The organism is Streptomyces sp. NPDC043427, from assembly GCF_056436655.1.
The window spans coordinates 1-56,390 of record NZ_JBWKCC010000009.1 but is presented as its reverse complement, the minus strand read 5'-3'; the positions used below and the strand labels follow the sequence as shown (position 1 = coordinate 56,390).

Sequence of the window (56,390 nt, the reverse complement as noted above, 5' to 3'; positions counted from 1 at the left end):
CGATGAACGACCTGGCGTGGGTGCCGCAGTCCTGCACGCTGCCCACCGAGGAGCGGCCCCTGCGGGTCGCGGAGTGGGACGCGCTGTTCTCCGAGCGGCTGACCTCGCTGTCGAGGCCCGAGCCGCTCCGTCTGCGCCTTGACCTGGCAGGCGGAGAGGGTGTGGAAGACCGGGTGCGGGGCCTGGTGGAGCGCGAGAGCGGGTGCTGCTCGTTCTTCACCTTCGCCACCACCCCCGGCCAGGACCTGATCCGGCTGGACGTCTCGGTGGACCAGACGCACGAGGCGGTCCTGGACGCTCTGGCCGAACGGACGGCCGCTGCCGGGGAGCAGCGGTGAGTGCGGGCCTGCGCAGCGGGCAGGTCGCCGAAGCGGCCGGGGTGAACATCCAGACCCTGCGCTACTACGAACGGCGCGGCCTGCTGGCCGAACCGGAACGCAGCAATGGCGGTCACCGCCTCTACGGCGAGGACGCGGTCACTGCGCTGAGAGTGATCAAGGCCGCCCAGCGGCTCGGGTTCACGCTGGAGGAGGTCGCGGAACTCCTGGAGGCCGGCCGCGACCGCCACGGACGCCCCGTGGCGGGGCTCCAGGGCCGCGCCGCGGCCAAGCTCGCCGAGGTCGACGCGAAGATCGCGGACCTGACCACCATCCGCATCGCCCTGGCCGCGGCCCTCGGCGCGGGCTGCGACGACCTGACCGTCTGTGCGTCCAGCGCCTGCTGCCCCATCCCCTTCACCGACCTCGCCGAGGAGAACCGCCATGCCGGACCCTGCTGCTGACACCCGCACCGGGCGCGCCCCGAAGGCGCTCGCGGGCCTGGCCGCCCTGGCCTGCGTGGCGTGCTGCGCGCTGCCCGTCCTGATCACGGCGGGTGTCGTCGGTGCCGGCGCCGGGGCGGTGGTGGGCTGGCTGCCCGCCCTCGCCGTGGTCCTGGCTGTGCTCGCCGCCGGAACCTGGTGGCTCGGACAGCGTCGCCGCTCCTGCTCCTGCGCGCCGAAGGCCGCAGGAGAGAGCGGATGCGGCTGCAAGACGTCCGCCGACCCGCTGAAGATCAGCGGCACGGGCCGTCGGTAGGCTCACTGATCATGACTGTCGCTCGTTCCGTTGCCCTGTTCGTCGTCGCCGCCCTCTTCGAAATCGGTGGCGCCTGGCTGGTCTGGCAGGGCATCCGCGAGCACAAGGGCTGGATCTGGATCGGTGCCGGCGTCATCGCCCTCGGCATTTATGGCGTGGTGGCCACCTGGCAGTCGGACGACAACTTCGGGCGCATCCTCGCCGCGTACGGCGGGATCTTCGTTGCCGGGTCGATCGCCTGGGGCATGGTCGCCGACGGCTACCGGCCCGACCGTTACGACGTCATCGGCGCCCTGGTCTGCCTCGCCGGAATGGCCGTGATCATGTACGCGCCCCGCAGCCACTGACCCCACCGATGGGGCTGGCAACTAGGTCTTTCGTTTGGATCAGGCCGGATCAGGGTGCCGGGGCCCGCGAGCCCGGCATGATCCAAACGAGAGGCCCTAGCCGCTCAGTGGCAGACTGAGCGGCTACCCGACCACACCGGGGCGACACCGACTTCCCCGACGACCTGGTCCAGATGAAGCACGCCTGGAACGCCGCCTACGAAACGCTCGCCGCGCCCCGGCCCCGCGGCACCACGGTCCCGCGCCGCCGCCTGCTGCTCCTGTCCGTACGGGTGCCATGGCACCCGTACGGGAGGGGTGTCCCCTCGGTGCCAGCGGCGCGTACCGAGCTGCGGCAGCTGGCCCGCACCCGTGGAGCAGCACGGGCTGCATGAGGAACGTCCCGTGCAGTCGGCTGCCCGTAAGCACCGAACCGGTCAGGTTGCGCTGGGTGTTGCGGCAAGTGTTGCGCCGGATGTTGCGCTCAGCGTTGCGCTAGGTGTTGCGGGACCTGTAGATCCCCTCTCGCTCTGTGCAGGTCAGGTCGCAGTTTCGGCGTGGTCGGGTTGCTGACATCCCCGTTGCGACCCCCTTCGCCCATGCCCTGGCTGAAGTTGCGGATGGGGGAGGGCGGGATGGGCGGCGCGGACGCAGCCGGGGATCGGGCGCGCTCACCGGTGTTGCGCGTCGGCGGGCCGCCGCGCCCGGCCGCCGTCTGCGCGGCGGCGACGTCACCACCAGAAGGGATCCAAGCCCGCCGAACCCAATAGGCGAGCACCAACCGCCCATACGCTGCCACGATGCACCCCATGGACGTCGAGAACCTCAGCGGGCTTCAAGTGGACCGCGCGGACCCATCGGACTGGGCCGCGTTAGCCAAGATCGATTCCGTCGCGGCAGCAGGCGACCACACACGACGGGACAGCATCCGACGCTGGTGCGAACAGGGTGTGGTCCTCATGGCCCGAGACTCATCCGGACCTTTGGGTTACAGCGTGCTGGAGTACAGCTTCTTCGAGCAGGGCTTCGTCACCATGCTGATGGTCGCCCCCAGTGCCCGCCGACGAGGTGTGGGCGCACGTCTCCTCACGGCCGTCGAGACCGTATGCACCACCACGAAGCTGTTCACCTCAACCAACGTCTCCAACCACCCCATGCAGCAACTACTACAACGCGCCAGCTGGCACCCGGTCGGTCTGCTCCACGGCCTCGACGAGGGAGATCCCGAACTCTTCTACCTCTGCCCGAGCACTCGACTCCGCGACGCCGCAGGCACCGGAGGTTAAACAACAAGGTCAGATCCTGTTTCTGAACCTCAACGCCGCAGGTCGCAGCGCGTTTTGTTGATCCTTCGACGGTGGCAGCCGTTCGCCCAACCGTCTCGGTGACCGTTTGGCGAACGGCTCCTTGGGGTGCCGGCCACCGTGTCCAGCCTCGACCGGCGCTGCAGGGGTCAGTCCACGTAGAACTGCTGGATCGACTCCCCCGTGCAGGGGTACAGGTGGAGGCGCGCGCCAGGCACGTTGCCTTCGATCGCAGTCAGGCACCAGTCTCCGAAAACGCGAATCTCGTACCTCCCGCCTCCGGTGGGAACGAACCTGAACCTCTGGTTCGAGGAACCGTTGCAGTAGTACTGGATGACCCCGTACTGGGGCTGGTTGCCCGGGACGTCCCAGCACTTGCCTGCGAACGTAGGGACCTGCTGCTCATACAGGGAGCCGGAGTCGAAGCCGAAGCTCTGACTCCCTGCGCCCGTGCAGTTGTTCTGGACGAGCTGCGCACCGTCCCGGGGGCTGTCGGCCGCGATGTCCAGGCACTGGTCGGCGTAGGTGATTACCCGGTGCCCAGCCGGGGGGCTCGCGGCTGCTGTCGCGGTCGCCGTCGACAGTGTTCCGGCCAGCGTCACCGCTCCCACGGCGACCGCCGCCCATCATTCGTGACTGGCGCTATTCCTCTCCCTGTACCTGGTCGGGGCTCTGGTGTTAGTGGCTGTATGTCCGTTTCGTTGCGATCGCTGCCAGGGTGCCCGGGGTGAGGGAGACAGCCATCACGGCTGTTATGGGCGCGGGGCTTTGGGTGCCGAACAGTCCGACCACGGGAGAGGCGGCTGCACCGAGGCTGAGGGTCCGCTTCCTGACAACCGCCCCCGGGGCGGTTCCGCGCTGGCAGCTTGCTGTCCGGGGGCGTTCGGGGCAGTGGCGGCGTGGCCAGACTGATCCGGTAAGTACCGGATCGTAGTTAGGAGTGCTTCATGCGCATGTCCATCGCCAAGAGCGGGGCCGTCGCCGCCGCGGCGTGCGCCACGCTCGCGCTCGGTGCCGCTCCGTCGGGTGCCGCGACGAGTACCCTGCAGCGGGCCGCCTGCGAGGCCAACGGCACGCAGTTCTACTTCATCGCCGTGTTCAGCGGCTCCACCTGTTTCAAGGGCCACGGTGACCTTGACTCTCCGATGACGCTGCCCATGTGGAAGCCGGGCCCCTGGGGCGCCGGGCAGAACACCGGCTGGTTCAGCTACGACGACGCCAACGGCGTGGAGCAGCGGGTGTACTTCACCAAGGGGCAGACGGGCACCGCTCCGTACATGTACATCAAGCACCTGCACATCGACTGACAGGTCGGCTACGACGCGACGAACCTGGACGGCGGTGGCCTCGGCGACATCGTCGTGCGGCCGAGCCGGACCGCGTCCAGCAGCTGGCAGCACGAGGTGCGGCCGGTCTCCAGGACCGCGACGAACGAGTACGGCCAGCCGGGAATGAACTGGTCGCTGGAGCGTCCGTTCCGGCCGTAGACGTGGCAGAACAGCCGCTCGGGACTGCACGGGGCGCCCGACCGCAGCCAGTTGGTCACGTCGACCGCCAGGACGAGCCGGTTGACCGCCGCCTTGGGCTGCGGCAGCATCGCCAGCGCGTGCCGCAGCCCGGGCACCTCGATGTGCCCGCAGTTCAGCGCATGCTTCGATACTCGACGTGAAAGTCGCAGTTTGAGCCAAATATTAGTAAGCATCAGCTTGGAATTCAGGGCGTGGCGGGCCCGATGCCGAGTTGGTCCTCGTGGGCGGCCCTGTGTTCAGTCTCGGTGTCGGACGGGCCGCGAGACAGGCGTTCCAGTCGCGAGTAGCTCGGCGGGTCCACTTGAGTGCCGCGGTGATGCTGAGACCAAGAGTCTCGCTGAGCACTGAGGCGGGCAGGTCAGCTGCGAGGGCGAGCAGCGCAGTGTTCCGGCCGGTACGCGCTGGCAGGTTATGGAGGCGCAGTTTGCGCGCGAGATCGGCTGCTGAGCGGTGTGTCCCGGCGGCGTACCCCCCGGGCACGCCTGTCACCCACTCAGGTGATGGTGCAACACCTGTGGCGCCAACTACCCTTCCGGTAGTGCGGTTGAGCTGCACTTTTGCGATCCTCGGCCGGCGCGCCACTCTCCGCCCCCTAGAGAAGGTCTGCCCGTCGGGAAGGACCACAATGATGGGCGGCTGATCCGGCTCGGGTGGCTTGTCCGCCACGGCTACGCCGCCTCCTGACGCTCGCCGTCCTCACGTTCGAGGGCGTGCTTGAACTGGGAGCGGGCATCGCGCCGTTCGGGCCCGGGGACCTCGCTCCAGGAGGCGTGCGTGAGGATCACCCCAGTGAGGTCGCGTTCCCTCTCCCGCAGCACGGCGACCTCCTGCTGCTCCTGCTCCGACCAGCCCGGCGAGTCCGGGTGCGCGCGCGAGGTGGCGAGCCAGTAGCCCTCGGGACGCTGCCAAGCCTCCATCGATTCGACGGAGTACGGCAGCCGCTTGTACAGGGCAGTGAGGTCGGCCCGCACCTGGTTGAGTTCCTGCTGCGCTGCGATGAGGTCGCCGGGGAAGTGGCACGTTGTCGCCACGGCTCCAACAGTAGTTCGACCCGGTGGCCGCGCTGCCCGTACGACGCGGCGGCACTACGCGTCCGGCAGCTTCTGCTGATGACAGTTCAGGGCTGGTCGGGCGGGGCGTCCTGCAAGTACCAGCCCTGGGCAGCCATACACTGTCGCCGGTGTCGCATACCGGGCACAGCTCCAGGTGGATTTGCCGCCCGTGTTCGGCGTCCTGCGGCGCCACCCAATCATGCTGGACCCCCGAATCCCAATGGCAACCGCAGGTCAGGGCACAGGCGCGGGAGCGCGCGGCGACCTCCAGCGGCACGATGGGGGAGGTGACGGCCTACTTCGGATTCACCTGCACGGGCAGCTCGGACGACGGCCGCGAGCGCACGATCACCACGCCGATCTCGCCCACCTACGCCGCGCAGATCCTCCAGCTCCAGGAGGCCGGTGCGACGGAGGAAGACCTGCATCCGGTCGTCGCGGAGGCCATCACCGAGTCGTATTTCACGGAGTTGGGCACCCGTGCCGACGGCCTCCGTGCGGATTTCACGAACGTGCAGTCGATAGATTTCCAGTTCTGAACACGCGGAATTCAGAGCCTGCTGTACGACGTAGCTGAGCCGAAGCACGATAGGTGTCACCAAGGCAGCGTGTTGTCACAAGGGCTGTCGGCCCCTGTTAGCGGTCAGGCGGTGAGTGCCGTGCGCAGGGTGGTGGCCATCAGATCGATGGCTTCCTTCCCGGCCGGTACCGGGCCGGTGTGGGTGAAGTAGTGGTCGACACCCTCGAAGCAACGGTGGGTGACCGGAACGCCGGCAGCTTCCAGGGCCTTGGCGTACGCATCGCCCTCGTCGCGCAGGCGGTCGTTCTCCGCGGTGATGACCAGGGCGGGCGGCAGCCCGGTGAGGTCGTCGGCCAGTCCGGGCGACACCAGCGGATGGGCGAGGTCGGCGGGATCAGGGACATAGGCGGCGGTGAAGACCCGCATGAGCTGAGGGGTAAGCAGGGGCTTGACGATGGGTGACTGCTTGGTGGCCGGGTCAGCGAGCTGGTCGAGCGGTGCCGAGTCGATGATCTGGAGGCGGGGCGTGAAGGTGCCGCGATCCCGAGCGGTGCGGCAGACCGCGGCGGTCAGGTTGGCCCCGGCGCTGTGTCCGCCCACGGCGAGTCGCGAACCGTCCCAGTTGTTGGGGGTGCCGTTCTCGGCCACCCAGGCGGTGACGTCGTACGCCTGGGTGACGGGTGCGGGGTACGGCCGCTGCGGGGCGACGGCGTAGTCCACGTTGATCACCACGCAGCCGGCCGTGGCGGCTATGTAGCGGCAGATGTGGTCGTCCTGCTGGGGGCGGGTGATCACGAACCCGCCGCCGTGGAAGTTGACGTACACGGGGGCAGGGGCTGCGGCGGCGGCCGACGGGCGGTAGACGGTGCACGTCACCGGTCCGGCGCCGGTCTCCACCCGGATGGATTCGGTGCGCTTCGGGATGTCGGTGAAGCGCAGATCCTTGTGCACACGGCTCATCATTCGGCCGAGCAACAGCTGAACCCCTCTGGCCTGGATTCTGGGCCTGAGTGACATGACTGGACTCCATAGCTGCAAACTTAAAGTATCAGGATTCCTGATAATGGACGCTCGTCGCTGATCACGCAAGGGGCGGCCACGAGCCGACTGCCGAAGGGGGGACGGGCGCTCCAGCCGTAGCGCCCCGCCTGATCCACCAGGCCCGTGTGGCTCCAAGCCCACCTGGCTGCGTCCGTCGGCGGCAGCCGAGGCCGCAGCAGCGGCCTGAGCCCCGGACGGGTCCGCTCTGCTGGGTGCGCAGCAGAACGGTGCCGGCCATGGCGGCCAGCGCGCAGCGCGGCTGTCACGTCGGCGGCGGTGGCGATTCCGCCCGCGGCGATGACGGGCAGGGCGACGGCGTGGCGGACAGCGGCAACCAAGTCGGGCAGCTGGACGGACTCTCGATCTTTGGTACTGGTGACAGAAAGGTTGGCGAATGAGCATCTGTGACAAGCCGAATGCCTGGTTGGTGCCAACGAGGCTGCCTCGCCCCGTCCTGACGGCCAGCTCATCCAGCTTCACCGGTGACAAGTACTGGGCTTCGGCTCAGTATCGGCGGGCCGCCGACAGCGCTCTGGCGGCGGCCCGCACCTTATTCCGCACCCCGAGTGCGAAGCCCTGACGAGCAGCCCCTGGCCGCCCCGGCACACTGCCCGCCGTTTTGTGCCCCGCACGGCCGCGCCCCGCGAGCCGGTCGCCCGCGCCCGCATCGGCCGGCGCGCGGTCCGGCGCCGGGCGAAGGGTATGACCGCGGCCGCCGTTGCGGCGGCCCTTGAGGACGCCCGCTTCGATGCTCGGCAGGACTCCCGCCACGAGCGCCTCGCCGAAGACGACCGCGGCCGGGCGGAGCTCGCGGAGTGGGAGCGCATCGACCAACTGTTCGCCGGCGCGGTCCCGAACGCCGTCTACGACCCGGGCGCCGACGACGTCGTCCAGGCGGAGTTCGCCGCCGACGCTGCGGCCGCCGCCGCGCGGGAAGCCGAGCTGCGTGAAACTGCCCGGGGCGCGGCCCGTGCCGATGAGCTCCAGGCGCTGCGCGAGGTCGGCACGCTGGAGCAGACCGAGCCCCGCGAGGGCGACGAAGCCGCCCGGGACGAACTCACCCGGCGGGCCGGCTCGTACGTGCAGAAGGACGTCGACGCCTGCTCGCCCGCCCTGACCACGCACCTCGGGCACTACCACGACCCGGCCGCCCGGGAGGCCGCCGTCGGCCTCTTCCGCCGCCGCTGCTCACCGAACTCGCCCACCTGGTCCCGGGCGCCCGTGCCCGCTCGTAGCGCAGCATTCGCCAACCCACTCAGACGCGAGGTGACCTCACCCCTCCTGTCCCGTGACGGTGAAGTCGGACCGCTTGCCATCGAAGTAGGACGGGCTGTGCGGCAGACCTGCGCTTCCCGTAGGGGACAGCGAAAGGACTGATTGTCGGTCCGCCCTGCTACAACGCGACTGTGAAACGTCCAAAGATCGGTCATGCCGCCGCCGTCCTCGAGCTGCGGGCCTCCGGGCTTGAGCCCGTAGATCGGTATCCCGGAGTGACTTCCAAGCCCTTCGCCGTGCGCTGCACCCAGCCACGGTGCCAAGGTCATACTGAGCCCTTCCCTGCTTACCTGAGCGCCGTCCGGAGGCTCGCCGAGAAGGGCCGGGTCGGATGTATCCACTGCAATAAGAAGAACCGGGCAATTCGACGTCGGTCGGACATGGTTCGGCTCGGACATGTATTGCCCGTCGTGGAGATTCCCGACGTCAAAACGCCGGTGCGGTCATGGTGCTTGCGGTGCTGGAAGATCTGTGACCCTGGCCCCCGGCTGGACAACATCAGAAACGGTAAGCAAGGAGGCTGCGACCACTGTGGAGGGAAGCGGCGCCTGCCGGACAGCGTGGCCCGGGAACGCGCTCGGGCCTGGGGTTACGTTCCGGATCCGAACATCCCCTACACAAGCGACGCCACCAAGTGGCCGGGCCGATGCCTCGCCAAGGGCCATTACTGCGACCCTGTACTGAACTCCTACAAGAGTTCGGGCCCTTGCGGGGCCTGTGCCGAGAACGGATTCAAACCGCACCGCCCAGCTCTCTTGTACCTGGTCACGAAAGCTGGTCTCGTTGCGGCCAAGATCGGCATCTGCGAAGACAGCCCCAGAAACAGGCGGCTGTATGAGCACAAGCGCAACGGCTGGATCACCATCGAAACGATGCGCTTCGCCGTTGGTTCTGACGCCCGCAAGGTCGAGGACATCATCGTCCGATCCTGGCGCACTCGGCTCCTTCCACCCGTGCTGGACGACGGCTACGGGTACAGCGGATACAGCGAGACGGTGTCGCTCCACGAAGTGCGAGTCAGCGAAATCTGGTCTGAGGTGTGTGCTGTCACCGACCAAGTCATGACTGGCCGAGCTGGCCCAGTCCAACTTCGATGACAAGCAGGTGGGGGAGAGGCGGGCCGCGCGCTCCCGAACGGTGTCACGTTGACGGAGCGTGAGCGTGACACCGGCTGTCACGCTCTCCCGGAGAAGTGGCACGCCGCCTCGAATATTGTCCTCTGACGCTGAACCTGGGCCGCGCTTCAGGTCCGTGCGAAGCACGGCTGCCTCCTGGAGGGCAGGAGGCAGCCGTGCTTCGGCGTGCGCCTACTCGACCCGCAACCCTTCGGCGGAGACAGCTCGCACGCCCTTGATCTTCTTGGCGATGGCTACGGCCGTGTCCTTTTGCGGAGCAGAGATCGTCACCGTGCTGGAGAGGGAGACCACGCCCTTGTTCGTCTCCACCTTGATATCCGAGCCGGGAAGGCCCTTCTCGGTGATCAGATCAGCCCTGACCTTCGTCGTGATCCACGTGTCACTCACGCCTTCCGTCGCCTCTGTCACTTCGCCCGCCATTGCCTGGCTCCCTCTTCGCTACATGCTTACCGTCACTACTCAGTTACAGATAGTAGCGATGCAGCCATCGGCTCGCGCCTTGGCAAGTTGACGGAGCGTTGGCATCCCGGGCGATCCGCTGGGGCAGAGACGTCACGCCGAAAACGACTGCTGGGTCCCCCTGGGGCCTGGGTCCCGCACCCTCGTACGAGCCGGTTCGTCCGGAGTGGTCCCCCTGGGCCGGAGCGGCCGATACCGTTGGATCAGACGCCAGTTCCGCGCCCAAGGAGGCCTCGATGAGTGAACAGCCGGCCCCCGCCGACCACGCCCGGCAGCAGCTGGAGCCCGCGGCCGCCGACGCGGTGCGCGCGTACGCGGCCAAGACCCGCGCCAACGCCGACCAGTTCGCCGCCGTCCTGGAAGACATCGCGGAGAACGGGCTGCCCTCGGTGGAGGACTGCACGCCGTGGGAGGAGCTGCGCGAGGCCCACCTCGCCCGGCTCGCTGGCCAGCGCCCGGCCGTCGCCTGATGGCCCCGCAGCAGGGCCCGCGCCGCGCCAGGATCGCCTTCTCCGACTCCGCCGCCAAGCAGCTGGAGAACATCACCAGCGAGGCGGAGATCCACGCCCTGGACCGCGCCCTGGTCGTCATCTCCGTCGACCCGGACGTCGGCGAGCCGATCCCCGGCGACACCGCCGGCCCCCAGCTTCGCCAGTACACCGACGAGGTCGAAGCCGTCCGGGTCCTGTACTTCGTCACCACCCTGCGCACCGTCGTGGTCGTCGCCTACATCGAGGTCTAGGGCCTCTCGCCGAACGAGCCCGCGTGCCATCCCTCGTTCAGCAGCTGTCCGCCAACCGTCAGCTCAACGCGCTGCGCACCGTCCTGCGGTGCAAGACGAAGGCGACGGCACTGCGGGAGGGCCCCGTGGGCGACGGGCCTGGCGCGGCCTGGGTCCCGTTCCTGTGCCCCGTGCACTCCGAGGGCTTGCCCGAGTGGCCGGCCACAAAGACTCACGCCGACCAGGACTCGATGCCCTGCGGAACCGTCCTGGACTTCCGGCCGACCGAGCAGCTCCTCCAGTCGCACGCGGACCTGTGGCTGACACCCCTGACCGGAGTGTGCCCGGAGACGTACGACGGTGTCTGGTCCGACGTCCTGGACCAGGCCGACCGCGTGCTGCGCGAGCGCCTGGAGCAAGACGCCGATGCCGATGAGGACGGGCCGCTGCAGAGCATGATGACGATGATGTGGTTAGCCCGCCGGTCCGCGGCCAAGGGCGACCTCCTACAGGCGGCTTCAGCTCTGGGCCACTGCGAGACGCTCGCCCAGGGCCTGGAGCCGCGGCACGAGGACGGCCTTGCACCCCAATAGTGGTTAGTCCAGGTAGTACTTAGACGTCATCTCAATTGGTGGCTGATGGCGTAGATAGTCGCTGGCAGGCGTGCTGTGGGGACGGTTGAATGCCGTGATGAGCGACTACTGGACACCCGCGCATCAAGCGGTCGAGCAGGAGGATGCAGAGGCCCTGGCCCGGCTGCTGGCCGCTGGTTCCGATCCCGATGAGGTCTTCAGCAATATGACGCTGCTGACGCACGCGATCGACGTTGAGGGTGATGGGTCCCTGCAGAGCGGACAGCCGTTGACTGTGCACACCACGGCCGTGTTGCTGGCCTTCGGGGCTAATCCAGAGCTCGCAGACCCAGACGGCCACACCCCCATGGACATGGCCAGTCACTACGGTCACGACCTGGCGATGAAACTGCTGCAGACCCACATCAGCAGACGAGCCGCCGATAACAGATGAGGGTGCAGGCGATGCTGGTGAAAGCGAGGAAGTGCTCGGCTTTGCGCTCGTAGCGGCGGTGCAGGCGGCGGCATCCGGCGAGCCAGGACATTGTGCGCTCTATGGTCCAACGATGGCGGCCCAGGCGGGCCGAGGACTCAATGCCCTTGCGGGCGATGCGGTGCCTGATGCGGCGTCCGCGTAACCATCGCCGCAGGTGGTCGTAGTCGTAGCCCTTGTCGGCGTGGAGTTTTCCCGGTTTGCGTCGCCGGCGTCCACGCCGGGAGCGGATGGGCGGTATGCCCTTCACCAGCGGGATCAGGGGCCTGGCTGTCGTGCAGGTTCGCCCCGGAGATTCCGGCGGACAGGGGCAGACCGGTCCGTTCGGTAATCAGGTGGATCTTCGAGCCGTACTTGCCCCGGTCGACAGGATTCGGACCTGTCAGGTCCCCCTTTTCAGGGCCCGCATGTTCACCGAATCGATCGCGCAGCGGGACCAGTCCAGCTCGCCGCGGGCGCCGAGTTCGTCAAGGACCAGGCGGTGGAGCTTGGCCCACACCCGGGCCTTCGTCCACTCGGCAAAGCGCCGGTGCGCGGTCGCCCCCGACGGGCCGAACGACGCGGACGGCAGCTGTTGCCACGTGCAACCCGACGTGGCCACGAACACGATTGCAGCCAGCACCTCCCGGTCACCGTGCCGGCGCCTGCCGCCGCCCTGAGGCCGCGACGGAGCCTCCGGGACCACACGCTGGAACAATTCCCACAACTCATCCGGCACCAGCCGCTCAACGATCGAGACCACGACCGGCAGCCTACCGACCCAAATGAGATGGCGTCTTAGGTGCGGGTTGTAGATCCCTCCCCCCTGAGAACACAGCTCGCAGGCGCGGGCACCGATCTTCTGCTCTCACCTGTGACCCCGGCCCGTCGGTGTCCGGCGCACATGATCCTTCCCGGCCCTCTGCTGCTGGCTCTGACCATGAGAACGGACAGCAGATGTTCATCGATTTCGGAGGCGGAGGACGCCGAGGACGAATCGAACTGCGCAGGAGTTCAGGCGGCACCGAACTGGCTGCAGGTGGCCGGGTCATCAGCTCCGTCCGATGTGCTGTACACATGTCCGATGACCGCTTCTCAGTTCCAGCTTCGCTGTGTTGCCGAGCAGGAGTTTGTTCCCTGGGCGCGCATGATTGCCGACACCTATGGCATGGATCGGTCGGAGGAGGAGCTGGCCGATCAGCGAGCTGCGACGGATCTCGCTCGCACTCTGGCCGTGTTCGCCGAGGGCGAGCCGGTTGCCGGGGCCTCCGTCTACAGCCGGATGCTGACCGTGCCCGGTGGCGTCCTGCCCGTGGCGGGGATCGCCTCGGTGGGCGTGGCCCCGACGCATCGCCGCCGCGGCATCCTCACCTCGATGATGCGCGCCCAGTTGACCGACCTGCACGAGCAGCGACGAGAGGCGATCGCCGCGCTTCGCCCCTCTGAGGCCGGCATCTACGGACGGTACGGCTACGGCCCCGCGACAGTCGGCAACCGGATGCGCTGCGACCGACGCGCCATGCGCTTTCGCCCGGACACCGACTTCGGTGACGGGACCGTCCGGCTGCAGCACGCCGTCCAGGCCCGCCCCCTCCTGGAGAGGATCTACGACCAGGTCCGCACCACTACGGTCGGCTGGCCCGACCGGCAGACGGCCCACTGGGCGGTGCGCCTCGCCGACCATCCGCACCGGCGCGGCACGGCGACCTCGCTCCGGTTCGCCGTGCACCAGGAGCGCGACGGACGGGCCACCGGCTACGTGCTCTACAGGCACAGCTCCGCGCCGGACGGGCTCGGCGGCAGTGCCGGGGTGGTGGAGGTGGTGGAGCTGGCGGCGTGCTCGCGCCAGTCGTATGCGGCGCTGTGGTGCTTCCTCGCCGGGATCGACCTCGTGACCTGGATCGACTACGAGGGCGCCGTGGACGAGTCCTTGCCGCACTTGCTGGTCGAGCCGCGGGCGGTTCGGGCGGCACCGGTGGACCGTCTGTGGCTGCGGCTGGCCGATGTCGACAGAGCCTTGGCGGGCCGAGGTTACAGCCTTCCACTGGACCTGGTCCTGGACGTGCGGGACGACTTCTGCCCGTGGAACAGCGGGCGCCACCGGCTACAGGCGGAAGCAGGGAACGCCCTCTGCGAGCCCACGACCGCTCCAGCCGACCTACGGCTGACGGCGGCGGAACTCGGCGCCGCCTTCCTCGGCGGCACCTCGCTGACCGCCCTCGCGGCCGCCGGCCTCGTCGAGGAACTACGGGGTGGTGCGCTCTCTCGCGCCTCGGCGGCCTTCCGCGGCGAACGCGAACCCTGGTACCCCGGCGGCTGGGCCTTCCCGCTCTACTGAACAGTCCTTCGGACGCCCGTGCTGCAGACGGCCACTGCGGCGCTGTCGTTTCTCAGGTTCTGGCTCAGATTCCGTGACCTGGTTACTTAGCGTTCGGGTGCCCATGAAGTTGAGCTCGGAGCGAGTGGGCTATTTGGTCTGCCTGGTCAGCCGTTACTCGCTCCTGCTCTGGGCGCCGAAGCAGCTCGAAAATTCCCGGCCCACGATGCTCTGGTTGCAGATCTGCCGTGCGCGGAACGATGTGGAAGTGCACGTGCGCGAAGCCTTCGGCTTCGGCAAATTGGACGACGTAGGTCTTGGCACAACCCGTCACGCTCCGGAGAGCCCGGGAGAGCTTGACCTGCCACACCCCTAGGGCAGAAGCCTCAGCGTTGGTGAGGTCATGAACTGCGGCAACGTGGCGCCGAGGCAGCAGCACCAGCCAGCCGGGCACTGCGGTGTTGAAGGCGTGGGCCACCCGCCAGTGCTGGTCGGATACCACGCACTCGCGTGGTGGAAGGTCGTCGAATTCTGCTTCCTTGCTGCATGTGTAGCAGTCGGGAGTCATCATGAACTGAGATCGTAGAGCTGTCTCGCTGCGAGACGCCTGTCGGCCTCAGTCACTAAAGGTTGTCCGCAATGTTGGGCAACGGTCAGGCACATGCCGAGTGGAGTTACCCCTTCGGGAATCGAGCGCCCCAGGTTTCCTCCTCCAGGAGGAGCCCGTTGGCCAGATAGCTGATGGTTCGGTACCAGCCGATCAGTACGAGGAGTTCGAGTAGCTGAGCGTCCTCGTAGTGAACGCGCAGGGCATCCCAGGCGGACTGCGAGAGCTGGGCCGTGTCGTGCAGTTCGTCGACTGCGTCGATCAGTGCGGCATGGCGTGGCGGCCATGTGGCACTGGCTGCCGTATCGGTCCAAGCGGATCGCACACATCAGCTACTACCGGCTCAGCGAGAAGAGCACCGGCGAGGACGTAGTCGTCCCTCTGCGCCGCGCAACCTGAACGGCTCGAAGAATCAGTACTCATGTACGTGGGGTCAATGAGCACCACAGACGAAAGCACTACGTCCCTGTCTCAGGCCGTCGGGTCCCAGAGTCCGCCGGCCTCGCCGCGGGCAAGGTGTTCGGCGTAGACGCCGACCTTCCAGGCGATCACTGATCGACACTCCTCCAGCGCCTGGATCTGTGCCTCGACGCGCTGCTGATGAGCGTCGAGAAGCCGCAGCCGTTCCGCCTCGTTGCCTGGGCCATGCCGTACCAGTTCGGTGAACCGTTTGAGGTCGGCCAGCGGCATGCCGGATTCACGCAGTTTGACGCAGATCAGCAGCCAGTCGACATCGGCGGTGGCGTACCGCCGCCGTCCGCCCGCGGTGCGCTGGACCGGTCCGACCAGCAGGCCCTCGCGCTCGTAGAATCGCAGTGCATGCACGCTGAGCCCGGTCCGCTCGGCCACCTCGCCGATGCTCAGTGGCTCAGCGTGGGGTTCAACAGTAGCCATGCCGCCCAGCCTAAGGGCTGTCCCGCAAAGATCTTGGCTCCGAGTGCGGAGCAGCCTGCAGAGCTGGCGAGGTGTTCAGCCGGTGGTTCGTGAGGTGTCCAGGGACCGGGCGAAGTCGGCGAGCGTGTGGAAGTCGTTCTCCCGGAGGCCGATCCGTGGGTTGACGTGGTGGAGGAGCCCGGGCCCTGGGTGGTGGGCGGTCACGTAAGTCTGATCCAGCTCGCTCTGCTCATCGTCCACCCAGGCGAAAGGACGGCCGCCTGCGTGGTCCACTAGCGGTCCGGTCTTCCAGTGGACTCCATCAGGGCGTTCTTGGAGCAGGACGTCGCCGAAGTTCACGAAGGGAAGTTCAGGAAGGCCGAGGACCGGTGCGATCCACCGGTTGGCGTCGTCCATCCATGTGGTGGCCCAGCACAGCTCGAAGCCGAGCCGGAGCAGGATTCGTCCGTGCTCCGGGTTGAGCCAGACTCGTAGGGGGCGTCGTCGGGACGACAGGCCCCTGTCGTCCCGATGGGCGTCGTTCCGGGGGACCCGGAGTGTGGTGTAGCCGTCGGGACGCCTCTCCGGCTTGGCTGCATAGGGGTTGAGTGGCCCGTCCACGTCGAGGAACAGCAGAGGTCGGTTCACGGTTTCCCCCGGTTTTACTCACTGTGGACTGCCTCGATCAGCGTAGCTGTGGGCATGCCTCGGCATGAGGCTGGCCTGAGTGGTGATCATGGTGTGGCGAGTGTGATCACGGCGTCGGAGCCGTCCTGGATAACCCCGTTCGCGGGGCTGAGCCCGCGCTGCTTCGGCAAGCTGCTGAGCGCGCTCCGACGCGATGGAGCAGATGTGATCCACCGAGGCCGGCCGTGGAGTCTGCCGCTGGAGGACCGGGGGTTGCTGGTCACGGCCTACTGGCGAACGAACCTGACGTTGCGGCAGCTCGCACCGCTGTTCGGCGTCTCGAAGTCCACGGCCGGCCGAGTCATCAACCACCTCGGCCCCCTGCTCGCACTCCAGCCCCGCGAGCGGTTCGCCAAAGACACCGTGCTCATCGTGGACGGCACCCTGGTCCCCACCCGTGACCACACCATCGCCGAGCGGTCGAAGAACTACCGGTACTCCACCAACCACCAGGTCGTCATCGACGCCGACACCCGCCTGGTTGTCGTGGTCGGCCGGCCGCTCGCCGGGAACCGCAACGACTGCAAGGCGTGGGAGGAATCCGGCGCCAAGGCCGCCGTCGGCAAGACCCTCACGATCGCCGACGGCGGCTACCCAGGCACCGGACTCGTCATCCCGCACCGCCGACAGCGAGGCCAGAGCCAACTCCCGGACTGGAAGGAGGAGCACAATAAGTCCCACAAGCAGGTCCGGGCCCGGGTCGAGCACGTCTTCGCCCGCATGAAGACATGGAAGATCCTCCGTGACTGCCGCCTCAAGGGCGACGGTGTCCACCACGCCATGCTCGGCATCGCCCGGATGCACAACCTCGCCCTCGCCGGATAGGTCGTAGGCAGCAGGGTGGCTGGCCCGCTTGCACGAGGCGACTCCAAGATCTTTACGGGACGTCCCTTAGGACTTGATCTAGACCTCGCTCTAGTTCCTAGCGTCGTCGGCATGACCATCACTGATCAGCAGCCGCTCGGCTCGCCCTTCTCTGCCACCAGCACCGCCGAGGACGTCATCGCCGACCTCGACCTCTCCGGCGCAACCGCCGTCGTGACCGGGGGCTACTCCGGACTCGGTCTGGAAACCACCCGGGCCCTGGCGGCCGCCGGAGCCCGGGTCATCGTTCCAGCACGCCGACCCGGCCTCGCCCGCGCCGCTCTCGCAGACGTGCATGGTTGCGACGTCATCTGCATGGACCTGGCGGACCTCGACAGCGTGCGCGCCGCCACCGCACAGATCCATGACTCTCTCAGCAGGCTCGACCTCCTCATGGCCGTCGCCGGCGTCATGGCCACCCCTGAGCGACGCGTCGGGCCCGGCTGGGAAGGCCAGCTCGTCGTCAACCACTTCGGACACTTCACCCTCGCCTGCGAGCTCTACCCGCTCCTGGCCGCCGCCGGCGGCGGTGCGCGTGTCGTCGTCAACAGCTCCGCCGGGCACACCTTGACCGACATCCGGTGGCACGACCCGCACTTTTGCACCGGCTACGACAAGTGGCTGGCCTACGGCCAGGCAAAGACCGCCAACGCCCTGTTCGCCGTACAGCTCGACGTCCTCGGGCGCAACGACGGAGTCCGGACGTTCGCGCTCCACCCGGGCAAAATCATCACCGGCCTTCAGCGAGAGATGACTCTCCAGGAACAGATCGACCGTGGCTGGGTGAACGAGCACGGCACCGCGATCGGCGCCGACTTCAAGACACCCTCCCAAGGCGCCGCCACCGGCCTGTGGGCCGCCACCTCCCCGCTCCTCGACGACCGCGGCGGGCTCTACCTCGAGGACTGCGAGGTCGCGCGCGTCTCCGCCCCCGCCGCGCCCATGGACGACGGCGGCGTCCGCGCCTACGCCATCGACCCCGACGCAGCCGCACGGCTGTGGGAACTGTCCGTCGCGGCGACCGGCGCCACCCCGCTCACACGATGAACCTGTGCTCTGCGTGCGCCGGGCTAGGGCCTCTCGTTTGGATCATGCCGGGCTCGCGGGCCCCGGCACCGCGCCTCGCCGCGTTGTCGTCGGTCGGCAGGGCTGCGCCCTGCCGCTCTCCTCCGCCTTGCGACGCACGGCACCGGACCCCGCTCCCTGATCCGGCCTGATCCAAACGAAAGACCCTAGCGCCGTGCGAGCCAGCGCAGGTACGGCTCAGCTCCTGGAGCAGGCCGGAGCGGAGACAGGTCACCGCCAAGGGGCCATGAGGGCCACGCTCACTCGGCACCCCGCGCGGTGTCGCGTCGGTCCGGTAGGGCAGCATCTGCGCAGCATTCGCTTGGCCGTGAGGGGTCATCATGCGTTCCACCAGCCGCGCGCTTCCATCGCGGTGCTCGCCTGCCTGCTGCTGGCAGGCTGTAGATCCGTCTCTCTCGGCACGTCGCCGTCGTCCGAAAGCCGGAGCCCGGCGGCAGGAGCGCCGGGCACGACGGTGCCGACCAGGTCGGGACCGATCGCGGTTGGGGCGGGCCGCAGAATCAGTACACGGTGCAGCAGCAGCCGGCCGCCGGCTCGTGCCACTGCCGCTACGAGCACGGTGAGCCCCTCGAGGACCCGGCGTGCACGCCGGGCGGGATTTTCCCGGCGGTGACGCAGGCGAACCTGAAGTCGACGATCTGCCGCAAAGGCGGCTACACCTCCGGAGTACGCCCCTCCGCGTACGTGACGGGCAAGGAGAAGAAGCTCAACGCGGCCTCCTACGGCTACACCGGCCGCATGGCGGATGCAGAGTACGACCCCCTGATCAGCCTCCAGCTCGGCGGCGACCCCGACGACCCGCGCAAGCTATGGGTAGAGCCGCCTGACCCGGGCCACAAGAAGGGCGCCGGGGTGAACAACAAGAAGGACCCGGTGGAGACGAAACTGCACACCGCGGTCTGCAAGGGCCAGGTGTCGCTCGCCGCCGCGCAGCAGGCCATCGTCACCGACTGGACCGCCGCCCTGACCGTCCTTCACCTCCGCTGAAGAGGCGGTTGGGGAGCCCCGATGCCGGGACGCTGCCGACGGATTCGTGCCGAACGGCGGCGGGCAAAAAGCCCCGGCTGGACGGGGGAGGCCAGCCGGGGTCGTGAGCGGTGACGTGCGGAGGGTGGTCGCCTCTCGGCGGGATGGTCCATGGGGCCGCACAGCCCCGACTGCCTGTGTGAGCTGGGGGGCGAACACTCCTTGGTGGAGGCCTAGGGTCTTTCGTTTGGATCAGGCCGGATCAGGGAGCGGGGTCCGGTGCCGTGCATCGCAAGGCGGAGGAGGGCGGCAGGGCGGAGCCCTGCCGACCGACGACAACGCGGCGAGGCGCGGTGCCGGACCCCGCGAGCCCGGCATGATCCAAACGAGAGGCCCTAGTTGAGGTAGTCGGCAACCAGTGTGGCGAATTCGTCCGGGGTGGCCAGGCGGATACCGAGATCTTCGGCCTTGGCTCGCTTGGACCCCGCGCCGTCTCCGGCGACGACGAGGGTGGTCTTCTTGGAGACGCTGGAGGACGAGCGGCCGCCGGCCTGTTCGATGAGCTCGTTCATCTGGTTGCGGCTGAGCTTCTCCAGGGGGCCGGTCATCGCGCCAGTGACGACCACGGTCATCCCGGCCAGCGGTCCGCCCGCAGGCTTCGTGTTCTCGTCGTAGTCGCCGGCGTCGCCGTCGGACGAGGTGGGTGGGGTGGCGCCGGGTTCCGTCATGTTCACCCCGGCGGCGGCGAGTTTGTCGATCAACGGGGCGAGTTCGGCGAGCTCGGCGACGATCGAGGGGGCCTTCTCGCTGCCGATGCCCTCGACCCGCTGCATCGCTTCCGCGTCCGCGGCGCGGACGTTGTCCATGGTGGCGAAGTACCGGGCGATACGGCGGGACATGGAGCGGCCTGTGCCGCGGACCCCGAGCGCGCACAGCACCCGCGACAGCGGCTGGCCCTTGGCCGCGGCGAGCGCGGCGAGGAGGTTGTCGGTGCTTGTCTCACCCATCCGCTCCAGGCCGAGGAGTTGCTCGCGGGTGAGGGCGAACAGGTCGGCCAGGTCGGCGACCAGGCCCGCCTCCACCAGCTGGACCACGCGCGTGTGCCCGAGGCCTTCGATGTCGAGCTGGTCGCGCCCGGCGGCGTAGGAGAGGGAGGCGACGAGATGGCAGTTGCGGCCGTTCTCGCAGCGCCAGCGCTGCTCGCTGCTGTCGATGCCCGAGCCGCACCGCGGACACACCTTGGGGAAGGCGATGGGCTGTTCCTCGCCGGTGCGCAGATGGGCGACGGGGGCCTCGACACGCGGTATGACGTCGCCGGCCCGGTGCACCATGACGTGGTCGCCCAGACGAAGGTCGCGGCGGGTGATGTCGGCCGGGTTGTGGAGGGTGGCGTAGGTGATGGTGGCGCCGTCGATCTCGACCGGTTCGAGGACGGCACGCGGGGCGATGATGCCGGTGCGGCCCACGTTCCACTCCACCTCAAGCAGCCGGGTGATCTTCTCGACGGCCGGCAGCTTGTAGGCGATCGCCCAACGCGGAGCGCGCGAACCCGATCCTGCTGTCTGCTGGTCGGCGGCCAGGTCGGCCTTGATGACGATCCCGTCGATCCCGAACGGCAGCTCGGCCCGCAGGGCGGCGATCTCCTGTACGCGGGCCAGCACCTGCTCGACGGTGTCGGCGGAGATGCCGGGTACCGCGGTGGTGGCGGTGGTGTTGATCCCGTACGCCGCGGCCTGGGCCATGAGGTCGCTGTGCGCGAGTTCGCCCAGCCGCGCGGCGAGCGCCGTCTCGGTGTTGGGCAGGGGCAGCAGGCCGTAGCCGAAGAACGTCATCGGCACCGTGTAGGCGCGCTCCTTGGCGCGCAGGGTGCCCGCCGCGGCGCCGCGCGGGTTGGCGAACGGCTGCCCGCCGTGCGCGGTGCGCACCTCGTTGGCGCGCTCGAACTGAGCGGTCGTCATGAGGACTTCGCCGCGGACTTCCACGGTGACGGGGTCGGTGAGTTGGTCCGGCAGGCCCTCTATGGTGCCGATCGCGTGCGAGACGTCCTCCCCGGCCGTCCCGTCCCCGCGTGTGATCAGCTGTCTCAGGCGGCCGTCGGCGTAACGGGCGGCGACCGCGAGCCCGTCCAGCTTCGGCTCGACGCTGAACCGCTCGACGTCGTGGCCGATGCGCCGGGCCAGGGACGCGGTCCAGGCGGTGAACTCCTCCGGCGAGAACACGTTGTCCAGACTCAGCATCGCCACCGTGTGCGGGACATCGCCCTCCACAGCGCCGCCGGCGACCTTCCCCGTCGGAGAGTCGGGCAGCACCTGATCAGGATGTTCGGCCTCCCACGCGGCGATGCCTCGCACCAGCCGGTCGTAGGCGTCATCGTCCAAGGCCGACGTCCCGCCCGCGTAGTAGGCGGCCGACGCCTTCACCGCGTCCCCGACCGCCTGCGCGTAAGCGGCGGCATCCATGATCACAGCTGCAGGTGTTGTCATGCCCGTCATCCTGCCTGCCACCACTGACATTGCCCGATGCAGCGGGACGGAAGAACGACCGCGAAGAAAACGGGGGCGGAGGCCGCCCAGCGCCCAGCCGCACCCCTCAGCGCGAGCAAGCACGCGTATCACCCTGGACGTGATCTTTCGGCTATGTCCGTGAGCGGGCGCAGCGGCGCATGCTCCGTAAGCGAGTAGGTAGCGCGGCGCGTATACCCTGCGGGAGACTGCGGGCAACCGCAACCACCTCGGGGCCCTGGCGTGCCGCTACGCCACCCGCGCCGAGCACTCCCTGCCGTACCGATCGACAGCGACGACACGTAGCCGCCGGGCCCGCGCCGCAACAGGGTCCTGGACGCCCTCAAGCGGGCGGAGCGCAAGGTGTTCCCCCGGCCCGCGCCGAAATCCGCGAAGGCCCAGGTGGAATTCCTCTGCACGCGCGCCAAGAAGTCGACGAAGGCCCTGGCCGAACAGCTGGGCGTCTCGCCTCGCACCGTGCAGCGCTACCGCGCCGGACAGCAGACGAAGCCTCAGAAGCGCCTGCAGGCCACGCTGGTGGAGGAGACTGAATCTCAGTGGCAACCGCAGGACAGGGCACAGGCGCGGGAGCGCGGGAGCGACCTCCAGCGGCATGATGGTGGAGGTGACGGCCTACTTCGGATTCACCTGCACGGGCAGCTCGGACGACGGCCGCGAGCGCACCATCGCCGATCTCGCCCACCTACGCCGCACAGATCCTCCAGCTCCAGGAGGCCGGTGCGACGGAGGAAGACCCGCATCCGATCGTCGCGGAGGCCATCACCGAGTCGTATTTCACAGGTTCAGAAACGGGTACCAGTGAACGGGGCCCGCCCGGCTGAACGCTGCACCGGGGCCGTAGGGCACCGGGCGCCTGCGTCCGGCCGGGGGCGGCCGAGACGTGGGTGAGAGGAGGAGGGGTGGATGGTCCCGTGGTGGCCTACGCGCCAGAGGGGCGCGGGGCATGCTCTACCGGTGACAGCTGTTCGGGGGAGTCGGATCGGCTGCTGAGGGCGGTCAGATCCAGGTAGGTGATGGCCCCTGGGTTGGCCATGCCCGGCAGCAGTCGCCGCCACAGGTCCGCGACGCGTTCGGGAAGGTCCTTGCGGCCGTTCGCCGCCTGGGAGAAGAGCTGAACTCCCGTGTACGCGGCGACGATGAACTCGCCGCAGGACTCGGGATCGACATGCGGCAGCAGCTCCCCGGCCTGTTGGGCCTCCGCCAGGAGGGAGATCACCACAGTTGTCCAGTCCGCGAACGGGGTGACCGGCGCCTCGTCGAAGAGCGTGTCGACGGTGATGCGCGTCCCCGCCATGAGCAACGGGTCGCTCTGCAGCCCGCGTGCTACCTCCAGGCTCATGATGATGAGCCGCTTCAGGGGGGAAGGGGGCTCCGACGGCGAGTAGGGGAGGGTCTGCTCATCGATGATGGCGTCGGCGAGAGCGCGCTTGGAATCGAAGTGGAAGTAGAGAGCGCCCCTGGTGACATCGCCGGTCTGCATGATCTCGGCGATTGTGGCAGCCGAGTAGCCGCGCTTGCTGATGACGGTCGCGGCGGCCTCCAGGAGCCTTCGGCGGGTGCGCAGAGCGCGTTCTTGGCGGGTCAACTTTTCCTCCCTCCGGGCAGTGGCTGAGACACCCTACCCAGCCCTCCTGAGGATGCCAACCGTCTGGTTTTGTTTTGCCCAAGGAATGTGATCTTGGTCGGAACTGCGTTGACAAAACCGCATGGGCGGTTTTTATTAGCTGGCGGTCTTCCCGCAGAGGGCGGGGGCTTCACGGAAGGCTGGTGATTTGTCGTGTCCTTGGAAGCCGTGCGGAGCGGAGCGCTGTCGCCGGACCTGGTGCACCGGCGCCATGGTGAGCAGGTGCTCGTCACGGGTGTGGAGCGACTGGCAGCGGATCGTTTCGCCGTCAGCGTGCGCTGGCCGCAGGACCACACCTTCTGCGGACCGTGCGCGCATGGCGCGATCGACCCGCAGTTGCTGCCCGAGACGATGCGTCAGGCGGGGATCCTCGTGGGCCACGTCGGATACGACGTGCCGCAGGGTCATAGCTTTGTCATGAACGCGCTGAGTCACGCGGTCGACTGGGAGGCGCTGCGCCGGGTCGACGTGGAGACCGGGCTGGTCTTGGAGGTGCACTGCGCCGAGGTGCAGCGGCGCGGCCGGATGATGCTCGGCGCCCGTGGCGCGATGGCGCTCACTCGCAACGGCCGGCAGGTCGGTACGGGCGCCTTCGATTACCGGTGCATCTCGCCTGGCGTCTACCGGCGGCTGCGGGCCGGGGCCCGCTCCTCCGAGGACCCGGCGCTGCCGGTGCTGCCGTCCCCGATGGACCCGGTCGCCGTCGGACGGGTCCGCCGCCAGGATGTCGTCATCGCCCCGAGCGGCCTGCCCAACACGTTTCTGCTGCGCGCAGAGCGCGACCATCCGGTCCTGTACGACCACCCGCTGGACCATGTCCCGGGTATGGCGATCATGGAGGGGATGCGCCAGGCGGCCCAGGTCGTCACCGCGCTGCCGGAGGTGGTGACACCTTGCACGGAGGCGGCCTTCGCGCGCTACGTCGAGCACGACGCGCCCTGTTACATCACCACCGGCACGCCGCGCCGGGCGGGCGCCGGGACCGTCGATGTTCCCGTGCAGGTGTGGCAGCGCGGCCTGGAGGTGGCCCATGGGCTGATCTCCCTGAGCGCCCGCGAGGGCGAGCCGGTGGCAGCGGTGCTCCCGTACCCGGCCGGCCGGCGGGTTGCCGCGTCCCGCGCCCCGCTGTCCCAGGCTGCGGGGAGGGCAGGGTGAGTTTGCTCACCGCCCGGAACCTGATCCGTCGGGCCGCGGTGTGCGGCTGCTGGTCCGGGACGCCTCCCGGGCGCCGACGGCGGAACCCGGTACCGACGTACCGGTCGCCGCGGGGCACTTCGACGATCCTGGCTTGCTGCGGCAGGCCGTGACCGGTGTGCGTGCGGTCTTGGCCGTGACCGGCGAACCTGGGCGTCCCGAGCAGGAGGCCCATCTCGTACTCCCGCGAAGGACGCGGGAGTACGCCGTCAGGCGGAGCTGTCCGTGCTGGCCGTGACCGACCGACGAGCACAGGACCTGGTGACCTGCTGGCAACGGGACAGCGAGGACCGCATCCGGCGTCCGGCCTGGACTGGACGCTGCTGCGGCCCCGCGCGTTCATGACCAGCACGCTGTCCTTGGGCGGCCGATCCAAGGCCACGGGCTCGGTGCGGCACTGGCCGGGCGACGCTCTGCCGGCGTGCGTCGACCCGGCGGACGTCGCCGCCGTCGCGGCCTTCATGGTCACGGGGACGGCCATGCTGGACGCGCCTACGCGCTGACCGGGCCCCAACCGCGGCAGGCGCGGCACCAGACCCGGATCCTCTCCCGGGTCGTGGGCCGCCCGTCGGCCTTCGTCGAGCGCGCGGGAGGAGACGGGCCGGTTGCTGCGCCGACGGCACCCGGCCCAGGTGGCGCAGGCCCTGCTGGAGAGCGCCGAGCGCCGCCTGACCGGCGCGAAGTGCGCCGTGGTGGACACCGTGGAACGGCTGCTGGGCAGCTCCGCGAGCAGCTACGCCGCATGAGCCCAGCAGGCGGTGCCCGCCTTCAGGTGGGTCCGGTCCGTCCGGTGCCTTTGACCAGGCGGGTACTGACGGAGTTCTCCTCCGCCGGTACCGCCTTCGGCGTTCTCAACTCCCGTGCGAGTGCTTGGCGGTGACGGCCGCCCAGCGTTCCAGCACGCTCGCGGCCGCTCCCGAGTCGATGGACGCGGCGGCCCGTCGCACGCCCTGTTCCAGGCGTTCGGCCACTGGGCGGCCGGAGGGTTCGAGGGCCGCGAGGCCCGCCGCCGCCGACAGCAGCACCGCGTCACGGACGGGGCCGTGTTCCCCGGCGAGGAGGTCGCGGGCCACCTGGGCGTTGTGGGCGGGGTCGCCGCCGCGCAGGGCGTCGGGTGAGGCGAGGGTGAAGCCCAGGTCGCGAGGGTCGAAGGTCTCGGTGCGCACCTCGGAGCCGGTCACCGACCAGATCGTGGAAGTCGTGGTGACCGAGAGTTCGTCCATCCCGTCGTCGCCCCTGAAGACGAGCGCCGACACGCCCCGGCGGGCGAGCACCCCCGCGACCAGAGGCGCCGCGGCGGGATGGGCCACGCCCACCGCCTGGGCCGCCGGCCGGGCCGGATTGCACAGGGGGCCGAGCAGGTTGAACACCGTACGGACCCCCAGCGAACGCCGAGTCTGCGCGGCGTGCCGCATGGCAGGATGGAACAGGGGCGCGAAACAGAAGGTGATGCCGACGTCCTCGGCGACCTCCCGGATGCCGGACGGGGTCAGGTCGAGCACCACGCCGAGCTCCTCGAGGACGTCCGCGGAACCGCAGGCGGAGGACGCGGAGCGGTTGCCGTGCTTGACCACCCGGGCCCCGGCGCCTGCCGCCACGATCGCCGACATGGTGGAGACGTTGACGCTGTCGGAGCCGTCGCCTCCGGTCCCGACGATGTCGAGCGCGGGACCGGAGATGTCGAGGGGCAGCGCGTGCCCGTGGGCGGCGCGCACCAGCCCCTCGACCTCCTCCACGGTCTCACCCTTGGCGCGCAGAGCCACCAGCAGACCTGCCAGGACGGCGGGTTCGGCGGCGCCGGACATCACCTGATCCATGGCCCAGGCAGTGTCCTCCGCGCGGAGGTCAGTGCCGTTCATCAGGGAGTCCAGCAGTTTCGGCCAGGTACGGCCTTGCGACTGAGCGGGCACGCCGGGTTCTCCTCACACGGTGACTGGGGGACATACGGGATGACCAGGGGCTGTCCTGCGGATCTGGTCGCAGGGGACGGTGCCTCGGGGCCTCTCGTTTGGATAGGTCCGGGCTCGCGGGGTCTGGTACCGCTTCTCCACGCTCGGCTTCGCTCGCGTGGGAGGGGCTCCACCGCCGAGTTGTGGTCGGTCGCCAGGGCTGCGCCCCGACTCCCTCCTCCGCCGTGCGATGCTCCCCCTCTGCCCGAACGGCGTGGGAGGTGCCCACGCCCGCCTGCGGCGATGGCACGCAAGAGGGACATCCGGCGTCGTATCTCCCGCAAGGGCATCGAGTCTTCCACGTGGCCCGGCCGGCACGCCGGGCCGTCGAGCGCACGCTGTCCTGGCTGAGCGGGCTGCCGCCGCCTGCACCGCCGTGACGAACACAAGGCCGGGCATTCCCTGGCCTTCGCCGCCATCGCCTGGAGCCTGATCTGCCCCCGCCGAACCACCGGGTTGGACGGCTGCCGGCGCGGCTGAGCGGGGCATGGTGCGGTTACAGGACGGAGGAGGGCGTCGATGTGATGGGGCCCCGCCCGAGCGAGCCGAGCGTGGGGGAGTCGCAACCGACGACAGCCCCGCAGATGTGCGTCCCATGCCCCGCTTCTGCGACAGGATCCGCCGGACAGGCTCTGGAGCTGAGCGACGAGCGGGATGCGCTCTTGGTGCCGGGCCAGGGTGAGACGGCGGAGGCCTCAGCCCCTGGGACGGTCCGCCAGCTTCACCAGGAAGATCACGGCCGCCGTCAGGAGGACGTACACGACGTTGAGGATCTCCATGGCGTGGCCGGCCGAGGCCAGCGCCGGGCCGGCGAGCGCGAAGAACGCGGTGCCGACCACGGTCACGCCGAGCGAATTGGCGAACTGCTGGGCGGTGTTGAGCGTTCCGGAGGCCGCTCCCGCTTCCTCGGGCTGCACCCGGGTGAGCGCACCGCCGATGAGCGGTGGCAGCAGGAGGCCGTTGCCGAGACCGATGACGGCCAGCGGCGGCACCAGCCACCAGGCGGTGAGCCCCTTCCCGCCCGCCGCCAGTTCGGCGGTGACCAGGAGGAGGCCGACGATCACCAAGAGCCCGCCGGTCACCGGCACGCCCGTCTTGAACCGGGCCACCAGCCGCCCGCCGAGCATGGACGCGATGGTGAACAGAACGCCCTGGAGGAGGAAGACGAGGGCGGCCTGATCGGGATCTGTCCCGAGCCAGCTCTGCACGACCAGGGTGAGGGCGAACAGGAAGCTGCCGAAGTACAGCTGGTACGTCGAGGCGGCCGACAGCATCAGCGTGTAGGGGCGGTTGCGGAACAACCCGGTGTTGATGATCGGTGCGCCGCCGCGCTTCAGCAAGGCCCGCTGCCATGCGATTGCCGCGATCATGACGGGCACGGAGGCGATCAGGCACAGCCAGGTCCACAGCGGCCAGCCGGCCTCCCGGCCGAGCGAGAGCGGGACCAGGATCAGGGCCAGCGCGAGGGAGACGGCCAGTGCGCCGATCGGGTCGAACTTCGCCTTCTGCGCGGCCGGGGTGTGCGGAAGCACGGCCAGGCCCAGCAGGATCGCGATCACGCCGACGGGCACGTTGACGACGAAGATGCCACGCCAACCGAGGCCGAAGAGATCCGCCTTGAGGATCAGACCGCCGAGGATCTGCCCGCACAGGGCGCCGAGACCGCTGACCGCCCCGTACCAGCCGGTGGCCCGGCTGCGGTGGGCGGCCGGGAAGGTGACGGTGATCAAGGCGAGCACTTGCGGAACCATCGCGGCTGCGGTCAGACCCTGCAGCAGCCGGGCGGCGACCAGTTGGCCGGGGGAGACGGCGAGCGCGCACAGCAGCGAGGCGACCGAGAAGGCCGCCATGCCGCCGATGAACATGGTCCGGTAGCCGAAGCGGTCTCCGAGCCGACCGCCGGTCACCAGTCCGGCCGCGTACGTGAACGCGTAACCGGAGACGACCAGTTCGAGCGAGGCGTCGCCGACGTGCAGGTCGGTGCGCAGGGTCGGTGCGGCGATGTTGACGACGTACAGGTCGAAGACCGCCATGAACGCGGCGATGAGTGCGACGGACAGCACGCGCCACTCGCGTGATCCGGGTGGCGGCTGCACCGCCGCGGAGCCTGCTGCCGAGTCCGAGCGAGTGAGGGCCATGCCATCTCCCGTGAATCGTTCTGACTGGGTATCGGATAGCTATCATGGATACGCAATATCCACCAGCGCATCAAGAGGTGCCCCGCTGTGGTGCTGTGCCGGCCGGATCGAGCTCGCACGCCCGGTCCGGCGGGCAGATGCGTGGCAGCAGCAGGCGCCAGAACGAGGTGAGTGTCTGCCGGGACAGCCAGCGGTCGTTGCTCCGGCTGAGCGCCTCGAACCCCACGGTGGCGCCCACCACCGTCGCCTGGATGTCGCGTTCGGGGATGTCGGCGGCCAGGTACCCCTCCGTCGCCGCTCGCCCCAGCAGCAGGCGGACGTGGTCCTCCCACTCCTGATGCAGCGACAACTCCGATTTCCGGGTCGGCTCCTGGCCGAGCAGGAAGCCCGCGCGCGCGACGACGTTCTCGCTCAGCAGCGCGGCGATGGCGTGCGAGGAGTCGACGAGCGCTTGAAGGCTGCCCTGCGCGGCGGGCCGCGCGGTTCGGCAGGTCGCCCGCAGCAGCCGGGCTGCCTCGTCCTCCACTGTCGCGGCTATGGCCGCCTTGTTCTTGAAGTGGAAGTGCAGGGCGCCGGGGCTCACCCCGGCGGTCAGGCTGATGTCGACGATCGTCGCCTGGTGGTAATTGCGAGACGCGAACGTCTCCGCCGCGGACCGGATCAGATCGTGGCGCGTGCGCGTCGCTCGGGGCTGCACCATGCGGCTCCTCAGGGAAAAGTCAAGGAAGGGTAAAATTGACGGGCGCTTAACAGGCCGTCCGTGCCGTTATTTTGCTACTCCGTCGGGTCGCTCTGTGGATCGGGTGGTCTGTTTTCAGAACCTCATGACCTGCAGTGCTGGGCGATTTGCCAGTTTTATAAGCAATTGCCCGTCCGAATGAGCGGCAAGTGAGGAACTTCCTCAGTTGCGCACTCGCCTTCGGGCTGCATTGAAAACAAGACGTTCGGTTTGTAATCTCCCTACGTCGATGTAACAGGCAGCCATCGGGGAAGGTGTCAGCGACATGGCATTTGGCGACCACGGACAGCAGGCCGCGCACGAGGCGGACCAGCCCAGAGTCAGCGCTGCCGAGCCGCCGCTTTCAGAGGTGCACCACGTTCCGATCGCTTCGCTTCTGCCCGGGGACTCGCCTCGCCACAAGACGGAGGACGAGGAGCATGTGCGTCTGCTGGCGGAGTCCGACGCGGATCTGCCGCCCCTCGTCGTGCACCGTGCCACCATGCAGATCGTCGACGGGCTGCACCGCCTGAAGGCCGCGGTCGCGCGCGGCGAGACAGAGGTCGCGGTCCGGTTCTTCGACGGCTCCATGGAGGACGCCTTCGTCTTCGCCGTCGAGGCGAACGTCCGGCACGGTTTGCCGCTCTCCCTCGCCGAACGCAGGGCCGCGGCCATCCGCATCCTCGGCTCGCACCCCGGATGGTCCGACCGGTCCATCGCCCTGGTCACCGGGCTGACGTCCAAGACCGTGGGCGCCCAGCGGAAGAAGCTCGGCGGCGTCGGCGAGGCCGCCACCCGGATCGGCCGGGACGGCCGGGCACGCCCGCTGAACAGCGCGGAGGGCCGCCGTATCGCCGGACAGCTCATACTCGAATCCCCACACGCCTCGCTGCGTGCGATCGCGAAGCAGGCCGGCGTCTCACCGGGCACCGTCCGCGACGTCCGCGCCCGCCTCGACCGGGGCGAGGACATCGTGCCCACCCGCCGACGCGGCGAGAAGCCCCCAGCGCCGCTGGCTGCGCAGGCTCAATCGCGGCTGGAGCCGCGGCGGGCCGTCCTACCGGACTTGGCGGCGGACGACCGACCGGAGTGCCCCGCGGGCGACTTAGACTGCGTCGACATCTTCCGCAGCATGTGCCGTGACCCCTCGCTGCGGTTGAGCGAGAACGGCAGGCAACTGCTGCGCATGATGGAGATGCACGTCCTGCACCCGCAGCGCTGGGACAATATCGCCCGCTCGGTCCCGCGCCATCGCGTGCAGGTCGTCTCGGCGCTGGCCATGGAGTGCGCCCTGCAGTGGCAGCGCTTCGCCGCCCGCATCGAGGCCGGCGACGTGGCCGTGGCCCCAGCAGCCTGAGGCCCCGCCCGCACCGTCGTGCGCCGACAGGCCGGTGTGCCGACCGCGGTCTTCCTTGGACGGCCCGCCCGTCGGGCATCTTCGGCGTTCGGCTGATCAGGACGCTGCGTGCCGGGACCACCGCCTGCCGCCTCACGACCCGTGTACCGCGCGTGACCCACGAACCGCACGTGGACCTGGCGTGCCCGAACCCGGGCCGACCGGTCAGCCGACCGATCCGGCGCCCCCCCGTTCACCCGCTGACGCGCGGTGGCGGGCTGCCTCCTCGTGAAACGGATACTCCTCGATGACCAGCAGTGCCCTCGCCCTGTGCATCGTCGGCGGCGGACCGCGTGGACTGTCCGTGCCGGAATGGCTCTGCGTCAGCGAACGGCTGACACCGGCTCACTCCGCGGTCCGGGAAAGTGGTGGATGCGCACACGCCGCGGGCAGGCGCCGTGTGGCGACGCGAGAAGTCCCGTGTGCTGCCGGTGAACACCGTTGCCTCCCAGATCACTGTTCACCGACGACAGGGTGTACATCGACGGGCCGATCGAGCCGGTCCGAGCCTGTACGAGTGGGGGCGGAGGCTCGCTGCGGGCGGTGCCGAAGAGTGCGACGACCGGACCCTGGCCGAGGTTCGTGCCCTGACCCGCGACTCCTGTCCCACGCGTGCCTTTTACGGCCGCTGTCTGCGCGACATGTTCTGGTGCGTGGTGCGTGGCGCGCCTGGCCATGCGACCGTACGGACGTCCCGGCAGCGCGCGGTGGCGGTGACCGACCTGTACGGCGAGCACGGTGGTTGCCGGGCCGTACGGCTGGAGGACGGTTCGTGGATCGAGTCGCTGGACGCGGTGGTGATGGCTCAGGGACACGTCGGGACCCGGCCGACGCCCCGCGAGGAACGCAAGGCCCGCCTGGCGCGCGTCCACGACCCGACCTGCCTCGCCCCCACCTACCCGGCCGTCGCGGACCTCGACAGGATCGCGCCGCGCGAGCACGTCCTGCTGCGCGGGCTGGGCCTGAACTTCTTCGACCGCATGGCGTTGCTCACCACTGGACGAGGCGGCATCTTCACCCGCGACGGGAACGTATGGTCCACCCGCCCTCGGGTAAAGGGCCGGTACGCGTCGCGACCTCGCGGCGCGGCATCCCGTACCACGAGGGGGGCGAGAACGAAAAGGGCGCGCACGGCTGTTACGCCCACCCCGGGCCCATGCGGGAGAACCTCTCCCGCACCGGCAGCCAGCTGGCCACCGAACGCATGGCGGCCCACCCGGCCCCGGCCCCCGGCAGATCCCGGGCCCGCCGACCGGTCGGCGAAGCCTCCACGGCAGCCCGGACCGAATCCCGTCCGGTCCGCCAGGTCCTGGCGGAACCCCGAGGTCCGGACGGTGCTGGACGCCGGCCGGCCGGCCGAACTCGCGCGGCCGAGCGCCTGCACGGGCGCGGTTGGGGTGCTGGTCGATCGGGTGGTCCGGTGACGGTGAGCCGGTGGTGACGGCTCGTAGGCCGGAAAGGCCCGGCGGGTTGTGCGCCGAACTCCTCGCTCTGCGACCGCTCTTCGCGGACCAGGGCCTCGCCCTCGGGCTGGCCGGTGTCGAGGAACCGGATCTTCGGCCCGGCGGGCCGGATGAGCGGAGGCTGGCCGGGGGGATGGGGGCGGCGCGCCGGCAGGAGTTCCTGGCCGGGCGGTGGGCGCTGCGGCGGGCGCTGCGGGCCGTTGGGTGCTGTGCGGCCGATATCCGGTACGAGGGGCGGCGGCCGAAGGTGCCTGACGGTGTCGTCGCTTCGCTGAGCCACTCCGGTGGGATGGCGGTCGCCCTCGCCGGGGAGCGGGCCGCCTTCCGTGCGGTGGGAGTCGATCTGGAGCTGCGCCAACTACCTCTCGAAACCGCCCATCTGGTGCTGTCGCCCGAGGAACTGGCGTGGCTCGACGTCGCCGGTGACCTGGACGTGGCCCGGCGTCGGCTGCACGCCGCCTTCTCTGCCAAGGAGGCCGCCTTCAAGGCATTCTGCGCCCTGCCCGGAGCGAGGCCGGCGACCGCGCCGCGGACCCTGCGCGGCATCGCCGTGCGGCCGCTGCCGCACGGATTCGAGGCCCGGCCCTGTTCGCCGCCCGGTCCCGTGCTGGACGTCACGGTGCGGTGGGTGGCCGGCGCGGTGTTGTGCTGGTGCGTGTGTCGGGCCTCATGACTTCCCTGTGCAACTGGGAAATTGGCCCCGCAAACACTCTGGTTCGCAATAATCGCTGAAAGGGCTAGGCTGCGGGAAGTTTTCACCCGGACTTCCGATCGGGCCAGTCAGTGCCCTCGCGTTTTCCAGCCGATCGTTTCCACTTGAGCGCGGATTGGAATCTTCATTCCCATGTCAGAAATGCAAGCCGCCGAAAAGAGCGCACTCGCGACGGGCCCGCTCATGGCGGTGCTGAACCTGGAGGAAATCGGTCCGGACCGCTTTCGCGGAAGCAGCCCCGTGGCGTCGCCGCCCCGCGTCTTCGGCGGCCAACTGCTCGCGCAGGCCCTGACAGCGGCCGCCCGTACCGTGCCCGAGGGGCGCGCCGTGCACGCCGCGCAGATCACCTTCCTGCGCGGCGGGGAACCGGGCCGCCCCCTGCTCTTCGACGTGCAGCGGCTGCACGACGGCCGGTCGTTCGGTGTGCGGCAGGTGACGGTGCGCCAGGACGACAAGGCGGTCTGCACGGTCACCGTCTCCCTCCAGGACTGCGAGTCCGGCCCGGAGCACGCCGTCGCCGCCCCGGCCGTTCCACCTCCCGACCGGTGGCCGGCGTACGCGCACGCGCTCGGCCCCATGGCGGACCGGCTCGGCGCGATCCCGGACGTGGTGCGCCCGTTCGACTTGCGCTACGCAACCGAGCCCCCGTGGGTCAGTGCCGCTCGCGGACCCGGGCGCCCCGCCCATCGCGCCTGGCTGCGGGCCGTGGAACCGCTGCCCGACGAGCCCGGGGTGCACCGGGCCGCGCTCGGCTACGCCTCCGACCTGTCGCTCGTGGACTCGATCCTCGTGGGGCACGGCGTCTACTGGGGCCTCGACCCCGTGACCATGGTCAGCCTCAACCACTCCGTCTGGTTCCACCGGCCGTTCCGGGCCGACGCCTGGCTCCTGTACGACTGCGACTCGCCGACGGCCGGCCAGGGCCGCGGGATGGCCTGCGGCCGCTTCTTCGACCAAGCGGGGCACCTGGTGGCCAGCGTGGTGCAGGAAGCGCTGTTCCGCGTGAGCCCGCCGCCCACGCGGGCCGCGAGTGCGGACGCAACGACGACAGTCGGCTAGGGCCTCTCGTTTGGATCATGCCGGGCTCGCGGGCCCCGGCACCGCGCCTCGCCGCGTTGTCGTCGGTCGGCAGGGCTCCGCCCTGCCGCCCTCCTCCGCCTTGCGATGCACGGCACCGGACCCCGCTCCCTGATCCGGCCTGATCCAAACGAAAGACCCTAGGGGCTCTTGTTCAGGTCAGGCCGGCCCGCGGGTCCTGGCACCGCTCCTGCACGCTCGGCTTCGCCCGCGCGGGAGGGACCCCCACCGCCTCTTTGTCGGCGGTGGCCAGGACTGGCGCCCTGACTCCCTCCTCCGCCTTGCGATACCCCCACCGGCCGAAAGGCGTGGGAGGCGTCCCCACCACCAGACCCCGCCCCCCTGATGCGGCCTGATCCAAACGAAGGACCCCAGAGCCGGACGACCCCCACGGGCCACGTCCCCGAGAGGAACCCCCGCACCATGACCGTGCTCGATGACATCATCGACGGAGTCCGCGCCGACCTCGCCGAACGGCAGCGCCGCGTACCCCTGGAGGCGCTGCGCGAGCGGGTCCGTCAGGCCCCGTCCCCGCTGGACGCGGTGGCCGCGCTGACCGCCCCGGGTGGGGTGCGGGTCATCGCCGAGGTGAAGCGGGCCAGCCCTTCCAACGGCAGGATGGCCGCGATCCACGACCCGGCGGAGCTCGCTGCGGCCTATGAAAGAGGCGGTGCCGCGGCCGTCAGCGTGCTCACCGAGCAGCGGCGTTTTTGCGGATCGCTCGCCGACCTCGACGCCGTTCGTGTGCGGGTCGGCATCCCGGTGCTGCGCAAGGATTTCGTCGTCACTCCCTATCAGTTGTGGGAGGCCCGGGCCCACGGCGCCGACCTCGTCCTGCTGATGGTCGCCGCGTTGCCGCAGCCGGAGTTGCTCTCCCTGATCGAGCTGGCCACCGAGCTGGGCCTGACGCCCCTGGTGGAGGCGCACGACGAGGCGGAGGTCGGCCGGGCACTCGCCGCCGGGGCCCAGGTCGTCGGCATCAACGCCCGTGACCTGCGCACCCTCCAGGTCGACCGGGACACCTTCGCCCGTCTCGCCCCGCTCATCCCCGACGACGTGGTGCGGATCGCCGAGTCCGGGATCCGCGGCCCGGAGGACGTCGCGGCCTGCCGCGGCCACGGCGCCCACGCCGTGCTGGTGGGGGAGGCCCTGGTCACCCGGCCGGACCCCGCAGACGCCGTCGCCGCCCTGGTCACGGGTGGACGCCCCGCCCCGCCGGACGCAGCCTCCCGCGTGGCCGTGCCGACCGCACCCGCGCCGGACGCCGCCTCTCCCGTCGCCCGGAGAACGAGCCACCGCCGGGGCGCAGGCAGCCCCCGCTTACTCCGTACCGCCGATCGAAGCGAAGGCCGTGATGCGTGAACTCGACATGTTCTCAGACCCCGCACCTCGCGCGGACATCAGCGCCTGGCGCACCCTGCCGGCCGCCCAGCAGCCGGAGTGGCCCGACCCCGGCCTCCTCGGCAGCGTCTGCGCCGACCTCTCCCGCGCACCCGAACTCGTCTCCCCCGAGGAGTCGGACCGCCTGACCTCCCGCCTGGCAGACGTCACTCTGGGTAAAGCCTTCGTCCTGACGGGCGGCGACTGCGCCGAGACGTTCTCGGGCACCACCACCGAGTCCGTGCAGCGCAAACTGCGGACCCTGATGCAGATGGCCGTGATCCTCACGTACGCCGCCCAGGTGCCGGTCGTCAAGGTGGGGCGGATGGCCGGTCAGTATGCCAAGCCGCGTTCGCGGCCGACCGAGACCCGCGACGGCATCACCCTGCCGGTCTACCGCGGGGACGCGGTCAACGGGCTGGAGTTCAGCCCCGACGCCCGCACGCCCGACGCCCGCCGGCTGCGCCGGATGTACGACGCCTCCGCGGCCACCCTCAACCTGGTCCGGGCCTTCGCCACGGGTGGCTCAGCCGACCTCCACCAGGCCCACGACTGGAACCGGGGGTTCGTCCGCGACTCGCCCGTCGGCCGTCGCTACGAGGAGCTCGCCGACGAGATCGACCGGTCGCTGTGCTTCATGCGAGCCTGCGGCGCGGCCCCGGACGCCCTGCGCGGCGTGGAGTTCTTCACCGGGCACGAGGGGCTGCTCCTTGACTACGAGGACGCCCTGACCCGCATCGACCGGCGCACCGGACTGCCGTACGCCGGCAGCGGCCATTTCCTGTGGATCGGGGAGCGCACCCGCGACCTGGACGGAGCGCACGTCGAGTACTTCTCCCGCATCCGCAACCCCGTCGGGATCAAGCTCGGGCCGACCGTCACCGCCGACGAGGCCCTCGCGTACGCCGACCGGCTCAACCCCGGCAATCTGCCGGGCCGTCTGACGTTCGTGGTCCGCATGGGCGCGGAACGCATCCGCGACCTGCTGCCCGCCCTGGTGGAGAAGGTGACGGCCAACTGCGTCGCCGTGACCTGGGTGTGTGATCCGATGCACGGCAACACCTTCGAGGCCGCCAGCGGCCACAAGACCCGCCGCTTCGACGACATTCTGGACGAGGTCCGCGGCTTCTTCCAGGTGCACCAGGCGCTGGGCACGCACGCCGGCGGCGTCCACGTGGAGTTCACCGGCGACGACGTCACAGAGTGCCTGGGGGGCGGCGACGGGCTGCTCGTCGGGGACCTGCACCGACGGTACGAGACGGCGTGCGACCCGCGCCTGAACCACCGTCAGTCGCTGGAACTGGCCTTCCTCCTGGCGGAGATGCTCATGGGCTGAGCCGTGCCGCCGTGCAACCGAGGAAAATCCCCGGTTGCCCGGCTGTGTCTCTTTCATTTTCGGTGACCTGCTCGCACAACCGACTTGTTCATCTGCGGTCGGCCGTTCGATTTCACGCGGCCGGCCGCAGTTGACGCCCCGTTCCCCGGCTGTTTCCCTTGGCCCCTCCGTGACTGAAAGGCTTCTGAAATGACTGAGACCGCGGTTTCGCCGCCTTCCGGGGCGGGAGTCGCCGAATTGCCCTTCAATCCCGCCGATCCGGCTTTCCAGGCCGACCCTTTTCCTGCGTACGGCAGGCTCCGGGACCGTTTCCCGGTGCTGCGCGGCCCGCTCGGTGCGTTTCTGGTCAGCCGCTACGAGGACTGCGAACTCCTGCTGCGGGACCGCCGTATGGGAAAGGACTTCGCCAACTCCAAGTTCTTCCAGCAGATCATGGGCGAGGCCGGGGACGAGCCGCCGCCCTTCCTGGGCCTCGGCCTGGACGACTGGGACGCCAAGCTGTTCATGCTGACCGACCCGCCGGAGCACACCCGGTTGCGTGGTCTGGTGTCCCAGGCCTTCACCCCGGCCATGATCAAGGACCTGCGCTCCTCGGTCGCCGCCATCGTGGAGGAGCTGCTCGGTGAACTGCCCGAGCACTTCGACCTCATGGAGCGGCTGGCCACCCCGATGCCGATCCGTGTGCTCGGCACCATGCTGGGTATCCCGGCCGAGGACCAGGCGCAGTTCACCCAGTGGTCGGTCGAGATCGCCGGGCTGCTGGACCTGGACGTCGCGCTGCCCCCCGAGATCGCCGAGGCCCGCCGTGCCGCCGTCGCCGCGTGCACCTCGTACTTCCTGAAGCTGGCCGAGAAGCGCGCCGGCGGCGACGGCCAGGACCTCGTCTCCCAGCTGGTCCGGGCCCGCGACCAGGGCAGCGTGCTGACCACCCAGGAGATCGCCGCCACCTGTGTGCTGTTGGTGGTCGCCGCGCAGGAGACCTTCTCCAACCTGCTGGGCAACGCCGCCGTCGTCTTCGCCCGGCAGCCGAAGGCGTTCACCCGGCTCGCCGAGCAGCCCGAGACGACGGACGCCACACTCGACGAGGTCATGCGGCTGGAACCGCCGGCCCACCAGGTCGGCCGTATCGCCCTGGAACGCATGGAGTTGCACGGCCATGTCATCGAGCCCGGAGACGCGGTGATCCTGCTGGTCGCCTCGGCCAACCGGGACGAGCGGGCCTTCCCCGAGCCGGACACCCTGGACATCGAGCGGAAGGGCCCGAACCACCTGTCGTTCGGTCGGGGCATCCACTACTGCCTGGGCGCCCCGCTCGCCACGATGATGGCCCGGGAGGCCCTGCGCGGCCTGACGGCGCGCGTCACCGCGCTCGCCCTGGCCGAGGAGACCGTCGCGTACAAGCCCGGCATGGGGCTGCGTGGTCCGGCGCGCCTGCCGGTGGTGGTGCGGAAGCGGGTGAGTTGACGTGGGTGCACCACTGACCGCCCGGGCCCACCGCGTGGGCCGGCCGACTGCGGGCCGGGCGCTGCTGCTCCTGTCGCGCAGCTGCAGCGTCCGCTTCACCGCCTATTACTGGGTGGGCTTCGCCGCCGGCCTCGCCGCGTGCGGTCACCTCGGTCCGGGCCTGGCTCTCCTCGGCGTGCCGATGTGGCTGGCCTACTGCGTGGGCACCGAGTCGGTGAACCGCATCGCGGACCGGGCGGCCGACGAGGTCAACAGGCCCGAACGCACCCGGCTGTGCGAGGAGTTCGGATGGTCCCGGCTCACCGCGGTGGCCGTGCTGTCCTGGGGGGTGTTCGTGCTCATCGGCGCGGCCCTGACCTGGCGGCACCCCGGCCCCGGTCTGCCCGCCCTGCTGCTCGTCGACATCGGTGTGGCGATCGGCTACTCGATCGGCCCAGCCTTCAAACGCCACCGCGTGCTGTCCCTGCTCGCGCTGACCGCACCCCTGATCACGCCGCTGCTCACGGGCTGGGCGGTGTACGGCGGGCGGGACGTCCTGCTGTCGCCGGTACTGCCGGCCGTCTCCGTGCTGGCCGCCTTCAGCCTGGGCCTGTCCGGCATCAAGGACATCACCGACGTCGAGGGCGACCGACGGCTGGGTTACTCCAGCCTGTGGCTCGCGCTGGCCAGGATCGGCCGGGGCACCGCCGTGTACGTCTTCATCGGGGCACCGTTCCTCCTGCTGGCGCTCTACGTCGCCCTGGGCCACCTGCCGTCGTCCGCCCTGGCGCCCCTTCCGCTCGTGGTGGTGTCGACGCTCGTGGTCGCCGCCGCGTCCCGGGCCCACGCCGCGCCCGACCGCGAGGCGGCCCGCGAGGTGATGCACCAGTACACCTTCTACTTCCTGGCGCTGTGCCTGCTGGCCTGCGCCCCGACTCGGGCCACGGCCGGCGCGGTCACCGCGAGCGTCGCCTACTGGCTCGTTGCGAGCAAGGCGCTGCACTGGTCCGGCGGCCTGACCCTGGCCCATCTGCGCCGCTGGCTCCGGCTGTTCATCCCGACTTCCACTGTCAAGGAGCACTCATGAACGAGGCCGACATCCGCGCCGTGGTCACTGACGTCGTCGCGAGCGTCCTGACCCTGCCCGCCGAGCAGGTGTCCCCGCACGCGAGCTTCTACGACGACCTCGGCGGCGACTCGCTGCAGAAGCTGGAGATCGTCGCCCACCTCGAGGCTCGGTTCACCTGCTCGCTCACGCACGAGCAGGTCGCTGTCAGCGACACCGTCGAGGACCTCACCGGCCAGGTCGCCCGGCATGTTTCGTGATGCCCAAGGCCGCCACCGTGTCGTCGTGACGGGCATGGGGCTCGCCACACCGCTCGGGACCGACGTCGAGGAGTTCTGGCACAACGTCACCGTCGGCACGGTCGCCACCGCACCCGTCACCCGTTTCCCCACCGACGGCTACCCCACCCACCACGCCGCCGAGGTCAGTGACCCGTCCCTGACGGCCCCACTGGCCCCGGACGGCCGCTGCACCCCACGCTCCCTGCGCTACGTCCACCACTCGGTCGAGGCCGCCCTGCGCGACGCCAAGCTGCTGGACCACCATGGCCTGGAGCGGACCGGGATCGTCGTGGGAACGGTCATGGGCACCCGCCCGCACCTGGAGGAACTGCGCCGCCAGGGCCGTTCTCTCGACGCCGACCCTGCCTGGGACTCACCGCAGGTACTGGCCCAGGAACCCGGACGCGCCTTCGGGCTGCGCGGCCCGCTGCACGTCGTCGCGGCCGGCTGCGCAGCGGGCAACACCGCCTTGGCGATGGCCGCCGACTGCATTCGCTCCGGACAGGCCGACGCCATGGTGGCCGGCGGCGTGGACGAACTCTCGGAGGCCGTGTTCCGGCTGTTCACCACCCTGCGTGCGCTCGCCGCCGACGTCATACGGCCCTTCGACCGCGACCGGCGCGGCATGATGCCCTCCGAAGGCGCGGGCATCCTCGTGCTGGAGTCCCTGGACCACGCCCTGCGGCGTGGCGCCAGCGTCCTTGCCGAACTGCCGGGCTACGCGCTCGCGGCCGACGCCCACCACATGACGGCCCCGCACCCGCAGGGGCTCGGCATGCTGCGCTGCATGGAGGAGAGCCTCGCGCAGGCCGGGATCGACCCGCGCGACGTCGACTACGTCAGTGCGCACGGGACCGGCACCCCGGCCAACGACTCCCTGGAAGCGGCCTGTCTGTCCGAGTACTTCGGGCCCCGAGGCGCCCGGCCTGCCGTGTCGTCCATCAAGGGCCTGCTCGGTCACTCCCAGGGCGGGGCCAGTGCCGTGGAGGCCATCGCCTGCGTCCTCGCCATCCAGCGCGGCCGCGTCCCCGGCAACCCCACGCTGCGGGAGGCCGACGACAGCTGCGCGGGCGTGGACATCGTCCAGGGACCCGCGCGGGACATGCCCGTACGGGTCGCCCTCAGCAACGCCTTCGGGTTCGGCGGGAACACCTCGGCGATCGTGCTCGGCCGGTACTCCGGCTGAGGCTCCGACGCCCTCGCCAACTCGTCATACCTGTCTAAGGGATTGATGTGCGTACACCGAATCCGTCACTGCCCCCGACCGGCGTCGCGGTCGCCGCTGCCGGAGCGGTGACCGCTTCCGGCACCTCGGTCGCCGAGCTCTTCGAGGATCTGCTGGCCGGCCGGCGCCCCTTCACCACCCGGAGCATCCCGCTTGTCGCCAACCTCCTTCCGGCCGCCCGCACGGAAGCGGGGGAGACGGCCGACACCGAGGTGTTCGCGGCCCACGTCCACACCCCGCTCGACCTCACCGACCTGGTCGGCGCCCGCGCGGCCCGGGCCATGAGTCGCGACGGCCGCCTCCTGCTGTACGCCGCGCACGCCGCCGGAGCCGGCACGGGCGCGGACCCCGACCGTACGGGCGTGGTCCTGGGAACCCTGCGCGCCGGCCGTAACGAGTACCTCGCCATCCACAACGCCTCCCAGGGCGCCGGCGGACCGGTCAACCCCGTGTGGGGCCCGCAGTCCGGTTACAACGCCCCGGCCGCCCAGCTGTCCATCCACTTGCCCGCCCGGGGGCCGAACCTGACCCTGTCCTCCGGGGCGACGGCCGGTCTGGACGCGGTGGCCGTGGGCGTCCAGCAGGTGACCTCGGGCGTCTGCGACACCGTCGTCGCCGGGGGCCTGGACACCCTGTCGCCCGCCGTGCCGGGCACGGACGGCGCCGGGCCGGACAACGTGCCGGAAGGAGAGGCGGCGGCCGTCGTCGACCTGCGGAACGAACACACCGCCGACCGCGTCCTCGCCCGGGTGCTGGGCACCGGCCGTGCCACTGTCGCGGGCACCGACGGCGACACCGCCGCGGACGTGACGCGGGCGCTGGCCGGGGCGGCCGACGAGGCAATCCGCGACGCGCTGGGCGCGGCCGGTCGGCTCCCGGCCGACGTGGGTTTCGCCGTCACCGTCTGGGGCGGCGACCGGGCCGTCGAGGGGGCGGGACACGTCGCGTTGCGGGCCGAGTTCGGCCCCAAGCTGCCCGTGTGCGACGTCACGGCGACCACCGGACGCACCGGCGGCGCCGACGGGGCGCTGGCCGTGGTCGTGGCCGTGGAGGCGCTCGCCCGCGGTGTCGTGCCGTCGGACCAGGACCGCGGTGCGCCCGTGTCCCCGGTGGCAGAGCTCGCTCTGTGCCTGGGCGTGGACCCGGGCGGAAGTGCCACCGCGGTGCTGCTCGCCCCGCCGGCCCCGCGTCCCGAGGAGGCTGCCACGTGAACACGCAGGACATGGCTGTGAACGCCGCCTGGTGGTACCTGGACCGCCATCTGAGCGGCGACACCGGCGACCGGGTCTGCCTGGTGACCGAGGAAGGCGAGCTGACCTATCGTCAGCTGCACGCGCGGGTCTGCAGCACGGCCGGCGCCCTGGTCGAGGCCGGTGCGGGTCCCGGCGAACGCGTGGTGATCGTACTGCGGGACGGCCTCGACGCGGTGGCGTGCGTGCTCGCCGCGATGCGGCTGGGCGCCGTCCCCGTCCCGGTCAGCCCGATGCTGCCGGTCGACGACCAGCGGTACGTCGTGGACGATTGCCGCCCCCGCGTGGTGGTCGTGGAGGACGCCGAGGGCGAACTGGCACCTGAGCTGACCGCCCGGTCCCCGGGGGTGACCGCGTGGAGCGCCGGGCCGGGCGCCGGGCCGGTCACCAGCCTGGTCGCGGCCGTCGCCGGGGCCACGCCCGTGGAGACGGTGTGTGCACGCGACGGCGCGGACCCCGCACTGATCCAGTACACCTCCGGCAGCACCGGCCGCCCCAAGGGCGTGGTGCACCTGCACCGGGGCCTGCTGGCGTTCCCGCAGGGCTTCGGCCGGCACCTGGGGATCACCCCCGAGGACCGCGTGCTGTCCACGGCAAAGCTGCCGTTCGGCTACGGCTTCGGCAACTCCCTGCTGCTGCCCTTCTCGGTCGGCGCGAGCGCCGTCCTGTTCGCCGGGCGGTCCGAACCGCACGCCGTGGCCGGCCTGCTGGCCCGCACCCGGCCGACGCTGCTGTTCGCCGTGCCCACGCTGTACGCGGCGTTGCTGTCCATGCCCCAGGCCGCGCGGCGCCTCGACTTCTCCTGCGTACGCCTCGCCGTGTCGGCGGGGGAGCACCTGGGCCCGCAGCTGAGCACCCGGCTCACGGAGACCTTCGGACTCACCGTCGTCAACGGCCTCGGCTCCACCGAGTGCCTGCACATCTTCCTGGCGACCGTGCCCGGGGTCTCCCCGGCCGGCAGCACCGGAGTGCCCGTTCCAGGCTTCGCGGCCGAGGTCTGCGACGACGACGGCCGTCCGTTGGAGGCGGGGGGTATCGGCCATCTGCGGGTGCGCGGCCCGAGCGTCGCCGACCGCTACTGGAACCGCCCGGACCTCAGCGCCGAGACCTTCCGGGACGGCTGGGTGCACACCGGCGACACCATGACGTACGACCCCGACAACGGGTGGGTCTACCTCGGCCGTTCCGACAACATCCTCAACGTCGGCGGCATGAAGATCCTCCCCACCGAGGTGGAGGACGCGATCCTCGCCGTTCCCGGCGTCGACTCCTGCGCGGTGGTCGGTGTGCCCGACGAGGACGACGTCGTCCGCATCGTGGCCCACGTGGTGCCCGAGGAAGGCACGGATGAGGCGCTGAGAGGGCGGGTGCTGGCAACGCTGCGACGCAGCCTGCCGCCCTTCAAACGCCCGCACACCGTCCGTCTGGCCGACGCCCTGCCCACGACGTCCACCGGGAAGACGGCCCGATTCCTCATACGGCAGCGGGAGATGGAAGGACAGCGATGACAGGTACAGAGACGAGAGGGCCAGGCATGAGAGAGGAGCAGACATGAGAGGCGGTCCCGAACGCGTCGTACTGAAGGAGGGGCGTGGCTTCCATCTGATCTGCCTGCCCTTCGCGGGCGGCTCGGCACGCTCGTTCCTCCGGCTGGCCCGGTACACCCCGCCCGACTGGCGGGTCACCGCCGTCCAGCCGCCGGCGGGGTCCACCCACGGGGCCGCCGGCCTCGACGCCCTGGCCTCCTTCTACCTCGGCCTGCTGGCGGAGGACCTGCGGGCGCCGGGCCTGGTGCTCGGGCACAGTCTGGGTGCCGCGGTGGCCCACCGCATGGCCCAACTGCGCGCGCTGCCGTCCGAGAGTCTGCACCTGGTGCTGTCCGCCCCGCCGCGCCCTCACCGCTCCCCGGCCGCGCTGCTGGCTCTGGACGACCGCGCGCTGTTCCGGGAGGCCACCCGTCAGGGCATGCTGCCCGACCTGAACACGGCCGAGGACTTCGCGCTGCGGTTCCTGCTTCCCAACCTCCGCCACGATTTGGGCTACCTGGGCGAGCGGGGCTGGACGCCCGAGCCGCTCGACACCCCGCTGCACCTGCTCGGCGGAACCGAGGACGTGGCCTGCTCGCCCGCCGACCTGGGGCGGCTGGGCGACGCGCTCGGGCCCCGGTCGGTCCGGTTGGTGGAGGGCGGGCACATGTACGTCCTCGAACGGCCCGCCGAGACCGCGCGGGCACTGGTCGAGATCAGCCGCGAGGTCGCGGTGCGACCCGCCGTGGCGGCCGCCGCGGGATGACCAACGTGCCGCCGCGGTGTGCAAGTTGCGGTCCTGTCCGACCGGCGGACCGGCTTTGTACGCTGCCACCCGCGCCGCCCGCCCAGCCCGAGTCGCCACAGCGTCGCCCCGTACGGCTGTGCCCGACGTACCGCGTCGAAGCCGAGCGGCCGCGGCAGACGGTCCGTGGACCGTCCCCTCAGCGCCCGAGCCGACGGCCGCGGGTGGAAGAACCATGGTTGATGTCCTTGCGAGGAGAGCCGAGTGAGTAACGACAAGGGAAATGCGGCACCGCTCGTGGTGTCGCTCGACGACCCCCGGGCTCTGGACCGCGCCGAGGTCGGCGCGAAGGCCGCCGTACTGGCCCAGATGCGGCGGGCGGGCTTCCCTGTTCCCGACGGATACGTCTTCACGGCACGGGCGATGGTCCGCCACGTGGGGGAGCTCGGGGAGGTGACCGCCGACGCGGTCCGCGAACGCCCGCTCGACGTTGGCACCCGCGCCGCGGTCGAGGAGGTGGCCCAGAACCTCAGCGGCTCCCTCGCGGTCCGGTCCTCCGGCATCGACGAGGACGGCACCCACGCCTCCCACGCCGGGCAGTACACGACGATCCTCGACGTCGAGGGGGCGGAGGCCCTCGACGCGGCCGTCCGTGAATGCTGGGCCTCCGGCTTCTCCACGGTGGTGCGCGGCTACCGCGAGGCCACCGGAGCGCAGGGCGACGCGCCGCTCGCCGTCCTGGTGCAGAAGCTGGTGCCCGCCGAGACCGCGGGGGTGGCCTTCACCGTCAACCCCGTGACCGGCTCCCGCGACGAGGTCCTGGTCAGTGCCGTCCGCGGCATCGGTGAGCAGCTGGTCTCCGGCGAGGTCTCCCCCGACGACTGGGCCGTTCCCGCGGGCGGAGGCGGCTCTCCGGTGAACACCGCCGGGCGGCACGGTGCGCTGACGGCCGCACAGGCACAGGAGATCGCCACGCTGGCGGAGCGCGTCGCCGAGGTCATGGGCGGCCCGACGGACATCGAGTGGGCCCGCGCCGCCGGCCGTCTCCACCTCCTGCAGGCCCGGCCGGTCACGGCGATCGCCGACGCCGAGCCCGAGCCGGTGCCCATCCGCATCGAGGCGCCCCAGGGCTTCTGGACCAAGGACACCACCCACGCGCCGCTTCCGCTGCTGCCGATGACCCGGGAGCTGCTGGACTACAACAACACCGTCCTCGAGCAGGTGTGCGCCCAGTTCGGTCTGCTGTTCAAGGGGCTGGCCTTCGCCACCATCGGCGGCTGGCGCTACCTGGGCACCCTGCCGCTGAACCCGGCCGACGCGCCCGCCCGGATCGGCACCTGCGTGGACGCCGTACGTCAGGACCTGGCCGGCCAGGTGATCGACGAGTGGCTGCGGGAGATCCGGCCGCGCTTCGCCGACCGCATCGACCGGCTGCGTCGGCCCGACCTGTCCACGCTGTCCGACCAGGAGCTCGCAGAGCACATCGCCGAGGTCCTTGCGCTGCACCGGTACGGTACCGAGGTCCACTTCCGGCTGCTGGGCGCGGTGTCCATCGCGCTGGGCCGGTACGGCCTGTTCACGACGGGCGTGCTGGGCTGGGAGCATGGCCGGGTCTTCGAGCTGCTGACCGGCCTGTCCACGGAGAGCACCGGACCCGCGCTGGCGATGGCCGAGCTGGCCCGTGCCGCCGAGCGGCGCCTCGACGGGCCGGCCGACCTTGCCGGCCTGCGCACCCTGCTGGAGACGGACACGGAGTTCGCCGCCGCGTTCGAGACCTACCGCGCGGAGTACGGCTGCCGTGCGCTCCAGTACGAGCTGGCCCACCCCGCCCTGGCGGAGCGGCCCGAGCTGATCCTCTCCCTGCTGCGCGATCAGCTCGCCCAGGACGCCGATCTCGGCCGGGCCGGCGCGTCGGCCGAGCAGGCCCGCCAGGAGGCGGTGGCCAAGGCCCACGCGGAACTCGCGGGCCGGCCGGAGGCCGAGCGCTTCGCCGCCCTGCTCTCCGGCGCCGAACGCGCCTACCCGGTCCGCGAGGACAACGAGTACTGGACCGTCAGCGCGCCCAACGCCCTGCTGCGCTGGGCGGTTCTGGAGGCGGCCGGACGGCTCGTGGAGCGTGGTCTGCTGGAGCGGGACGAACACGTGTTCTTCCTGGAGGTCCAGGAGGTCTCGCAGGCCCTGCTCGAGGCTCGGGAGGTCCGGGACGTCGTTGCCGGGCGCCGTGGCGAACACCGGTGGGCGCTGCAGAACCCCGGCCCGGCCAGCTACGGCGAGCGGCCCGGACCGCCGCCGTCCATGGACGCGCTGCCGGCGGAGGTCCGCGAGACCATGGGCGGCTTCGCGTGGACGATGCAGCACATGGGCGGCGCCTCTCCCGCGCCCCAGCAGGTCGAGAGCGGCCGGCTGCACGGTGTACCGGGATCGGCCGGACGCTACACCGGGGTGGTCCGCGTCGTGCTGAGCGAGGGCGAGTTCGACAAGATCCGGGCCGGTGACGTCCTGGTCTGCCCGATCACCTCGCCGGTCTGGTCGGTGGTCTTCCCGAGCATCGGCGCGCTGGTGACCGACACGGGCGGTGCGCTGTCGCACGCCGCGATCATCGCACGCGAATACGGCATCCCGGCCGCGCTGGCCACCGGCAACGCCACCGAGGTCCTCGAGGACGGCATGCTCGTCACCGTGGACGGTGTGAGCGGCGTCGTGGAGATCCACGAGCAGTAACCGCCGCCCCCCGACCAGTGCCCTGCCCCTACATCCCCCGGGGGGCAGGGCACTTCCGTTCACGCGCCTCTTTGCCCGGGCGGTCACCGCAGGCGCGAGCGCACCCGGTCCAGCGTGGCGTCGTCGTTGCCGAGCCCGTCGCGGACGAACGCGTACAAGGAGCCGTAGAAACTCCTGCGCCTCGTCGAACGACGCCTGCGGACAGGAGGCGTCGGGGTCGGGCAGAGGGCCGACGAGGTCCGGGTTCCGCATGCCGCCGTAGGTGCGTTTCTTCCGGCCGCCTGCTTCCAGGACGCCAGTTCGGTGGTGGAGCGCAGATGGTCGGCGAACGCGTCGTCGCGGGACACCCGAGAAGGGTCCGCACGATCGCGGTCATCCAGCCGGTTCGGTCTCGGCCGGGCCGCCGGTGCAGTGGATCAGTACGGCGCTATGGCCCCGGGCGTCGGCGCTGTCGCGCAGCGCCTTGCCGAACCCGGCCCGCTTCTCCGGCACCGTCACGAACTCGCGGGCGGCCTTCAGCAGCGTCTGCTGGGCGCCGCCGTCGCCCAGCACGGCCTGCTGCCCGTCCGCCGTCATCGACCGCAACTGATCGAAGGCTGAGCTCGTCGGTGGTCGACACCACGTATCGGACGAGAGTGGCCTTCTGAAGGGAGCACGAGCGGTACGGGGCACCGCGGCGCATCAGCGTGTCTTCGCGGTCGGCCGACCGCCCACGTCATGGCAGTGCAGCAACCCCTCGACGGTGACTGTCGCGTCCCGCGCGTGGGCCACCGCGCGTGTGAGGCGGGCAGCGGCACCGCGCCGATCGGGCCCGCCGGCACAGTGGCGCAGGCCAGGGTGGCGCAGGGCACGATGCGGGGGAGTCCGGGCGAACGACCGAGGGCTTTCATGGCAGACGACTTGTGGATCGGAAGAAAGTGTTCCGGCGGACGGGCGACTCATGTTCCGCCCGGAGCCCGGCGCAGCGGATCCGGCGCCAGGGCCTCGAAAGAGTACGAGGAAGATCGCCTCTGTCTTCCGGGGCATTGGGCAAGTGCGGATTCCCGGCAGTTGCACGTGTGGCGGGACGGAAGAGACCGCCGAATCTGAACGCCGTGGGAACGGCGGGCCGTTCGGCCTATATTTCACCGGCGAAGTCCCGGCACCCCGCGCATCCCGGCCGACGTCGATGCCCCCTTTCCGGCCAGGGACGAGACAGGTTCCGGCGGGGGCCGGGGCTTGAGCCTGCCCGAGGTACCGGCCGCGAGCGACGCGGCCGGTACCTCGGCGTCATTCCGGTCGGCCCCAGTGCGGCTCGTGAGCAACCCGCCCCGCAGCCTCGTGGAAGGAAGACTCCTGTGGGACCCCAGCAAACGCAGACAGCGCCCGACCAAGACACCAGCACCCGGCGGATCGTGCTGGCCGAGCCGAGAGGCTTCTGCGCCGGTGTACGGCGGGCCGTCGGAATCGTGGAACGAGCCCTGGACCTGTACGGACCGCCCGTCTACGTACGCAAGGAGATCGTGCACAACCACCACGTCGTCGCCGAACTCACCGATCGCGGCGTCCGTTTCGTCGACAGCGAGAGCGAGGTGCCCGAGGGTGCGGTGTGCGTGTTCTCGGCGCACGGCGTCTCCCCGGCCGTACGCCAGGCTGCGGCCGAGCGCCGGCTCGACGTCATCGACGCGACCTGCCCGTTGGTGGCCAAGGTCCACCAGGAGGCCGTCCGGTACGCCCGCGACGGCCGCACCATCCTGCTCGTCGGCCACGCCGACCACGAGGAGGTCGAGGGCACCCGGGGCGAGGCACCCGAGCGCACCCTGGTCGTCGAGACCGAAGAGGACGTCGCCCGGCTCGACCTCCCCGACGACGCCCCGGTGGCGTACCTGACACAGACCACGCTGTCGCTGGACGAGACCGCGCGCGTCGTCGACGCGCTGCGGCGCAGGTTCACCAACCTCGTCGGCCCGCACGGTGACGACATCTGCTACGCCAGCCAGAACCGCCAGAACGCGGTGAAGGCCCTGGCCCGCCGCAACGACCTGGTTCTTGTCGTCGGCTCCGTCAACTCCAGCAACTCGGTGCGGATGGTGGAGGTCGCACGCGCACACGGCGCGCGCGCCCACCTGGTGCCCGACGTGACCCACCTGGACGAGAGCTGGCTGGAGTCGGTCACGTCTGTCGCCGTCAGCTCCGGCGCCAGCGCCCCCGAGGTCCTGGTCCGGCAGGTCGTCGAGCGGCTGGCCGGACTCGGCTTCACGCACGTCGAGACGGACAGCGCCACCACCGAGGACGTCGTCTTCGCCCTGCCCGCCCGGCTGGCGTCCGCGGTCGGCGACCGGACCCCCAGCACCCCCCTTGCCGAGGAGAAGCCTTGACGACGACCACCCACCCCACGTCCGCCACCCGCACCACCCTCCACGAGGCGCGCGCCACGATCCTGGACGGCGTCGAGCGGGCCGTCGCCGGCCTCCTCGACGAGGAACGTGCCCGCTGGGCGCGGGACGCCCGGCAGGCCCTGGTGCTCGTCGACGCGATCGGCGACCTCGTCGCCGCCGGCGGCAAGCGGCTGCGGCCGGCGTTCTGCGCCTCGGGCTTCCTGCTGGCGGGCGGCAGCCCCGACGACCCCGCCGCGGTCCGCCTCGGCGCGGCCCTGGAACTGCTGCACGTCTCCGCGCTCATCCACGACGACGTGCTCGACGAGGCCGACCGGCGCCGCGGCAAGCCCACCGTCCACGTGGCCCGCGCCGCCGCGCACCGCCGCGCCGGCTGGCGCGGCAGCCCCCAGCGGTACGGCGAGAACGCGGCGATCCTCGCCGGTGACCTGGCCCTCGTCCACGCCGACCAGCTGCTCGCCGGACTCGGCCGGCCGGTCCTCGACGAATGGGCCCGACTGAAGTCGGAGATGATGGTCGGCCAGTTCCTGGACATCTCGGTCGCGGCGGCCTACGACCCCGACCCGGAGCAGTCCCGCAAGGTCGCCATCTGCAAGTCCGGGCACTACTCCATCCACCGCCCGCTGACGATCGGCGCCCTCCTCGCGGGCCGCCCCGACCTCGCCGCGCCCTTCGAGGCGTACGGCAGGGCCCTGGGCGAGGCATTCCAGCTGCGCGACGACCTCATCGACGCCTTCGGCGACGAGGAGATCACCGGCAAGCCGGCCGGACTGGACTTCGCTCAACACAAGATGACCCTGCTGCTCGCCCTCGCCATACAGCGCGACGCACGGGTACGGGCGCTGGTCCTGCCAGCCGAAGGAGGGATCGTCGCGGCGGACGCCGACGAGCTGCGGCGCCTGCTGACCGACAGCGGGGTGCGGGCCGAGGTGGAGGAACGGATCGACCGACTCGTCGCCCGCGCCGAGGACGCCCTGCGGCAGGCGCCCATCGACGAGGACTGGCGATGCGAACTCACCGACATGGCGCACCAGGTCGCCTACCGGGACCACTGACACACGCACGCGCCGTGGACCCGAGCGGTACGCGACGACACGACGAAGGAGGCGTCTTGCCACAGCTCGACCAGATCACAGGCCCGGCGGACCTGCGCGCACTGTCCACCGCCGAGATGACCGAACTAGCCGGAGAAATAAGACGGTTCCTTGTGGAGAAGGTGACCCGCACGGGCGGTCATCTCGGCCCCAATCTGGGGGTGGTCGAACTGACCCTCGCGCTGCACCGGGTCTTCGACTCGCCGCGCGACCGCATCCTGTGGGACACCGGGCACCAGACCTACGTGCACAAGATCCTCACCGGCCGGGCGGCCGGCTTCGACGCGCTCCGCCGGCGCGGCGGCCTGTCCGGCTACCCCTGCCGCGCCGAATCCGTCCACGACGTCATCGAGAACAGCCACGCCTCCACCGCCCTGTCCTACGCGGACGGCCTGGCCAAGGCCCACGCCATCCGGGGCCTCGGCGATCGCAGCGTCGTCGCCGTCGTCGGGGACGGAGCCCTCACCGGCGGCATGGCCTGGGAGGCGCTGAACAACATCGGTGCCGGCAAGGACCGCCCGCTGGTCATCGTCGTCAACGACAACGGACGCTCGTACGCCCCCACGGTCGGCGGCCTCGCCGACCACCTGGCCGACCTGCGCACCACCGACCGGGCCAGGACGGACCACCTCGGCACGCAAGGGTTCTTCGAGGAGCTGGGCCTGACCTACCTCGGCCCGGTCGACGGCCATGACGTCGAGGCGCTGGAGACCGTGCTGACGCGTGCCAAGCGGCTCGGCCGGCCGGTGGTGGTGCACTGCCTCACCGAGAAGGGCCGCGGTCACGAGCCCGCCGAACAGGACGAAGCCGACCGCTTCCACGCGGTGCGCGCCCAGTCGGCCCAGCCCGCCCCGAAAGGCCCCCAACGCCCCTCGTGGACCGACGTGTTCGGTGCTGAACTGGCCGAACTGGGCGCCGAACGACCGGACCTGGTGGCGATCACCGCCGCGATGCTCGCCCCGACCGGACTGAACCGGTTCGCCGAGCGCTTCCCGGACCGCACCTTCGACGTGGGTATCGCCGAACAGCACGCTGTGACCTCGGCGGCGGGGCTGGCCCTCGGCGGCCTGCATCCCGTCGTCGCCCTGTACGCGACCTTTCTCAACCGGGCCTTCGACCAGGTCCTGATGGATGTCGCCCTGCACCGCGCCCCGGTGACGTTCGTCCTGGACCGGGCCGGCGCCACCGGCGACGACGGCCCCTCGCACAACGGCATGTGGGACCTGTCGCTGCTGCAGCTGGTGCCCGGCCTCAGGGTGGCCGCACCCCGCGACGAGGCGACCCTGCGCGCGGCGCTGCGCGAGGCTGTGGCCGTCGATGACGCCCCCACCGTCGTCCGCTTCCCCAAGGGTGCCGTGAGCGAGGACATCCCCGCACTCGACTCCCGGGGCGGCGTCGACGTCCTGCGCCGGGCCGAGCGCCGGGACGTCCTGCTGGTCGCCGTCGGCACCATGGCCACCACCTGCCTGGAGACCGCCGATCTGCTAGCCGGCCACGGCTTCGGCGTCACCGTCGTCGACCCGCGCTGGGTCAAGCCGGTCCCGCAGCGACTGTTGGAGTTGGGCCGGGAGCACCGGGTGGTCGCCGCCGTCGAGGACAACGGCCGGGCCGGCGGCGTCGGTGCCGCCGTCGCCCAGGCCCTGTCCGACCACGGCGTCGCCACCCCCGTGCGCGTCTTCGGCCTCGCCCAGGACTTCCCCGACCACGGCACGCGCGGCGACGTCCTCGCCGACAGCGGACTCACCGGCCGCTACATCGCCCGCACGCTGGCGGAGGAACTCGCCGCCCTCGACGCCGAACCGCGGCCGAGCCGGACCGTGCCGGCCGCCGGGCGACCGGCCCGCTGACCCCCACCGCCCCTTCCGACGACCAGGACGACCAGGAGAAGGAACCCATGTCGGTCTCTCTCGGGATACCCCAGCCCCCTCTCGAACCCCTGGCCCCGCGGCGCCCTACCCGCCAGCTGAAGGTGGGCACGGTCGGCGTGGGCAGTCAGTCGCCGGTCTCGGTGCAGTCCATGACGACGACACCGACGGCCGACGTGAACGCCACCCTCCAGCAGATTGCTCAACTGACCGCCGCCGGCTGCGACATCGTGCGGGTCGCCTGCCCGTCCCAGGACGACGCCGACGCCCTGCCGGCGATCGCCCGCAAGTCGCAGATCCCCGTCGTCGCGGACATCCACTTCCAGCCGCGGTACGTCTTCGCCGCGCTGGAGGCCGGATGCGCGGGCGTCCGGGTCAACCCCGGCAACATCAAGCAGTTCGACGACCGGGTCAAGGACATCGCCCGCGCCGCCAAGGACCACGGCACACCCATCCGTATCGGCGTCAACGCCGGCTCCCTCGACAAGCGACTGCTCCAGAAGTACGGCAGGGCGACCCCCGAGGCCCTGGTCGAGTCGGCGCTGTGGGAGGCGAGCCTGTTCGCCGAGCACGACTTCCACGACATCAAGATCTCGGTCAAGCACAACGATCCCCTCGTCATGGTCCGCGCCTACGAGCTGCTCGCCGAGTCCTGCGACTACCCCCTTCACCTCGGCGTCACCGAGGCGGGCCCCGCGTTCCAGGGCACGGTGAAGTCCGCGGTGGCCTTCGGAGCGCTGCTGCGGCAGGGCATCGGCGACACCATCCGGGTGTCCCTGTCTGCGCCGCCCGCCGAGGAGGTCAAGGTCGGTACGCAGATCCTGCAGGCGCTCGGGCTGCGCCCCCGCAAGCTCGACATCGTCTCCTGCCCGTCCTGCGGCCGCGCCCAGGTCGACGTGTACAAGCTGGCCGCCGAGGTCACCGCAGGTCTGGAGGGCCTGGAGGCGCCGCTGCGCGTGGCCGTCATGGGCTGCGTGGTCAACGGGCCGGGGGAGGCCCGAGAGGCGGACCTGGGCGTGGCCTCCGGCAACGGCAAGGGGCAGATCTTCGTGCGGGGCGAGGTCGTCAAGACGGTCCCCGAGTCGAAGATCGTGCAGACCCTCATCGAGGAGGCGCTGCGCCTGGCGGACACCGGCACGGAGACCGGGAAGCCCGAGGTGGTCACCGTCGGTGGCTGAGCCGCCCGCCCCAGCGGGGACACATGAAGTCGGTCTCCGGCACCAGTCCTTGGTCCGGAGGCCGACTTCGTTGTGTGGGCCGTTCTGTCCCATCGGTACGGCACTCGGCCCCGCCGGGCGGATGCCGGCAGGGCCGAGTGGGGGTGCCCGCAGCAGTGCCGGGCGGGGAGGGGGTCAGGGACGGCCGGCGCCCGCCTTGCCTCGTGCCGCTGCGGTCAGCGACGAGAGCGCGTTGTCGACGATCCGCCGCCCGGTCCTGCTCTGGGCGCTCAGGATCGACTCCGGGTGGAACTGCACGGCGGCCCACGGCCGGTCACGGTGCTCCACGGCCATCGTCACTCCGTCCTCGGTGGCCGCGGTGACCCGCAGTTGCCGGGGCACCGCGTCGGCCGGGGCGTACAGCGAGTGGTAGCGGCCCACTTCGAACCGCGCTGGCAGCCCGGCCAGCAGGCGCGTCTCGGGGTCGGTGACCCGTACGGTCGACGGCTTGCCGTGCACCGGGCGCGCCAGCACGTCCAGCGTGCCGCCGCAGTACTCGACCATGCCCTGGAGCCCCAGGCACACGCCGAACACCGAGACACCCAGCCGCTCGGCCTCGGCCAGCGTCTTTTCCATCCCGAAGTCCTCGGGGCGCCCGGGGCCCGGTGACAGCACCAGCAGATCCGGCCGCTGCTCCCGCAGCACGGGCAGATGGCTGCCGCTGCGGAAGGTGGTGACCTCCGCGCCCGTCTGCCGCAGATAGTCGGCGAGGCAGTGCGCGAAGGAGTCGCGGTGATCCACCATCAGCACGCGCACACCGGTGCCGGCACCGCGATCGCGGACCTCTGCCGGGGCGGCGGGTCGTACGGGCTTCTCGTCCAGAACCTCCAACAGCGCCCGCGCCTTCAGCTCGGTCTCGGCCTCCTCGGCCTCAGGCGAGGAGTCGTGCAGCAGCGTCGCGCCCGCCCGCACCGAGGCGACCCCGTCGCGGATCTGCACCGTGCGCAGGGTCAGCACGGTGTCGAGGGTGCCGTCGAAGCCCAGCCGTCCCACCGCACCCCCGTACCAGCGCCGCGGCGACCGCTCCTGACGCTCGATGAAATCCACGGCCGCCAGCTTCGGCGCGCCGGTGACGGTGACCGCCCACAGGTGCGCGAGGAAGCCGTCCAGGGCGTCCCGGTCGGGCCGCAGCGTGCCCCGGACCCGGTCCACGGTGTGGATGAGCGCCGAGTACATCTCGATGCGCCGGCGGTCCACCACCTCCACGGACCCCGGAACGCAGACCCGTGCCTTGTCGTTGCGGTCCACGTCGGTGCACATGGTCAGCTCCGACTCCTCCTTCACGGAGCCGAGCAGCTCGCGGACGCGCCGGGCGTCCTCCAGCGCGTCCCGCCCGCGTGCGACGGTGCCGCTGATCGGCGACGTCTCCACCATCAACTGATCCCCCTCCGCGCTGGGTTCGTGCCGCACGCGGACGAACGTCTCCGGGGACGCGCCCACCAGGTACTCCCGCTCCCCGAGGTTCATGAGCAGGCTGTGCGGGGCCGGGTTGCGCAGGCGCAGCCGACGGAAGACGTCGGACGGCGGGGTCGGGCAGGCCCGGCGGAAGACCTGGCTCGGCACCACCTCGAACAGGTCCCCCGAGCGGAACAGCGGCATGGCCTTGGCCACCACCTGCGCGTACTCGCCGGGAGCGTGGTCACGCGCCGCCGCGGGCACGCCGGCGACGAACGGTTCCACGGGGGTGCTACGGGGCAGCCCAGCGGTGTCCGCACCCCCGAACCCGAAGTCGTACCGGCGGCGCACGGCCAGGTCCTGCCGCAGATCCAACTCCCATATCTCGTCCGGGAGATGAAGCACGAGGTCCCGGTCCGCCGACGAGCGCTCCTGGTGCCGCTCGACCGGGTCCACCTGGAAGATCAGGTCGTACCCGAAGGCGCCGTACAGGCCCAGCAGCGGGTCCTCGGGCGCCGACAGGCCGCGCAGGACGGCACGGACGGCGGCGAACACGCCCGCGTTGCGGGTGCGGTCCTCCTCGGCGAAGACACCCTTCGCGGTGCGCGCCCGGCCGCGGAGCACGGTGTCCTGCGTGCCCTCCTCCAACCGGAGGCCCTGCGCGAGCATCCCGCGCAGGGCGGGGATCAGGACCCGGCCCCGGTCGTTGAGGGCCCGGACCATCAACTCAGGTCCACGGACGAACAGTTCGAGGGGAGGGTCGACATAGCCGAGCACCCGGTCGTGGCCGCGGAAGAGCAGCATGCCCCGCCGCTCGTCGAGCGCGGTCTCCAGCCGGGCACGCGCGGCCTGCGCGCTCCCGGCCTGGTCGGCCTGCAGCCTCACCTCCACTCCAGCGCCGGTGGACCACTGAAGATCGGCGGGTGCTCCCGTGGGCACATCCAACGTGTCCAGAGCAGACATGCGAACTCACCTTCGCTGCGACGGTTTCCCTGATCGGTCGGATCGGCCGGACCCGCGGCTCGGCGAGGGTGCGAAACGAAGCGGAACGAAACGGCCCGCCCGCGAAACGGAGAATCGGAAAGGCGCACCTGCGGGCTCCGCGCGAGCATCGGACAACGGTCCGGGATCCTGAAGGAGCTCATGATCGGGCGACGCCCTGCCCTTTTCAAGTGCCCCCGAATTGCACGAGGCGAGGCTGTCGGCTCCACAGTCGCACACGCGGTTGACGGAAGGCAGCGGGGAAACAATAAGTTCCCTTTCCATGCCTGCCCGCTGCTCCGAGAGGTGTGGAAGTGAGTTCTCAACCCGCTCCGACGAAAGACATCCGGCGCCTTGATCGGGTGATCATCCGGTTTGCGGGGGACTCGGGTGACGGCATGCAGCTCACCGGTGACCGCTTCACCTCGGTGACCGCGTCCTTCGGCAACGACCTCTCCACCCTCCCGAACTTCCCCGCCGAGATCCGCGCTCCCGCCGGCACCCTGCCCGGCGTCTCCAGCTTCCAGCTGCACTTCGCCGACCACGACATCCTCACGCCGGGCGACGCCCCGAACGTCCTGGTCGCGATGAATCCGGCGGCGCTGAAGGCGAACATCGGTGATCTGCCGCGCGGTGCCGAGGTCATCGTCGACACGGACGGGTTCACCAAACGGGCGATGACGAAGGTCGGCTACGCCAGCAGTCCGCTGGAAGACGGTTCGCTCGACGGCTACCAGCTCCACCCGGTCCCCCTGACCACGCTGACGGTGGAGGCGCTGAAGGAGTTCGAGCTCTCCCGCAAGGAGGCCGAGCG

The 56,390-nt window shown here is 70.6% G+C and carries 57 protein-coding genes and 3 pseudogenes; 41 read left to right on the top strand and 19 right to left on the bottom strand.

All coding sequences use genetic code 11. The features are described 5' to 3' along the window. Window positions 1–2: 2 nt before the first annotated feature. The 6 genes from AC067M_RS17260 (at window position 3) to AC067M_RS17235 (ending at window position 2,688) form a co-directional block, all read left to right on the top strand. Window positions 3–338, top strand: a complete 336-nt coding sequence (locus AC067M_RS17260) for a hypothetical protein (RefSeq protein WP_478697829.1) — start codon at window positions 3–5, stop codon at window positions 336–338. Beyond that, window positions 335–781: a MerR family transcriptional regulator gene (locus AC067M_RS17255; RefSeq protein ID WP_478697828.1), complete on the top strand. Its 447-nt coding sequence runs from the start codon at window positions 335–337 to the stop codon at window positions 779–781. Before AC067M_RS17260 ends, AC067M_RS17255 begins: the two co-directional genes overlap by 4 nt. Beyond that, on the top strand, window positions 762–1,076 hold the full coding sequence (locus AC067M_RS17250; protein WP_478697827.1) for a hypothetical protein: 315 nt from the start codon (window positions 762–764) through the stop codon (window positions 1,074–1,076). Before AC067M_RS17255 ends, AC067M_RS17250 begins: the two co-directional genes overlap by 20 nt. An 11-nt stretch (window positions 1,077–1,087) precedes the next feature. Beyond that, entirely contained in the window at window positions 1,088–1,423 is a 336-nt protein-coding gene (locus AC067M_RS17245; RefSeq protein ID WP_478697826.1) for a YnfA family protein, read from the top strand. Window positions 1,424–1,596: 173 nt separating this feature from the next. Next, window positions 1,597–1,797: a hypothetical protein gene (locus AC067M_RS17240; protein ID WP_478697825.1), complete on the top strand. Its 201-nt coding sequence runs from the start codon at window positions 1,597–1,599 to the stop codon at window positions 1,795–1,797. 414 nt (window positions 1,798–2,211) lie between these two features. Next, window positions 2,212–2,688 carry an N-acetyltransferase family protein gene (locus tag AC067M_RS17235; protein WP_478697824.1) on the top strand — a complete coding sequence of 159 codons (477 nt, stop codon included), beginning with the start codon at window positions 2,212–2,214 and terminating at the stop codon, window positions 2,686–2,688. A gap of 167 nt (window positions 2,689–2,855) precedes the next feature. Here the strand turns inward: AC067M_RS17235 and AC067M_RS17230 are convergent, their stop codons facing one another. Beyond that, window positions 2,856–3,308, bottom strand: a complete 453-nt coding sequence (locus AC067M_RS17230; protein ID WP_478697823.1) for an RICIN domain-containing protein — start codon at window positions 3,306–3,308, stop codon at window positions 2,856–2,858. Window positions 3,309–3,653: 345 nt separating this feature from the next. On the opposite strand from AC067M_RS17230, the gene AC067M_RS17225 reads away from it, so the two are divergent. Further along, window positions 3,654–4,013, top strand: a complete 360-nt coding sequence (locus tag AC067M_RS17225; protein ID WP_478698019.1) for a hypothetical protein — start codon at window positions 3,654–3,656, stop codon at window positions 4,011–4,013. Here the strand turns inward: AC067M_RS17225 and AC067M_RS17220 are convergent. Beyond that, window positions 4,014–4,354, bottom strand: a pseudogene (locus tag AC067M_RS17220) (transposase); the annotation flags it as partial. 549 nt (window positions 4,355–4,903) lie between these two features. Next, window positions 4,904–5,266, bottom strand: a complete 363-nt coding sequence (locus AC067M_RS17215; RefSeq protein WP_478697822.1) for a nucleic acid-binding protein — start codon at window positions 5,264–5,266, stop codon at window positions 4,904–4,906. A gap of 23 nt (window positions 5,267–5,289) precedes the next feature. Here AC067M_RS17215 and tpg point away from each other — a divergent pair, with 23 nt between their 5' ends. Then, a complete protein-coding gene (gene tpg / locus AC067M_RS17210; protein WP_478697821.1) occupies window positions 5,290–5,826 on the top strand; it encodes a telomere-protecting terminal protein Tpg in 537 nt (178 codons plus the stop codon). 104 nt (window positions 5,827–5,930) lie between these two features. Here the strand turns inward: tpg and AC067M_RS17205 are convergent, their stop codons facing one another. Further along, window positions 5,931–6,767 (bottom strand): alpha/beta hydrolase, encoded by an 837-nt coding sequence (locus tag AC067M_RS17205; protein ID WP_478698004.1) that lies wholly within the window; start codon window positions 6,765–6,767, stop codon window positions 5,931–5,933. An 80-nt stretch (window positions 6,768–6,847) separates the two neighbouring features. Next, entirely contained in the window at window positions 6,848–7,147 is a 300-nt protein-coding gene (locus AC067M_RS17200) for a hypothetical protein (protein WP_478698003.1), read from the bottom strand. Here AC067M_RS17200 and AC067M_RS17195 point away from each other — a divergent pair. The 3 genes from AC067M_RS17195 (at window position 7,061) to AC067M_RS17185 (ending at window position 9,220) form a co-directional block, all read left to right on the top strand. Continuing rightward, window positions 7,061–7,246, top strand: a complete 186-nt coding sequence (locus AC067M_RS17195) for a hypothetical protein (RefSeq protein ID WP_478698018.1) — start codon at window positions 7,061–7,063, stop codon at window positions 7,244–7,246. The genes AC067M_RS17200 and AC067M_RS17195 overlap by 87 nt on opposite strands. Window positions 7,247–7,469: 223 nt before the next feature. Continuing rightward, window positions 7,470–8,225 carry a hypothetical protein gene (locus AC067M_RS17190; protein WP_478697820.1) on the top strand — a complete coding sequence of 252 codons (756 nt, stop codon included), beginning with the start codon at window positions 7,470–7,472 and terminating at the stop codon, window positions 8,223–8,225. 653 nt (window positions 8,226–8,878) lie between these two features. Further along, the gene (locus AC067M_RS17185; protein ID WP_478697819.1) at window positions 8,879–9,220 is read left to right on the top strand and encodes a hypothetical protein; all 342 of its coding nucleotides are present in this window, start codon (window positions 8,879–8,881) and stop codon (window positions 9,218–9,220) included. Window positions 9,221–9,430: 210 nt separating this feature from the next. Here AC067M_RS17185 and AC067M_RS17180 read toward each other — a convergent pair whose 3' ends face one another. Beyond that, on the bottom strand, window positions 9,431–9,679 hold the full coding sequence (locus AC067M_RS17180; protein ID WP_478697818.1) for a BON domain-containing protein: 249 nt from the start codon (window positions 9,677–9,679) through the stop codon (window positions 9,431–9,433). A 275-nt stretch (window positions 9,680–9,954) separates the two neighbouring features. Between AC067M_RS17180 and AC067M_RS17175 the strand changes: the two genes are divergently transcribed. The 4 genes from AC067M_RS17175 to AC067M_RS17160 all read left to right on the top strand — a co-directional run bounded on the left by AC067M_RS17175 (window position 9,955) and on the right by AC067M_RS17160 (window position 11,465). Next, window positions 9,955–10,188 (top strand): hypothetical protein, encoded by a 234-nt coding sequence (locus tag AC067M_RS17175; RefSeq protein ID WP_478697817.1) that lies wholly within the window; start codon window positions 9,955–9,957, stop codon window positions 10,186–10,188. Beyond that, the gene (locus AC067M_RS17170) at window positions 10,188–10,460 is read left to right on the top strand and encodes a hypothetical protein (protein ID WP_478697816.1); all 273 of its coding nucleotides are present in this window, start codon (window positions 10,188–10,190) and stop codon (window positions 10,458–10,460) included. Before AC067M_RS17175 ends, AC067M_RS17170 begins: the two co-directional genes overlap by 1 nt. 23 nt (window positions 10,461–10,483) lie before the next feature. Then, on the top strand, window positions 10,484–11,032 hold the full coding sequence (locus AC067M_RS17165; RefSeq protein ID WP_478697815.1) for a hypothetical protein: 549 nt from the start codon (window positions 10,484–10,486) through the stop codon (window positions 11,030–11,032). 97 nt (window positions 11,033–11,129) lie between these two features. Next, window positions 11,130–11,465 carry an ankyrin repeat domain-containing protein gene (locus AC067M_RS17160; protein WP_478697814.1) on the top strand — a complete coding sequence of 112 codons (336 nt, stop codon included), beginning with the start codon at window positions 11,130–11,132 and terminating at the stop codon, window positions 11,463–11,465. Here the strand turns inward: AC067M_RS17160 and AC067M_RS17155 are convergent. Continuing rightward, window positions 11,437–12,237, bottom strand: a pseudogene (locus tag AC067M_RS17155) (IS5 family transposase). The gene AC067M_RS17160 and the pseudogene AC067M_RS17155 overlap by 29 nt on opposite strands. A gap of 330 nt (window positions 12,238–12,567) precedes the next feature. Between AC067M_RS17155 and AC067M_RS17150 the strand changes: the two are divergent. Next, window positions 12,568–13,821 carry a GNAT family N-acetyltransferase gene (locus AC067M_RS17150; protein WP_478697813.1) on the top strand — a complete coding sequence of 418 codons (1,254 nt, stop codon included), beginning with the start codon at window positions 12,568–12,570 and terminating at the stop codon, window positions 13,819–13,821. Between the two features lie 82 nt (window positions 13,822–13,903). On the opposite strand, the gene AC067M_RS17145 is transcribed toward AC067M_RS17150, so the two are convergent. The 4 genes and pseudogenes from AC067M_RS17145 to AC067M_RS17130 form a co-directional block, all read right to left on the bottom strand. Beyond that, on the bottom strand, window positions 13,904–14,371 hold the full coding sequence (locus AC067M_RS17145) for an HIT family protein (RefSeq protein ID WP_478697812.1): 468 nt from the start codon (window positions 14,369–14,371) through the stop codon (window positions 13,904–13,906). Between the two features lie 103 nt (window positions 14,372–14,474). Then, window positions 14,475–14,708: pseudogene (locus tag AC067M_RS17140) on the bottom strand (carboxymuconolactone decarboxylase family protein); the annotation flags it as partial. A gap of 170 nt (window positions 14,709–14,878) precedes the next feature. Beyond that, window positions 14,879–15,301 carry a MerR family transcriptional regulator gene (locus AC067M_RS17135; RefSeq protein WP_478697811.1) on the bottom strand — a complete coding sequence of 141 codons (423 nt, stop codon included), beginning with the start codon at window positions 15,299–15,301 and terminating at the stop codon, window positions 14,879–14,881. Between the two features lie 75 nt (window positions 15,302–15,376). After that, complete coding sequence (locus AC067M_RS17130; protein ID WP_478697810.1) at window positions 15,377–15,928, bottom strand: hypothetical protein; 552 nt, start codon at window positions 15,926–15,928, stop codon at window positions 15,377–15,379. A gap of 93 nt (window positions 15,929–16,021) precedes the next feature. Here AC067M_RS17130 and AC067M_RS17125 point away from each other — a divergent pair, with 93 nt between their 5' ends. From AC067M_RS17125 to AC067M_RS17115, 3 genes are all read left to right on the top strand, one after another. Next, window positions 16,022–16,792 carry a transposase gene (locus AC067M_RS17125; RefSeq protein ID WP_478697809.1) on the top strand — a complete coding sequence of 257 codons (771 nt, stop codon included), beginning with the start codon at window positions 16,022–16,024 and terminating at the stop codon, window positions 16,790–16,792. Between the two features lie 111 nt (window positions 16,793–16,903). Next, a complete protein-coding gene (locus tag AC067M_RS17120; RefSeq protein ID WP_478697808.1) occupies window positions 16,904–17,878 on the top strand; it encodes an SDR family NAD(P)-dependent oxidoreductase in 975 nt (324 codons plus the stop codon). Between the two features lie 549 nt (window positions 17,879–18,427). Next, on the top strand, window positions 18,428–18,904 hold the full coding sequence (locus tag AC067M_RS17115; RefSeq protein WP_478697807.1) for a hypothetical protein: 477 nt from the start codon (window positions 18,428–18,430) through the stop codon (window positions 18,902–18,904). 374 nt (window positions 18,905–19,278) lie between these two features. On the opposite strand, the gene ligA is transcribed toward AC067M_RS17115, so the two are convergent. Both ligA and AC067M_RS17105 read right to left on the bottom strand, forming a co-directional pair. Next, the gene (ligA, locus tag AC067M_RS17110; RefSeq protein WP_478697806.1) at window positions 19,279–21,366 is read right to left on the bottom strand and encodes an NAD-dependent DNA ligase LigA; all 2,088 of its coding nucleotides are present in this window, start codon (window positions 21,364–21,366) and stop codon (window positions 19,279–19,281) included. A 958-nt stretch (window positions 21,367–22,324) separates the two neighbouring features. Next, entirely contained in the window at window positions 22,325–22,990 is a 666-nt protein-coding gene (locus AC067M_RS17105; protein ID WP_478697805.1) for a ScbR family autoregulator-binding transcription factor, read from the bottom strand. A 192-nt stretch (window positions 22,991–23,182) separates the two neighbouring features. Here AC067M_RS17105 and AC067M_RS17100 point away from each other — a divergent pair, with 192 nt between their 5' ends. From AC067M_RS17100 to AC067M_RS17090, 3 genes are all read left to right on the top strand, one after another. Beyond that, the gene (locus AC067M_RS17100) at window positions 23,183–24,184 is read left to right on the top strand and encodes a ScbA/BarX family gamma-butyrolactone biosynthesis protein (RefSeq protein ID WP_478697804.1); all 1,002 of its coding nucleotides are present in this window, start codon (window positions 23,183–23,185) and stop codon (window positions 24,182–24,184) included. A 380-nt stretch (window positions 24,185–24,564) separates the two neighbouring features. Next, entirely contained in the window at window positions 24,565–24,726 is a 162-nt protein-coding gene (locus AC067M_RS17095) for a hypothetical protein (RefSeq protein ID WP_478697803.1), read from the top strand. Window positions 24,727–24,828: 102 nt separating this feature from the next. Then, window positions 24,829–24,969: a hypothetical protein gene (locus AC067M_RS17090; RefSeq protein ID WP_478697802.1), complete on the top strand. Its 141-nt coding sequence runs from the start codon at window positions 24,829–24,831 to the stop codon at window positions 24,967–24,969. A gap of 105 nt (window positions 24,970–25,074) precedes the next feature. Here AC067M_RS17090 and trpD read toward each other — a convergent pair whose 3' ends face one another. The 3 genes from trpD to AC067M_RS17075 form a co-directional block, all read right to left on the bottom strand. Further along, entirely contained in the window at window positions 25,075–26,133 is a 1,059-nt protein-coding gene (gene trpD / locus AC067M_RS17085; RefSeq protein WP_478697801.1) for an anthranilate phosphoribosyltransferase, read from the bottom strand. 734 nt (window positions 26,134–26,867) lie between these two features. Next, entirely contained in the window at window positions 26,868–28,310 is a 1,443-nt protein-coding gene (locus AC067M_RS17080; protein WP_478697800.1) for an MFS transporter, read from the bottom strand. 70 nt (window positions 28,311–28,380) lie between these two features. Next, window positions 28,381–29,010, bottom strand: a complete 630-nt coding sequence (locus AC067M_RS17075; protein WP_478697799.1) for a ScbR family autoregulator-binding transcription factor — start codon at window positions 29,008–29,010, stop codon at window positions 28,381–28,383. 304 nt (window positions 29,011–29,314) lie between these two features. On the opposite strand from AC067M_RS17075, the gene AC067M_RS17070 reads away from it, so the two are divergent. The 14 genes from AC067M_RS17070 to AC067M_RS17005 all read left to right on the top strand — a co-directional run bounded on the left by AC067M_RS17070 (window position 29,315) and on the right by AC067M_RS17005 (window position 46,649). Then, window positions 29,315–30,385: a ParB/RepB/Spo0J family partition protein gene (locus tag AC067M_RS17070; RefSeq protein WP_478697798.1), complete on the top strand. Its 1,071-nt coding sequence runs from the start codon at window positions 29,315–29,317 to the stop codon at window positions 30,383–30,385. 404 nt (window positions 30,386–30,789) lie between these two features. Next, window positions 30,790–31,848, top strand: coding sequence for an FAD/NAD(P)-binding protein (locus tag AC067M_RS17065; protein WP_478697797.1), 1,059 nt, complete (start codon window positions 30,790–30,792; stop codon window positions 31,846–31,848). A 13-nt stretch (window positions 31,849–31,861) separates the two neighbouring features. After that, complete coding sequence (locus AC067M_RS17060) at window positions 31,862–32,560, top strand: 4'-phosphopantetheinyl transferase family protein (protein ID WP_478697796.1); 699 nt, start codon at window positions 31,862–31,864, stop codon at window positions 32,558–32,560. Window positions 32,561–32,731: 171 nt separating this feature from the next. Then, a complete protein-coding gene (locus AC067M_RS17055) occupies window positions 32,732–33,658 on the top strand; it encodes an acyl-CoA thioesterase (protein WP_478697795.1) in 927 nt (308 codons plus the stop codon). A gap of 441 nt (window positions 33,659–34,099) precedes the next feature. After that, window positions 34,100–35,038 carry an indole-3-glycerol phosphate synthase TrpC gene (gene trpC / locus AC067M_RS17050; protein WP_478697794.1) on the top strand — a complete coding sequence of 313 codons (939 nt, stop codon included), beginning with the start codon at window positions 34,100–34,102 and terminating at the stop codon, window positions 35,036–35,038. After that, entirely contained in the window at window positions 35,031–36,392 is a 1,362-nt protein-coding gene (locus AC067M_RS17045; protein ID WP_478697793.1) for a class II 3-deoxy-7-phosphoheptulonate synthase, read from the top strand. The genes trpC and AC067M_RS17045 overlap by 8 nt, the downstream gene beginning before the upstream one ends. A gap of 189 nt (window positions 36,393–36,581) precedes the next feature. Further along, window positions 36,582–37,856 carry a cytochrome P450 gene (locus AC067M_RS17040; RefSeq protein ID WP_478697792.1) on the top strand — a complete coding sequence of 425 codons (1,275 nt, stop codon included), beginning with the start codon at window positions 36,582–36,584 and terminating at the stop codon, window positions 37,854–37,856. Window position 37,857: 1 nt separating this feature from the next. Continuing rightward, window positions 37,858–38,922 (top strand): UbiA family prenyltransferase, encoded by a 1,065-nt coding sequence (locus AC067M_RS17035; RefSeq protein ID WP_478697791.1) that lies wholly within the window; start codon window positions 37,858–37,860, stop codon window positions 38,920–38,922. Continuing rightward, the gene (locus AC067M_RS17030; protein ID WP_478697790.1) at window positions 38,919–39,161 is read left to right on the top strand and encodes an acyl carrier protein; all 243 of its coding nucleotides are present in this window, start codon (window positions 38,919–38,921) and stop codon (window positions 39,159–39,161) included. Before AC067M_RS17035 ends, AC067M_RS17030 begins: the two co-directional genes overlap by 4 nt. A 25-nt stretch (window positions 39,162–39,186) precedes the next feature. Continuing rightward, entirely contained in the window at window positions 39,187–40,368 is a 1,182-nt protein-coding gene (locus AC067M_RS17025; protein ID WP_478697789.1) for a beta-ketoacyl-[acyl-carrier-protein] synthase family protein, read from the top strand. 47 nt (window positions 40,369–40,415) lie between these two features. Beyond that, window positions 40,416–41,618, top strand: coding sequence for a beta-ketoacyl synthase N-terminal-like domain-containing protein (locus AC067M_RS17020; protein WP_478697788.1), 1,203 nt, complete (start codon window positions 40,416–40,418; stop codon window positions 41,616–41,618). Continuing rightward, a complete protein-coding gene (locus tag AC067M_RS17015) occupies window positions 41,615–43,165 on the top strand; it encodes a benzoate-CoA ligase family protein (protein ID WP_478697787.1) in 1,551 nt (516 codons plus the stop codon). Before AC067M_RS17020 ends, AC067M_RS17015 begins: the two co-directional genes overlap by 4 nt. Before the next feature lie 43 nt (window positions 43,166–43,208). Continuing rightward, the gene (locus AC067M_RS17010; protein ID WP_478697786.1) at window positions 43,209–43,949 is read left to right on the top strand and encodes a thioesterase II family protein; all 741 of its coding nucleotides are present in this window, start codon (window positions 43,209–43,211) and stop codon (window positions 43,947–43,949) included. Between the two features lie 243 nt (window positions 43,950–44,192). Next, window positions 44,193–46,649, top strand: a complete 2,457-nt coding sequence (locus AC067M_RS17005; RefSeq protein ID WP_478697785.1) for a PEP/pyruvate-binding domain-containing protein — start codon at window positions 44,193–44,195, stop codon at window positions 46,647–46,649. Window positions 46,650–46,732: 83 nt separating this feature from the next. Here the strand turns inward: AC067M_RS17005 and AC067M_RS17000 are convergent, their stop codons facing one another. Next, window positions 46,733–46,996 carry a hypothetical protein gene (locus tag AC067M_RS17000; protein ID WP_478697784.1) on the bottom strand — a complete coding sequence of 88 codons (264 nt, stop codon included), beginning with the start codon at window positions 46,994–46,996 and terminating at the stop codon, window positions 46,733–46,735. Between the two features lie 25 nt (window positions 46,997–47,021). Then, the gene (locus AC067M_RS16995) at window positions 47,022–47,225 is read right to left on the bottom strand and encodes a hypothetical protein (protein ID WP_478697783.1); all 204 of its coding nucleotides are present in this window, start codon (window positions 47,223–47,225) and stop codon (window positions 47,022–47,024) included. 761 nt (window positions 47,226–47,986) lie between these two features. On the opposite strand from AC067M_RS16995, the gene AC067M_RS16990 reads away from it, so the two are divergent. The 4 genes from AC067M_RS16990 to ispG are packed head-to-tail and all read left to right on the top strand — an operon-like array spanning window position 47,987 to window position 53,161. Continuing rightward, complete coding sequence (locus tag AC067M_RS16990; protein ID WP_478697782.1) at window positions 47,987–49,006, top strand: 4-hydroxy-3-methylbut-2-enyl diphosphate reductase; 1,020 nt, start codon at window positions 47,987–47,989, stop codon at window positions 49,004–49,006. Further along, window positions 49,003–50,079, top strand: coding sequence for a polyprenyl synthetase family protein (locus AC067M_RS16985; RefSeq protein WP_478697781.1), 1,077 nt, complete (start codon window positions 49,003–49,005; stop codon window positions 50,077–50,079). The genes AC067M_RS16990 and AC067M_RS16985 overlap by 4 nt, the downstream gene beginning before the upstream one ends. A gap of 56 nt (window positions 50,080–50,135) precedes the next feature. Next, the gene (locus AC067M_RS16980) at window positions 50,136–51,965 is read left to right on the top strand and encodes a 1-deoxy-D-xylulose-5-phosphate synthase (RefSeq protein WP_478697780.1); all 1,830 of its coding nucleotides are present in this window, start codon (window positions 50,136–50,138) and stop codon (window positions 51,963–51,965) included. Window positions 51,966–52,012: 47 nt separating this feature from the next. Beyond that, a complete protein-coding gene (gene ispG, locus AC067M_RS16975) occupies window positions 52,013–53,161 on the top strand; it encodes a flavodoxin-dependent (E)-4-hydroxy-3-methylbut-2-enyl-diphosphate synthase (RefSeq protein ID WP_478697779.1) in 1,149 nt (382 codons plus the stop codon). A 174-nt stretch (window positions 53,162–53,335) separates the two neighbouring features. Here the strand turns inward: ispG and AC067M_RS16970 are convergent, their stop codons facing one another. Then, complete coding sequence (locus tag AC067M_RS16970; RefSeq protein ID WP_478697778.1) at window positions 53,336–55,558, bottom strand: anthranilate synthase component I; 2,223 nt, start codon at window positions 55,556–55,558, stop codon at window positions 53,336–53,338. 305 nt (window positions 55,559–55,863) lie between these two features. Between AC067M_RS16970 and AC067M_RS16965 the strand changes: the two genes are divergently transcribed. Beyond that, window positions 55,864–56,390, top strand: a 527-nt coding sequence (locus tag AC067M_RS16965; RefSeq protein ID WP_478698002.1) for a 2-oxoacid:acceptor oxidoreductase family protein, incomplete at its 3' end; no start/stop codon positions are given.

Coding starts and splice junctions, on each gene's coding strand:
- AC067M_RS17160 (WP_478697814.1), top strand. CDS start 11,130: ATGAGCGACTACTGGACACCCGCGCATCAAGCGGTCGAGCAGGAGGAT.
- AC067M_RS17135 (WP_478697811.1), bottom strand. CDS start 15,301: ATGGCTACTGTTGAACCCCACGCTGAGCCACTGAGCATCGGCGAGGTG.
- AC067M_RS17205 (WP_478698004.1), bottom strand. CDS start 6,767: ATGAGCCGTGTGCACAAGGATCTGCGCTTCACCGACATCCCGAAGCGC.
- AC067M_RS16995 (WP_478697783.1), bottom strand. CDS start 47,225: ATGACGGCGGACGGGCAGCAGGCCGTGCTGGGCGACGGCGGCGCCCAG.
- AC067M_RS17120 (WP_478697808.1), top strand. CDS start 16,904: ATGACCATCACTGATCAGCAGCCGCTCGGCTCGCCCTTCTCTGCCACC.
- trpC (WP_478697794.1), top strand. CDS start 34,100: ATGACCGTGCTCGATGACATCATCGACGGAGTCCGCGCCGACCTCGCC.
- AC067M_RS17080 (WP_478697800.1), bottom strand. CDS start 28,310: ATGGCCCTCACTCGCTCGGACTCGGCAGCAGGCTCCGCGGCGGTGCAG.
- AC067M_RS17260 (WP_478697829.1), top strand. CDS start 3: ATGAACGACCTGGCGTGGGTGCCGCAGTCCTGCACGCTGCCCACCGAG.
- ispG (WP_478697779.1), top strand. CDS start 52,013: ATGTCGGTCTCTCTCGGGATACCCCAGCCCCCTCTCGAACCCCTGGCC.
- AC067M_RS17150 (WP_478697813.1), top strand. CDS start 12,568: ATGACCGCTTCTCAGTTCCAGCTTCGCTGTGTTGCCGAGCAGGAGTTT.
- AC067M_RS17240 (WP_478697825.1), top strand. CDS start 1,597: ATGAAGCACGCCTGGAACGCCGCCTACGAAACGCTCGCCGCGCCCCGG.
- AC067M_RS16970 (WP_478697778.1), bottom strand. CDS start 55,558: ATGTCTGCTCTGGACACGTTGGATGTGCCCACGGGAGCACCCGCCGAT.
- AC067M_RS17175 (WP_478697817.1), top strand. CDS start 9,955: ATGAGTGAACAGCCGGCCCCCGCCGACCACGCCCGGCAGCAGCTGGAG.
- AC067M_RS17170 (WP_478697816.1), top strand. CDS start 10,188: ATGGCCCCGCAGCAGGGCCCGCGCCGCGCCAGGATCGCCTTCTCCGAC.
- AC067M_RS17010 (WP_478697786.1), top strand. CDS start 43,209: ATGAGAGGCGGTCCCGAACGCGTCGTACTGAAGGAGGGGCGTGGCTTC.
- AC067M_RS17145 (WP_478697812.1), bottom strand. CDS start 14,371: ATGATGACTCCCGACTGCTACACATGCAGCAAGGAAGCAGAATTCGAC.
- AC067M_RS17055 (WP_478697795.1), top strand. CDS start 32,732: ATGTCAGAAATGCAAGCCGCCGAAAAGAGCGCACTCGCGACGGGCCCG.
- AC067M_RS17030 (WP_478697790.1), top strand. CDS start 38,919: ATGAACGAGGCCGACATCCGCGCCGTGGTCACTGACGTCGTCGCGAGC.
- AC067M_RS17070 (WP_478697798.1), top strand. CDS start 29,315: ATGGCATTTGGCGACCACGGACAGCAGGCCGCGCACGAGGCGGACCAG.
- AC067M_RS17235 (WP_478697824.1), top strand. CDS start 2,212: ATGGACGTCGAGAACCTCAGCGGGCTTCAAGTGGACCGCGCGGACCCA.
- AC067M_RS17040 (WP_478697792.1), top strand. CDS start 36,582: ATGACTGAGACCGCGGTTTCGCCGCCTTCCGGGGCGGGAGTCGCCGAA.
- AC067M_RS17075 (WP_478697799.1), bottom strand. CDS start 29,010: ATGGTGCAGCCCCGAGCGACGCGCACGCGCCACGATCTGATCCGGTCC.
- AC067M_RS17245 (WP_478697826.1), top strand. CDS start 1,088: ATGACTGTCGCTCGTTCCGTTGCCCTGTTCGTCGTCGCCGCCCTCTTC.
- AC067M_RS17250 (WP_478697827.1), top strand. CDS start 762: ATGCCGGACCCTGCTGCTGACACCCGCACCGGGCGCGCCCCGAAGGCG.
- AC067M_RS17045 (WP_478697793.1), top strand. CDS start 35,031: ATGCGTGAACTCGACATGTTCTCAGACCCCGCACCTCGCGCGGACATC.
- AC067M_RS17225 (WP_478698019.1), top strand. CDS start 3,654: ATGCGCATGTCCATCGCCAAGAGCGGGGCCGTCGCCGCCGCGGCGTGC.
- ligA (WP_478697806.1), bottom strand. CDS start 21,366: ATGACAACACCTGCAGCTGTGATCATGGATGCCGCCGCTTACGCGCAG.
- AC067M_RS17095 (WP_478697803.1), top strand. CDS start 24,565: ATGACCAGCACGCTGTCCTTGGGCGGCCGATCCAAGGCCACGGGCTCG.
- AC067M_RS17180 (WP_478697818.1), bottom strand. CDS start 9,679: ATGGCGGGCGAAGTGACAGAGGCGACGGAAGGCGTGAGTGACACGTGG.